The following is a 57671-nucleotide window of genomic DNA, read 5'->3' on the forward strand; positions in this document are numbered from 1 at the left end:
TCGAGATGATTTGGGAAAACAAGGTTATATTTAACATAAGAGAAAGGTGTGGTTTTGAGTGCACCACAAAGGTAACTTTGAGGAACAGAATTCCCTTTCTCTTTTTTAATCGTTTAGGACGCTATTGGTTTAATACAACTAATCATTATTTTCACAATGCCCTTTGTGAAAATAATTTTGCGTAATACGATAGAGATTATTTTGAAAAATAAATAATTACAGATTTTATTATAAAAATCAAGTGGACAGTATTAGATAGAATAACTACACATTCTACAAGAAGAGGGTCTACCGAAAACATCTTAATCACGAGGGATAGTATAATCCCTTATTCGGGTATCTTTATAGACCCAGACAAAAACAAAATAAAACCTTGAGAACACATAAATTAAGTATTTTTATGATATACATATTTTCTTTACATTTAATAGAATTTAAATAACTAACACTTTTAACCATGTCAGATAACAATAAAGATTTAGGGGAACAAGCCGAAGACGCTATGGATAACGCCAAAAAGAAGGCAGAAAATCTTGGTGATAAAAGCAAAAAAGAAACAAAGGATTTTGGTGAAAAAGCCGAAGATACTTTTGAAAAAACCAAAAAAAAGACTGAAAAGGCTTACGATGACGCAAAAGAATTTTCAGAAGACACCAAAGAATCCACTAATGAATTTAGTGAGAACGCTAAAAAAACCGCCAATGAATTTACTGCCGGTGCCAAAGAAGCTTTTAGTGGTGCTGGAGGAGAAAATAAAAAAATGCTAGCAGGTATTTTGGCGATTGTGATTGGTTCTTTAGGAATACATAAATTTATTTTAGGATACCAAAAAGAAGGAATTATAATGCTTGTTGTAACTATCGTTTTAGGTGCTGTCACTTGTGGTATTGGGGCATCTGCAATGTGGGTTGTTGGTATAATTGAAGGTATCATCTATTTAACAAAATCTGATGAAGAGTTTTACAATACATATCAAGTAGGCAAAAAACCTTGGTTCTAACTACTTTAAGTCGGGTTTATATTTCCCGACTTTTCTTATTCAATTTAGTATCGTAATATTGCGATATACAAATATTAAATGGGCGTTACTAAAACACAAATATTCAACACAAAGCAGAACGAATTGGCTATCATCTTTAAGGTATTATCTAATCCTGCCCGTATTGCCATTCTACAATATATAAGCCAACAAGATTCTTGTATTTGCAATGACATTGTAGATGAAATTGGTTTGGCGCAACCAACAATATCACAACACCTTAAAGAACTGAAAAGTATTCATCTAATTAAAGGTGAAATTGAGGGTAAGAAGGTTTGTTATTGCATCAATCTAGATAAATGGGCAGAAATTCAAAACCTTTGCAATGCCTTTTTTAACACGACTAAAAATAATTGTTACTAATTAAAAACACATCACATGAAAACAAATGAGTTTCTCACCTAATTAAAGAAAAACACAGATAAAAGTTTAGTATTTGAATATACTCCGGGTTTATTGGTAGCCGCAAACTATCATATTACAGAGGTTAAAAATATCACCATTGACTCTGTTGATTGTGGTGCAGGTACCGATTTCTGGAAAGAAACGATTATACAACTATGGGAAAGTCCCGAAGAAATTGGCAAAAGAGATTAGATGACTACCAGCAAGGCATTAGCAATTTTAAATAAAGTTGACCAAATAAAACCCATGGAAAAAGGGGTCGAAGTAAAATTTGAATATAGTAATGCGTCTTTTCACACGGCTCAATTATTTGTCTTATCCTATCAACTTAAAGATAACACGCTTTTATTCTATCTAGGAATTGAAAAAACAGATTGTAAGGCGAAAGAAACATGCAGTATACCAGAAAACGCAGAGGAAGTCACAGAGTCATCGTGCGCACCAGGTAGCGGTTGCTGCTAACCTACAACTCTATGAAAAATGTAATCATTAGGCCAATGTTAGCAACAGATTGGGTCTCTGTTGCTAACATCTATAAACAGGGAATCGCTACAGGCATCGCCACATTTGAAACTAAGGTTCCTTCTTTTGAATTTTGGGATATGGCACATATGCAGACCTGTAGGTTTGTTGCAGAACTTAATAATGAACTCTTAGGATGGGGAGCACTTTCTCCAGTTTCTAGCAGATGTGTTTATGGTGGTGTAGCCGAAGTAAGCATTTACGTCTCAAAAGAAAGTAGGGGACAAGGTATTGGCAAGATAGTATTGAAACATTTAATAATAGCCAGCGAAAAGGAAGGTATATGGACGCTGCAATCAGGAATATTTCCAACGAACATAGGTAGTATTAAGGTACACCAAACAGCTGGCTTCAGGCTTATTGGCAAACGTGAGCGAGTGGGAAAATTAAATGGTAACTGGATCGATAATGTTCTTTTTGAACGAAGAAGCCAGGTTGTGGGTGTAGATTAAATTACATCTTTTTTCAGGCCAGGAGCCTGTGACTCTTGTAATCTGCGCTCCAATTCCACTTGAAATTCTTCCATGACCGGTTTTACCGTACTTTCAGGTAAATCTGCAATCTTAATATACATTAAACCGTCAACAGAATTGTTGAATAATGGATCCACATTAAATGCAACTACCCTCGCGTTTTGTTTGATGTATTTTTTGATAAGTACTGGCAAACGTAAACTTCCGGGCTCCACCTCATCAATTAATCGGTCAAACTTATTTAAATCGGCCTGGGTCTCATCGAAGACAAATTCTTTATCCGCATCCTTAAGTTTTACCTTAAATTCCTTTTTCGGCCTTATATACTGAGCTACATAAGGATCCCAATAATTCGATTTCATAAATTCAATCATCAATGATTTCGAAAAATTAGAAAACTGGTTACTGATACTAACTCCGCCAATAAGATACTTATGCTCTGGAAATCTAAGGGTTGTATGTACAATCCCTTTCCAAAGTAAAAATAAAGGCATTGGTTTCTGTTGGTATTCTTTAGTGATATAAGCCCGACCCATTTCAATGGAACTCTGCATCATATCATATAACTCTGGCTCAACGCGAAATAAGTCTTGAACGTAAAATCCGTCGATACCATATTGCGGAAAAATTTCAGAACCCATCCCCATGCGATACGCTCCAACAATACATTTCGCCTCGTTGTCCCAAAGAAAAAGATGATGGTAGTATGAATCAAACTTATCCAAATCAATGGCCTTATTGGTGCCTTCACCAATAGCTCTAAAAGTTACCTCCCGCTGTATTCCGATTTCTTGTAAAATAAAAGGCATATCCTGTTCTTTAGCCAAGAATACCTCGTAATTCTTACTTTGAAGCAAACGACAATCTTTCTCCCTAAGTTTCTCTATTTCTCCTTCCATTACCTCTTTACGCACCGCTGTTGCAATCTTCTTCGGTTGCTTGGGTATTTTAAGTGAAGATGGTAATTGGTCGATTAATCGCTCTTTTTCATAAGCATTAGACAATATATAGGTCTTACGACGTAGCAAATCTATATACTCTTCTAAACTTTGTTGTTCCTTTTGGGTGGCAACCGAAATTGGCTGTCCTATCCTCACTTTAATAGGTCTATTGCTTTGGCTGAAAACCTGAGAGGGTATCAATGCAGTACGAATAGAATCACCCAATTTAGCAAGACGATAGAATAGTGAACTATTCTTTGCATGAAAGTATATTGGAACCACTGGTACTTCGGCCTTGCGAATTAATTTTAATGCAGCTTCTTCCCAAGGTTTATCTACGAATAATTTACCTTCCTTAACTGTAGAAACTTCACCAGCTGGAAAAACTCCAAGTACATGACCGTCACTTAAATGTTGTAATGTATTCTTAAAACCGGCAATACTGCTTTTGGCATTCTTATGTTCTGTAAATGGATTTACTGGAATAATATAGGGCTTAATCGGCTCCATACGTTGCAGTAAAAAATTGGCCATTATCTTATAATCTGGCCGTTGTTTAACCATTAGTTTATAAAGTAAAATACCATCAATGGCACCCAAAGGGTGATTGCTAATAGTAATATAAGGGCCCTCTTTTGGCAACCGTCTAAAGTCTTCTTCGGGTATTTCGTAGTCAATCTCGAAGTGCTTTAAAATAGCATCTGCATAAGCCTCTCCCTCTAAATGCGATATAGAATCGTAAATGGAATTGATACGTGAAATACGTGTAATTTTCAATAGCACCCAACCAATAAAAGTGCCAACTACTCCATATTTGGCAAGATTGATGGTCTTGGCAATTTCTTTAGCGGTAACTAAACCCATATTATCATCCTCATTTAGATTGTAAATATAGGAAAATAGCACTAGGAGCACCATTTTTCCCAAGTGCTAAATATAAATGTAAATTACTTTACCACTAGCTGTACTATTTCCGTTCCACGCTGTTCTAAAAGCAATTCTTTTCCTTTTTGAAGTGATTCTAATGCCTTAGTGTCAAAATGGCGAATTGTATATAGTGAAACGTTCTCATGATAAGCCACCGTGAACTTACTTTTTAATTGTTGCAAAAGTGCTTCCAAACCTCCAAATTTATTGTCAACACATACCGAAAAGCTAATGGCTGAATTCTGGATAAGGTCTACTTTAATTTTGTGTTCATGGAATAACTTGAAAAGTTCACTTATACTATCTTCAACAATAAATGAAAAATCAAGAGATGATAATTTCATTAAAACTTGATTCTTTTTCACTATAAAACAAGGCACCTTTGGTTCAATTCCAACACCCTTACCTACCGTCGTTCCATTATTCTTAGGATTTAAAAAAGATTTCACAAGTAATGGAATTTCCTTTCTCTGCAATGGCTGCAAAGTCTTAGGGTGAATTACAGATGCCCCATAAAATGCTAATTCAATTGCTTCTCTATAAGATATATTATTCAGTAGCTGGGTTTCCCTAAAGTATCTAGGGTCTGCATTCAAAACACCTGGCACATCTTTCCAGATGGTTACAGAATCAGCATTTAAACAATATGCTAAAATTGCTGCTGTATAATCGGATCCTTCACGGCCCAAGGTTGTAGTAAAGTTATTATCATCACTACCTAGAAAACCTTGTGTAATGTTTAAAATTTTTCTATCGATTTTGGCAACATTCTCTTGGGTTCGTTCCCAGTTTACGGCGGTATCTCGGTAACTACTGTCGGTTTTTATGAAGTTTCGTACATCTAACCAATTATTGGCAATTCCAATTTCCTTAAAATAAGCACTTACAATTGTGGTAGCAATCAATTCTCCATACCCTACAATTTGATCATAAACAAAATTATAGTTAGGTGATTTGTTCCACGCCATAAACCCATTGACTTCATCGATCAGAATTTTTATATCCTTATAAATGACATGTTTGGTATTAGGGAATAATTCGGATACAATACCATGGTGATAATCTACCAATTCTGCCACTTTTGAAGGTATCTTCTGCTTATCGTTAAAATAGGCGTTTATAATATCTTCCATAGAGTTAGTTGTTTTGCCCATGGCTGAAACTACCAATAAGGTATTCTCATACCCAACCTCTTTTAAAACCTTAACAACATTTCTAACCCCATCTGCATCTTTTACGGATGCTCCCCCAAATTTAAAAACCCTCATATTTTAGTATACGTTAATTTAAACTCTTCATTCAATTTTGTTTTTTTCAAGCCATGGCATTTAAATAATTTCTTATTCCGGTTTCATCTAATTGTACGACATCCCAATCACGCATAACATTGGCTCCCTTACGTTCATAAAAACCGATAGCAGGCTCATTCCAATCTATAACTTCCCAACTAATTCGTTTTACGCCTAAATCGTTTCCGTATTTCACGACTTCATCTAAAAGGGCGGTTCCTAAACCAGTACCACGCATTTCCTTCGTCACTATCAAATCTTCTAAATGGATAACAGGTCCTTTCCAGGTAGAATATCTTGGGTATACCAATGCCATACCCACTGTTTTGTTATTCTTTTCCGCAACAAAACAATGAAACAATTTATGTTTACCAAAACCATCTTCTTCCAAATTTTGCTGATTCACCTCTACGGCATCATTTTCCTTTTCAAAAATGGCCAATTCATGAATTAATTGAAGCACTTGCTTCATATCTTCTCTTTGGGCCGTTCTAATCGTATATTCCATAATTGTTACAAATAAAACACAAAGTTATAAATTTAAAAAATCAAAATGAAGCCAAAATTGATGGTTTCACAAAATAGCCGATATTTGTATCGTAACTATAAATAACTCATGGCACCTAAAAGAAATCAAACCTTAGGCGAATTTATTATTGAAAATCAGGATTCCTTTCAATATTCATCAGGAGAACTATCAAAGCTCATTAATGCCATTCGATTAGCGGCCAAAGTTGTTAATCACGAAGTAAGTAAAGCTGGGTTAATTGACATTTTAGGTGGTGTAGGTGAAACCAATATACAAGGCGAGGACCAGCAAAAACTAGATCTTTTTGCTAATGAAAAATTCATACAAACACTAAGGAATAGAGAAATTGTTTGTGGTATTGCATCTGAAGAAGAAGATAGTTTTATCAGTATTAATAGTAGTGATGATAATCATCAGAATAAATATATTGTTCTCATCGATCCTTTAGATGGTTCTTCAAACATTGATGTAAACGTTTCTGTCGGCACCATTTTTTCTATATACAGAAGAATAACACCTATTGGAACTCCAGTTAAAATCGAAGATTTTTTACAGCCAGGCAACAAACAAGTTGCTGCAGGTTATGTGGTTTACGGTACCTCAACAATGTTAGTGTATACCACAGGTGATGGTGTTAACGGCTTTACCTTGAACCCAGCTTTGGGCACATTCTACCTATCACACCCTGACATGAAGTTTCCAGAAGAAGGTAAAATATATTCTGTAAATGAAGGCAACTATGTTCATTTTCATCAAGGAGTGAAAGATTATATTAAATATTGCCAAATGCAAGAAGGAGACCGGCCTTATACCTCAAGATATATTGGCTCATTAGTTTCTGACTTTCATAGAAACATGATTAAAGGTGGTATTTACATGTACCCAAAAAGTAGTGTAACCGCAAGCGGTAAACTACGATTGCTTTACGAATGTAATCCTATGGCCTTTATAGCGGAACAGGCAAACGGATTGGCCGTTGCAGGTAAATCACGAATAATGGACATTGAGCCAACAGAATTACATCAACGGGTTCCCTTTTTCTGTGGTAGCCGAAAAATGGTAGAAAAACTACAAGAATTCTTGAGTAAATATTAGTGATTTAATAGGTATAAATAATCTTCAAAATCTATTTTACCTCCAAAAATAGCTACTGAACGCTCAATGACCTTATCGGCTTTTTCACCTGTAAAGCCCATTCCTATAGCATATTTTTTAATTAAAATCATTTCCTCATTGTCTATTCCATGGTCCGTATAGATGATTCGGAAAAAATCAAAGAGTCTTTCTAATCGTTTTTCCGCATCATGGGAAGGATCGATTGGATATTTATTTTCTTTTTTTATTACCTCCTCAAATTCAGATTTGGTAATATCCAATTTAGTTGCAAAACGATCTAACATATTTTTCTCCTCAATACTTAGCTCACCATCAATAGCGGCCAAAGTTGACAATGCGGCAAAATGGGCTAAATTTCTTCTGTGTTCTCCACTCGTATATAAATCTGCAAAAGACATATCTTAATTTTAAATTATGAGACAAATATAATTTTTTTACAGGTCATAGTTTACATCTGGCACAACTTTGTTCTTTTCAAAAATTTGTAACTTTCGATAGCTATGAAATCACCCCTTTTAAAATTTACAAGCAATGGTATCTATTGCGAAAAAGCGAAAGTATATCTTGACCCATGGAAACCTGTCGATAAAGCCATCATTTCTCACGGTCATGCCGATCATAGTCGTTATGGTCATAAACAATATATCACTCACCACCGAAATATACCCATTATTTCGCACCGTTTAGGAGAGATTAATGTGACAGGAAAAGATTGGGGGGAAACATTCATCATCAACAATGTAAAATTTAGTCTGCACCCAGCCGGTCATATTATAGGGTCATCGCAGATTAGAGTGGAACATAATGGTGAAATTTGGGTCTTTACAGGAGATTATAAAACGGAAAATGATGGTATTTCAACTCCCTATGAACCCATTCGCTGCGATACGTTTATAACCGAATGTACCTTTGGCCTTCCTGCTTTTAAATGGATACCCCAAGTAGAGGTTTTTGAGGATATAAATAATTGGTGGGCAGAAAATAGGGCTGAAGGTAAAACATCTATTTTATTCGGATACAGCTTAGGAAAAGCCCAACGTTTACTCAAATATTTAAACACAGACATTGGTGAAATTTACACCCATGGAGCTATCGAAAATATGACCGAAGTATTACGGCCTCTAGTTGATTTTCCAAAAACTACATTAATAACCAAGGATACAAAGAAAGACCAATTATTGGGCAATATAGTTCTAGCGCCACCAAGTACTCATGGCAGCACCTGGATTCGCAAGATGGTGCCTTATGTAACCGCATCTGCCAGCGGATGGATGACCTTTAGAGGCGCACGACGAAGAAGAGCCCTTGACAAAGGTTTTGTACTTAGCGACCACTGTGATTGGACAGAGCTGCTTTCAAGCATTAAGGAAACGGGTGCAGAAAAAGTGATTTGCACCCATGGCTATACCGACATATTTTCTCGTTATTTAAGAGAACAAGGGTATGATGCCCGTACTGAAGCAACCCAATATGGAGAGGAAGAAACAGAAGCTGCATTGGCTTCCACATCAACCGAAACAGTATGAAAAATTTTGCTCTTCTCATAAAAGCTTTGGACAGCACCAATAAAACTACAGTTAAGGTACAGGCTTTGACCAACTATTTTCTAAATGCAAACGATGCTGATAAGGTTTGGACGATAGCCATACTTTCGCATCGCAGGCCACCAAGGCCTGTAAATACAACTATACTAAGGAAATGGGCCTCTGAGCTAGCGAAAATTCCACTTTGGTTGTTCGAGGAAAGCTATCACATTGTGGGTGATTTAGCCGAAACCATTGCTTTGGTTATCCCTACTGCTAAACTAGCATCAGAGAAAAGCTTGACTGTATTTTTGCAAGAAATGATTGTCCTGAAGAAAAAGGCCGACGAAGATAAAAAGGCCTATCTCTATGAAAATTGGGAGGTGCTAAATTACTACGAACGCTTTGTTTTCACCAAACTAATAACTGGTGGTTTTAGAATTGGTGTCAGCCAAAAACTAATGACCCGTGCATTGGCGAAAGCTACAGAAATCGATGAAGATATATTAGCCTATAAACTAATGGGCAACTGGGACCCCAATACCATTTCGTTTGAGCAATTGATCCTTGAGGAAAATGAGAGCGATTACCTTTCAAAACCGTATCCGTTTTATCTAGCGTACGCTATAGAGGGAGATGGCAAGAATTTAGGCGATGTTACCGATTGGTCTGCTGAACATAAATGGGATGGTATTCGTTCTCAAGTCATTCTACGAAATGATGAATTATTTGTGTGGAGCCGTGGAGAAGAATTAGTGACCGATAAATATCCGGAATTCGAAAAGTTTATTGGCGTGATTCCAAATGGTACCGTTATCGATGGTGAAATACTACCTTATCTTAATGGAACCATTGGCACCTTTAATGATCTTCAGACCAGAATAGGTAGAAAAAACGTCTCGGCCGCACTGCTAAAAAAAGTCCCGGTCATTTTAAAAGCTTATGACCTTTTAGAATGGGAAGGGGAAGATATACGTAAGCTGCCTTTTATAGAACGTAGGAAATTGTTAGAAAAGCTTTTTGAAATGGTGACCAAGAAGGCAGAGTTGATTTCGGTTACACTCAACCACCAAGATAAGTTAAGCAACAAGGGCACAGAGGTTAGCAAAGATAAGGTTACTGAGCGGAGCCGAAGTACCATTCCCTTTCACCTTTCAGAAACCATACATTTTTCAACTTGGGAAGAAGTAGCCAATGAACGGAAACGTTCACGTGAAAAACATAGTGAGGGCCTAATGCTAAAACGCAAAGACTCTCCGTATTTAGTAGGAAGAAAAAAGGGAGATTGGTGGAAATGGAAAGTAGATCCATTGACTATAGATGCTGTACTTACGTATGCAATGCGTGGTCATGGTAGGCGAAGTAACCTTTTTACCGATTATACATTTGCTCTTTGGAATGAAAATGAGAACGGGGAAAAGGAACTGGTCACTTTTGCCAAAGCGTATTCTGGTCTTACGGATGCAGAGTTTAGAAAACTTGATGCATGGATAAAGAAAAATACATTGGAGCGTTTTGGCCCTGTACGGAGTGTAACACCGCATCACGTTTTTGAAATAGCATTTGAAGGGATAGCGGTATCCAAACGACATAAAAGTGGTATAGCCACACGGTTTCCTAGAATGTTGCGTTGGCGTAAGGATAAGAATATTCATGAAGCAAATTCTTTGGATGACTTAAAGGCACTAGTACCAAGCACAATTAAGAAATCTGATGAAATTAAATCTAAGAAAGAATAAAGCTTACATCAATAAACAACATATTAAACTAACTGTTTCGTTACACCCGCAATGACTACTAGAGAAGAACTTTTCAATATCGCAGAAAATTGGTTCCAAGAACAAGAATGGAAACCTTTCAAATTCCAAAAAGATACATGGAAGGCTTTTTTACAGGGTAAAAATGGACTTTTAAATGCACCTACAGGCAGTGGTAAAACATATGCGCTTTGGTTTCCTATTGTTTTAAACTACATCAAGAAAAACCCCAATTATAAAACCAAACATACCAAAGGACTAAAAGCTATTTGGATTACACCCTTACGTGCTCTTTCCCAAGAAATAAAACTATCTGCAGAACGGGTTACGGTAGATTTGGGTACTCAAATGACCGTCGGTATTCGATCGGGCGACACCACTACTAATGAACGGTCCCAACAAAAAAAACAAATGCCCGATTTATTAATTACCACTCCAGAAAGTCTTCAATTATTATTAGCAACAAAGGGGTATGACAAGATTTTCAAAGACTGTTCTGCTATAGTCGTAGATGAATGGCACGAAATTTTGGGTACCAAACGTGGTGTGCAAATGGAGTTGGCATTGTCGCGAATCAAGACTATTTCAAAAGAGTTACGCATTTGGGGAATATCTGCAACCATTGGCAACTTAGAACAAGCACGAGATGTTCTATTAGGTCAGGAATCAGGAGCCCTTAAAAATTCGGTCTTGATTAAAGCGAATATCAATAAAAAGATTACAGTAAAAAGTATTATTCCTAAGAAAATGGAAGCCTTTCCTTGGAGAGGACATCTTGGCTTACATTTACTGGAAGAGGTTATTCCCATCATCAATAACAGTAAAACTACCCTACTTTTCACCAATACCCGAAGCCAGTGTGAAATCTGGTTTCAGAAAATTTTGGAGAAGCACCCAGAATATGCAGGTGAAATGGCCATGCACCATGGCAGCATCAATAAAGAAACACGGGTTTGGGTAGAAAACGCTATTCGAAATGAAAAACTAAAAGCGGTCGTTTGTACCTCAAGTTTAGATTTAGGTGTTGATTTTGCTCCCGTAGAAACGGTAATCCAAATTGGCGGACCCAAAGGAGTAGCCCGTTTTCTTCAACGTGCAGGTCGCAGTGGCCACAGACCAGGAAAAGAAAGTGTCATTTACTTTTTACCTACCCATGCAATAGAATTGATTGAGGCATCGGCATTGCAAAAAGCAGTCAAACAAAATACCGTAGAAGACCGCCTACCCTATCTTAACAGCTATGATGTATTATTACAATACTTGACCACCCTTGCTATTTCAGATGGATTTTATCCTAACGAAATTTATCAAGAAATCAAGCAAACCTTTTGCTATCAGACACTAACAGAGAATCGGTGGCAGTGGCTCTTAAATTTTTTGGTTATGGGCAGTCAAAGCTTACAATCGTATGATGAATATAAAAAGGTTGAGGTGGAAGATGATGGAAAATTTATAGTAAATAATCGTGGAGTGGCCATGCGGCATCGCTTTCAAATCGGGACTATCGTTGGCGATGTGAATTTAGCTGTAAAATATCAGAAGGGCGGCTACATAGGTTCTATTGAAGAGTTCTTTATCTCTAAATTGAACAGAGGCGATGTGTTTACCTTTGCTGGTCGTAATCTAGAGTTTATCCGTATTAAAGAGATGACCGTGCAGGTTAAAAACTCCATAAAAAAAACAAACAAGATTTCTAGTTGGATGGGTAGCCGATTAACACTTTCTGCTCAAATGTCAGAATTACTTAGAAACGAGCTCTATAGCTCTAGCGAACCAAAAGAAAATCAATCTATTGAAATTCGTTCATTGGCTCCGCTTTTTGAACGTCAACGAAGGGAAAGTATGGTGCCAAAGCCTAGCGAATTCCTTATTGAAACTTTTAAAACCCGTGATGGGTATCATCATATTTTTTACCCCTTTGAAGGAAGGTTTGTGCATGAAGCAATGGGTAGCCTTTTAGGATATCGCATTAGCCTACTCTCCCCTATTACATTTTCTTTGGCCTTCAATGATTACGGTTTTGAATTACTATCTGATCAAGCCATAGACATACAGCAGGTATTGGACAATAATCTATTCTCCACGGAATATTTGTTGGACGATTTACAGAAAAGTCTCAATTCTACCGAAATGGCCCGACGTAAATTTAGGGATGTCGCCATCATCAGTGGAATGGTTTTTACTGGATATCCCAAAAAAGGTATTAAAATGAAACATTTACAAAGTAGTTCTCAATTACTATTTGATGTGTTTCGTGATTACGAACCAGATAACTTGTTGTTTCAACAAGCCTTTACCGAGACCTTTGAACATCAGTTAGAAACAGGCCGTTTACGTCTTTCTTTAGAACGTATTGCCACTCAAGAAATGGTATGGAAAGAATGTGAAAAAGCTACTCCATTTTCTTTCCCATTAATTACAGACCGCATGAGTAGGGAAAAACTATCTAGTGAAAAATTAGCTGACCGTATCAAAAAAATGGCAGCACTATTGATGAAGAAATAGATAATTTTGCTCCATGACCCATCCTATTCAGCTACATGGCCAATCATTTCAAATGCACTTTTCAGGTGCGCTCTTTTGGATAGAAAAATCCCTGTTATTGATTAGCGATGTTCATTTGGGCAAAGTATCGCACTTTAGAAAATATGGGGCAGCTGTACCACAAGCCGCTGTTCAAAAGAATTTTGAAATGATGGACACTTCCGTCGATTTTTTTAAGCCAAAAACGATTGTCTTCATGGGTGATTTATTCCATTCCTCACTGAACAACGAATGGGTGCTTTTTGAGGAGTGGGTTCGTTCAAAATCGGTAGAAATCATTTTGGTGCGTGGTAATCACGATATTATATCACCCTTAAAATATGAGGGTTTGGGCGTAAAGGTGATTCAAGAACTAATCTTGGATTCGTTTTTATTGACGCATCACCCAGAAGAACGCGACGGTCTATTTAATTTTTCAGGTCATATTCACCCCGCCATTCGGTTAAGTGGATTGGGTAGACAATCGGTTAGGTTTCCTTGCTTTTACAAAACGGATAATCAAATGATACTTCCTGCTTTTGGAAATTTTACTGGCTCTCACACCCTAGAACCTTGCACCGGTTGTGAAGTTTTTGCCGTTTTGGTTGACGCTGTAGTACCCGTACCTATCAAAGAAGTGAAAAAAAAACGTTTCAATCAGAAATAGTCCATTTAATACCCTAAAAGAGCATAACTTTAAAACACAATTCTACTAGCCTTACGCCTTATGAAGAAAAAGCTATCCGTACTCAACTTAGCATCGGTTATTTTAGTTATCGTCGTAAATTATATCTCACAGGTCTTTTCATTTAATAACACTACGATTGGTGAAATTAGTGCTCGATATGTTAATCTATTTACACCCGCTAGTTATGCTTTTGCCATTTGGGGTATTATATTTTTAGCCTTATTGGCTTATGGTATTTTTCAGATTCGAAGAGCCTTTTTTAGTAAAAAAGAAAGTTTGTTCATTAAACATACAGGGTATTGGTTCATATTGGCCAATGTGCTAAACTGTTGTTGGGTCTTTGCATTTGTTTATGATTATACGGGACTATCCGTACTTATTATGTTTGGAATTCTATTTTCACTGATTAAGGTCATTCTGAACACAAATATGGAACGTTGGGATGCTCCAATAACTACCATTGCATTTGTTTGGTGGCCCATCTGTCTTTACAGTGGATGGATATCTGTAGCAACTATTGCCAACATCTCGGCTTATTTAAGCAAACTAGATTGGAATGGCGGTATATTTTCTGAAGTCGCTTGGACTATCATTATGATTATAGTTGCCGTTGCACTTAACCTTTTAATGATTTGGAAACGAAATATGCGAGAATTCACAGCTGTAGGTATTTGGGCACTTTTCGCTATTTACAGCAGACATCAAGATGCTTATATAACCATCGCATTTACTGCACTGACTGGGTGTATTATCCTTTTTATAGCCATTATAGCACATGCGTATAAAAACAGACAGACCAATCCATTTAAAAAATTGCAAGAACGATTAGAGCGTTATTTCTAAACCATACTTTTTATATCATTTACCCAAGATGGATAAGAGAAAATAGTAGATTTCATATCTTTGTCGGTCATCCCCTTATCGATGGCGAGTGCAAAAATATTAATTGTTTTCCCGCATGTGGACCTAAAAGATGTGCACCTACAATTTCTCCTGTGCGATCATTCGTTATAATTTTATAAGCATACAGAGGCACATTAATATGCTTAGCATTGAACCAACCCGTCTCGACTTCAAAATTGACTCGAATATTTTTATACTTACTACTTACCTCCTTCTCAGAATAACCGACTGTTGCCAAATTAGGCAGTGTAAATACCAAGGATGGAATAACTGGAACTTCCAATTGTTGCTGGTTACCCTTCAACATATTTTCTAAAACCAAATGCCCTTGCCTGCCAGATAGTGGTGTTAATGGAACGTTTTTATCAGAAACATCGCCACAAGCATACACATTCGAATTACTGGCACTTTGCAAATAGACATTTGTTTCAATACCTATTTCATTGAAGGCTATATTCCCTCTTTCCAAATCTAAATTAGATAATGCTGGCACTCTTCCTGCTATATTAAAAACAACATAAGTTTTGATTGTTTTCGAAGCACCTTTAACTTCATAAGACAATTTAAAACGTTTCCTTTTTTTCTTTACAGCTATTGGTTTAGCCCCGAATATGAATTTAATTCCTATTGATTCAGAATATTTTGTTAGCTCTTTTACCAAATCAGGATCAAAAGCTTTCAATGGTCTCTTTCCTGTATCTATAACAGTAACTTCTGCACCTGATCTGGCTGCTATATGTGCGAATTCCATTCCAATATAACCTGCGCCAATAAGAACAATACTTTTGGGTAATTTTTTAAGGTTGAGGAAATCATCACTTATTTTAATATGCTTTGAACCTGTAATTGAAAGCGTTCGAGGCACTAACCCCGTAACAATTAAAATCTGACTTGCAGTTACTGTCTCACCCTCTACTAACAAGGTATGTTCATCTACAAATTTTGGAGATTGGTGGTATAACTTCATTCCCAATTCCTTTAATTTCTTCTCGGTCGAGGCAGGAATATTTTCGGTAAAACTTCTTTTGAACTTTTGTAGTTGCTCCCAATTGATTGTTGTCGATTTACAAATACCTTTTCCAATTAAATTCTGAGTCAATTCGAAGGCTTCGGTTGCACCTATTAAATATTTTTTGAATCACAGCCCCTATTCGAGCAAGTGCCTCCAAATTCACGAATATCTGCTATTGCTACTTTCTTACCAGCTTTTACTCAAGCTTTGGCCACCGTTTATCCGGCAACGCCACTACCAATGACAAAAACATCAAATTTCTTTTCATCCATATTTATATAATATTTCAACTACGCCACCAACCATTTTCAACACTATATCATTTGCAAAGTTTAGTTAGGTTATTTGCAACACTCTAAATTGCAACTTTTATGGGCTACTACGTGACCCATATTCGATAAAAATGAATTGTATCCATTCCGTCGGTATCCTTATATTTGTAAAAAAAAATAACTGTTGAGCCATTCTTCTATCCAACAACGGTACGATCAGTCTCCCCAAACCGAGAAACTGCTAGACACTATTGCCAATTCTCAAACTACAGCAACTAAAAACATCCAATTAAATGGACTAATGGGCTCTTCCCTTTCCTTTATTCTGGCTTCTGTTTTTAACCATACAGAACGCCCCTTTCTCGCTATTTTTAATGACAAAGAAGAAGCTGCTTATTACCTTAATGATTTAGAACGGCTTATTGGTGAAGATGATGTGCTCTTTTACCCAGGTAGTTACAGAAGACCCTATCAAATTGAGGAAACAGACAATGCCAATGTGCTTTTACGTGCAGAGGTTTTAAACCGGATAAATTCAAGAAAAAAACCTGCAATCATTGTCACTTACCCCGATGCTCTTTTTGAAAAAGTAGTTACTCGAAAAGAACTGGACAAGAATACCTTGAAGATGAAATTGGGAGACACCCTCTCTTTAGATTTTCTGAACGAGATACTATTCGAATATAAATTCAAACGGGTTGATTTTGTTACGGAACCAGGCGAATTTTCAGTTCGCGGAGGCATTGTAGACGTTTATTCCTTTTCTCATGATGAACCCTATCGTATTGAATTTTTTGGTGACGAAATAGATAGTATTAGAACCTTTGATGTGGAAACACAACTGTCAAAAGAAAAGGTGAAATCAATTACCGTTGTACCCAACATGGCTAACAAGTTTTTGAATGAAAAAAGACAAAGCTTTTTAACCTATGTAGCATCAAAAACCTTGGTTTTTTCTAAAAATACTGACTTTTTATATGGCCGTTTAGATGAATTTTATGAAAAAGCAAAAGAGGCTTTTACCAAATTATCAAAAGACATCAAACATGCAGAACCAGAAGAATTATTTATGGGTGGTGCCGAATTTAAGCAGCACCTATTAAATTTCACATGTTTGACGATGGATTCTCAGAGGGATGCATCGAACATGGTAGAATTCCACACCAAACCCCAACCCTCATTCAATAAAAAATTCGACTTGCTCATCGAAAATCTTAACGGTTACCGCGAACAAGGGTATACCAACTATATTTTTTGTGCTAGCGAGCAACAGGCTAAACGTTTTCATGACATTTTTGAAGAAGTCAACGAACAGGTACATTATCAAATTATCGTTTTTCCCTTGTTTCAAGGTTTTGTAGATGTTGACCAAAAATTAGTTTGCTATACCGACCATCAAATTTTTGAACGTTACCACAAGTTCCATCTAAAAAATGGCTATGCCAAAAAGCAAGCCATTACCTTAAAGGAACTGAACAAGCTTGAAGTTGGAGACTATGTAACCCATATAGACCATGGTATTGGTAAGTTTGGCGGACTCCAGAAAATTGATGTAGAAGGCAAAAAACAAGAAGCCATAAAGTTAATGTATGGCGAGCGCGACATTCTTTATGTTAGCATTCATTCGTTACATAAAATTTCCAAATTCAATGGAAAAGACGGTACTCCTCCAAAAATCTACAAATTAGGTTCTGGAGCTTGGAAAAAAATCAAGGAAAAAACAAAGACCAGGGTTAAGAAAATTGCTTTTGACCTAATTAAAATCTATGCGAAACGAAGACTTGAAAAAGGATTTCAATATAACCCAGACAGCTACCTTCAAAATGAACTCGAAGCTTCATTCATTTATGAAGATACGCCCGATCAAAGTACCGCTACTGAAGATGTAAAGAGAGACATGGAAAGTGAACGACCAATGGATCGTTTAATTTGTGGAGATGTTGGATTTGGAAAAACAGAAGTTGCTATACGTGCCGCATTTAAAGCCGTTGACAATGGTAAACAAGTGGCAATTTTGGTCCCGACCACAATATTAGCATTTCAACACCACCGAACTTTTACCGAACGCTTAAAGGAAATGCCTGTTACCGTAGATTACCTGAATCGATTTCGAACAGCAAAGGAAAAAAAGGAGACCTTAGAGAAATTGGCTTCAGGAAAGGTAGATATCATTATTGGTACACATCAATTAGTGAACAAGAATGTTAAATTCAACGATTTGGGCCTTTTAATTGTAGATGAGGAACAAAAATTTGGAGTGGCAGTAAAAGACAAATTAAAGTCTATTAAAGAAAATGTTGATGTGCTCACTTTAACAGCAACTCCAATTCCGCGAACCCTTCAATTTAGCCTTATGGCAGCACGTGATCTTTCTACTATTAATACGGCACCACCTAATAGGTACCCTATAGAAAGCAATGTAGTACGATTTAATGAAGAAATCATTAGGGATGCCGTAAGTTATGAAATCGAGCGAGGAGGCCAGGTGTTCTTTATTCATAACCGTATTGAAAATATAAAAGAAGTTGCAGGGATGATTCAGCGTCTGGTACCGAATGCAAAAGTAGCTATAGGACATGGTCAAATGGAGGGGAAAAAACTCGAAGCCCTAATGTTGAGCTTCATGAACAGTGAATTCGATGTACTTGTTTCTACCACTATTGTTGAAAGTGGCTTGGACGTTACCAATGCCAATACTATTTTCATAAATAATGCCAACAATTTTGGCTTGAGCGATCTTCATCAAATGCGTGGCCGTGTAGGTCGTGGCAATAAAAAAGCATTTTGTTACTTTATTACACCACCCTACGAAGTTATGACCAATGATGCCCGTAAACGAATTGAAGCATTAGAACAGTTTACAGAATTAGGAAGCGGATTTAATATTGCCATGAAAGATTTAGAAATTAGGGGCGCAGGTGACCTTTTAGGTGGCGAACAAAGTGGTTTCATCAATGAAATAGGTTTTGAAACCTATCAGAAAATATTGGCTGAAGCGATTGATGAACTAAAAGAAAATGAGTTTAAAGAATTATATGAAGAAGTAGAGGGCCCACATGAAAAGATTTTTGTCAAAGAAACACAGATAGATTCAGACTTCGAACTCCTGTTCCCAGATGATTATATCAATAATATTACAGAAAGGCTTACCTTATACACTGATTTAAATCAAGTTAAGAACGAAGAAGCCCTTCAAAAATTTGAGGCACAATTGGTAGATCGGTTTGGAGAGCTCCCTGATGAAGCTGCAGATTTATTAAATTCCGTTCGCATCAAATGGATTGCAAATAGCATCGGTCTGGAGAAAATCGTTATGAAACAAGGTAAAATGATTGGATATTTTATAAGTAACCAACAATCAGAATTCTATCAGACAACAACGTTTACTCGTGTATTACACTATGCGCAATCACATGCACAGCAGTGTAAAATAAAAGAGAAACAAACCCGTAATGGACTTCGATTATTGTTAGTTTTTGAAAATATACGATCTGTAGACAGAGCATATTTAGCTTTAAAATCATTTGAAATAAAAGAGAAACAAACAGTTTAAATGAAATTTAATATATCTGAAAAATTGGCCATGGTCAATGTTATCGATTCTGTAATTGTGGCCGATGGTAAAGTTCACAAAGGAGAAATAAACGCACTGAGTCAATTAATGGCAGTAATTGATTTTGATAGTAATTTTTTGATTCAGGCCCGTACAATTGATACAGAGCAAAGTGTGGTAATATTGAAGGAGATGCCACAGGAAAAAAAAGACAAACTCGCCCAGATTTTAGAAGACGTTGCTATTTCAGATGGTTTTGTACATAAAAAGGAAAATGATGTCATGAACCATATTTTTTCGGCTATCGGTGTTGTAAAAGTTCAGAAGAATTAGCGGAAAATTAGTAATGAGATTAGCTGCAAAGAAGCTATTCCTATTTATATTAACTATATGTTGGGATAGTGTCAATACCTATTTCGCTTTAGAATATAATTTCATCCGGTTATAAAAAAGCACTCAACGTACGTAAATTAATGAAAAAAATAATCTTAAAAAGTAATTACGTTGAGCGAAGTAAAAATTTCATTTAATGAAATGAAACTAGTTTTGGAATCGCTATTTCACAAGTATTCTTTTCCAAAAGTACAAGCCGAATTACTGGCAATAACTCATGCAGAAAGCACGTTAGACGGTATTAACTCACATGGCATTAACAGAGTGCCTGTGTTTTTAGATTATGTACGCAAAGGCATTGTGAAAACAGATGCCACTGCAGAAAAAATAGCCTCAATGGGCAGCATGGAACGCTGGGATGGTAATTTAGGCGCAGGAATACTCAATGCTATTTCATGTACAGACAGAGCAACTACATTGGCAAAAGAACACGGCATTGGTTTGGTAGCTTTGCGTAATACCAATCATTGGATGCGTGGCGGCACCTATGGTTGGCAAGCCGCTGAACAGGGCTGTATCTCCATTATGTTCACCAACACTACGCCCAATATGCCCGCTTGGGGCGGCAGGGACAATCGCATTGGTAATAATCCGTTGGTTATTTCAATTCCCAGAGAAGGTGGTCATGTAGTACTAGACATGGCATTATCTCAATTTTCATTTGGCAAAATGGAAAGTCTCCATTTAAAAGATGAACAGTTACCTTTTCATGGAGGCTGGGATAATAACAACCAATTAAGCAAAAAACCCAAAGACATTTTGGACTCCGGCCGAGCGATTCCGGTAGGATATTGGAAAGGCTCTGCCCTATCCATGATTTTGGATATACTGGCAACATTATTATCCGCTGGAAATTCTACCTATAAAATTGGTCAAAAAGGTCATGAAACAAGCATTTCACAAGTGTTTCTATGCATTGACCCTAGGGTTTTCGAAGATGGTGAATTACAAGAAAAACTAGTGAACGAGATTATTCAGTACACTCACGACGTATCTCCTATGGAAAAAGGGAATAGTACTTTTTATCCCGGTGAACGTACATTGGCTACTAGAACAAAAAACCTTACGGAAGGTATGCCGATAAGTACTAAAATCTGGGAACAAGTACGCACATTAGCCAAGTAAACAGATTGCTTTTATTATATGATTTTCCGTACTTTTTGTACATACCTTCAATCAATAACTCCTGAAAAATTCATCCTCGCTTTTTGCTTTGTATCTATTTGTTTTTGCCTGCAAAGAATTACTAAGGAAAATACTGATCGCAGAACCCGTCATCATAGCACCTAGAACAAAAGCACGAATAGATTCAGTACTTAAAATTTTTGTGGAGACCAAAAATATTACCGGTGTATCTGCACTTATTTTTGAAGAACGTTAAGAAATATATTTTAATGCATTTGAATTTGTGGACAAAGAAGCTAAGAAGCCAATGGACAGGAATACCATCGTACAGATATATTCTATATTCAAACCCATAACGGGAATGGGATTACTAACCCTTTATAAAGAAGGTGGAATTTAATTAGAAATCCTATCTCTACATACATTTCAGAATTTGAGAACTTGACAATTTAAGCTGGGGTAGATAGATGCTAAAGTAAAGATATAACCGAAGCATTACACAGAGAAGTTACTATATAAAATGTAACCTAACATACAGCCGGTTTTCCCAACAGAGCTGATACTTTCGCCCATAGCGACCTATTTAAGGAGGCTAATGCCGTGAATCGTGAAAATACGTTGACATAAATGGTAGAAAAAACAGGAAAGGTTCTGTTATGGTTTCAACCCAGCACATAGTGGTAATATGTGCCAAGCATAGATGTACAAGCTTTGTTGATAGGGCGAATTCCTGATGTTCCATATTGTGAACATATAAATACTCATGTATTGGACCCACTTAAAATGACTGAAACTCGATACTTTATTTTAGAGGGAGAAAGAGCCTAATTTCCTAAAGTATACATAAGAAAAGGTGACGGTGAAGGATTCTGTAACCTATAGCTATTACATCAATTATTGACCCTAATAAATAGTGTAGAGTCATTCGCAAATGACACCATAAATTCTTATCATTTTGCTTATCTTTCTACTCTTAAAACGAAAATATGAAGTTTGAGGAATCCGTTAAAATAGCCTTTGTAAAAATGATTTACGATGTTATAAAGGCAGATGGCAAAGTACATCCTGGCGAATTGATAGTACTGGACAATATGAAAAAAGGTATCGGTTTTGATGATGCATTTTTAAATCAAGCTAAGGAACTAGATTATGATGATGCTATCGTAACCCTATATAATATGCCTTACGAGCAAAAGAAAGCTTTGGCTAAAATTTTAGATGAAGTAGCTATGTCAGACGGATCTGTACATAAAAAAGAAATGACACTAATTATAGATACGTTTATTAACATTGGTATTGGTGAAGAATCTGAATAGTATTATGGAATTTACACAAAAGGAGAAATTGGCTTTGGTTAAGATGGTTGATTACGTCATCCTAGCTGATAGTAAAGTTGATCCCGGCGAAATGAATTTGCTCATCCAATTAATGGAACGTTTTAGTTTTGATAGCTTTTTTATAGGACAGGCAAGAAATTTAAGTAAGGCCAATGCCTATAAAATATTAGGTCTTATGCCAATGGATAAAAAGAAAACTTTAGCCAAACTGTTGGATGAAGTAGCCATTTCCGATGGATTTATCCATGAAAAAGAGATTATCAAGATTATAGAAACTTTAGATTATATGGGCATCGAAAGAGAACTACAGTAATAACCCTACAAGATGAAATCAAATAGTTCTATTCCCTTCTTGGAACCTAAAAAAACCAAGCCTATTCAGACATCAAAAAAAAGGACTCTAGTACACACTGACTTTTATAGGCAGAAGAATGTTATTTTCTGATTTATTTTGGTTCGATAATTGTTTTTAACTTCTATATGAAACTACTTTTTACTTTTTACATAATATTGATTTCTATCGGGTTGCACGCCCAAGGATTTATTTCCGGAAATTTCTCCCCTCCTAAAGATTTTAAATGGTTAATTGCCTATGAATTAACCCCTAGTGGAGAAAGATATATAGCTGATACGTCTATCAAAGACGGTTCTTTTACTATTAAAATCCCTGTAACCGCGCAGGCTGGAATGTACAGATTGGTGTATGCCGTGCCACAAGATGAATTTTATATTGATGTAATTTATAACACGAAAGAACATGTAAAATTCAATTTTAGTCTTCAAGAGGGTCTGACTATTACCAATTCAGAAGAAAACAAATGGTACAACGAATACCTTTCAAAGATAAATACAGCACAAGATATATTAATGGACTTCTATGAGAATAGAAGTGATTCTAAAGAAGAATATAGTACCATAGTACTTAAATTAAAGAATCTTCAAAAGACATATGAAGAAAACTATACAGGTACCTTAGCACATTCGTTTATTAAATCAAATAGAACATATCTCCCAAAAGATTATGAAAGTTTAGCAGTGTTTTTAAAACATAAAAAACAACATCATTTTGATTATTTAAACATTAATAATGTTGTTTTACAAAGCTCGAATTTTCTTACTAATAAATTCTCCAATTACGTTTTTTCTGCTTTACCTATTGATATTAAAACACAAGTAGAATTAGAAATAGAAGTGATTAAAAATGTAACGAATACGGCTGAAATTATTAAAGACACTCCTATAGGGTTTCAAATAAAAGCTTTACATCAATTATGGGAAATAGCAGGTGTTAACTCCATGTCAAATGTAGCAGATTATATTTTCAATAGCCATTTAAAGAAATTAGCGATTGCAAATGGCAATCAAAAAATGGTAGATGATATCACCTCTGCTGCAAGACTTAGAATTGGTGCCGTATCACCAGATATTGTTTGGGAAAACAAAGGGAAAAAACATTCACTTTCTACAATGGAAAAAGCAGACAACTACCTGCTTATATTTTGGAGTAGTACTTGTTCTCACTGTTTAAATGAGCTCCCGGCATTGCACAAAGCTCTGAAAAATTTAAGTTCATTAAAAATAGTGGCTGTTGGGTTAGAGGATGATGAAACCAACTGGAAAAATGTCTCCGCTACCATGCCTAATTTCAATCACGCTATTGCATTAGGTAAATGGGAAAGTGAATATGCACGCACCTTCAATATTCAAAGCACACCGACCTACTTTATTTTAGATAGTGAAAAACGCTTTGTTGACAAACCAGAATCAGATAAAGAGGTAATTGAATTTCTAGAAAATTAAAGAGATTTCAAATCCTTAATAGTTTTGAAAGCTATGTCAACTTGTTCATCATTTACAACAATGGTAAATTCATTGGTTGTCGAAATTACTTCATTGAGCACTATACCCTCCCATGCCAAACGCTGAAAAATAAAGTAATAAATACCAGGCACAGATACATTTTCAGCTGGTAATTTTACGGTAATGGAAGATAAATCTTCTGCTTTCTGTGTACATTTTTCATCTTTAAACAACAGCTCCACCGTTTTGTCCATCACATTACTGATGACAATATTAATTTCGTTAACACCTCGACTAGAGGTATAAAATACATCTTGGTTATTATTGATTTCTTCCAACAATTTAGCTTGATGTACCAAAATTTTATCCGATGCTAAAAAAGTATAATCGGTCAATGAGGAACGCACGGTTATTTCGCCAATATTTTTTAAAACCTTTAAAATTTTATGAGTAGCCCTAAATTCCAAATCATCCGATAATCTCTTTAATGCCATTACGATGGCACCGTTACGAATATCTTTTCCTAATTCATGCTCAATCTCTGGCTTTACTATTCTTGATAATGAGGTGAGATTTATAATACCCTGCGCTAGAGCGCTTTGTAAGAATGGTTTTTTTTTAATGTACTCTTCTACGACTGATGATATTGTTTTCATTGTACTGCTTGGTTGTTATACAAATATAACAACCTGTTACAAATAAAACAAAATGTTTTTGTATAAAACCTACTTAACGAGTAGTTTAGTTAAAAATGATAGAATGCAGCCTCTAAATGTTCTAGTTCAAATCGGCTTTTATTCTTGAGAACCGTAATAATATCAAAGCGCACGTCAACGTCTAAATCATTATTCGTAACATAATGATTTGCAGCCATAACCAAAAGTTTAATTTTTTTCGACGTAACAGTTTCAGCAATGTTCTCAATATAATCAGAGCTTCTAGACCGTACTTCTACTATTGCCAAAATATCCTTCTTTTGAGCAATTATGTCAATTTCGGCCTTTAGGTATCTATAATTCTGATACCTAATATTATACCCATTTTTTATAAGATGTTCTACTGCTATTTGCTCTCCCTCTTTTCCGAATTCATTATGTTTTCCCATATTACCGATACAATAACGTGTAATTCGTCGAAAATGCAAGTATTTCGACGCTTTTTTAGTATAAAATATCGTTATTTGATAAATAAAACATCTAAAATAGTTAGTTTAAATACTATACCAAATTTCGAAACGTTTAGCTTAGAAGCCCCAACTCTACGAACGTAATACAAATGCCTATTTTAAGATTATGGAATATTTCATTAATTGTAATACTTCTTCTCTTGCTCCGTATACAGCTAATTTAGACCAAGTAAGAGCATCTCACTTATATAGAAGATTAGGTTTTAGCGCTTCAATTTCAACGATTAACCAAGCGACTGGACAAAATACAGGTAATTTAATAGACAGTCTAATAGACGAAGCTATTAATATGTCTCCTATTCCTGAACCAACCTGGGCCAATTGGACCAATGCGAATTATCCGGAGGATGACGATGCCCGAAACCAATTACGAAACCAACAGAAATCAGAATTTCAGCTAGCTTATGCTAATTCACTGTTGAACAATAATCTAAGAGACCGGTTAAGCTTTTTTTGGAGCAATCATTTTGTAACAGAGTTAGAAGTATATAATTGCAACTCTTTTCTTTATCAGTATATAGATTGCCTACAACGAAATTCGATAGGTAATTTTAAAACGTTCGTGAGTGAAATAGGGTTAACAAATGCCATGTTATATTATTTGGATGGTGTATTTAATAATGGGAACAACCCTAACGAAAATTATGCACGTGAACTATATGAGCTTTTCACTTTAGGTGAAGGTAATGCATATACAGAAAATGATGTAATAGAAACCGCTAGAGCTCTTAGTGGATACGTTGAGCGTGGTGAGATTGGATGTTCACCCGTCGCTTTTGACCTAACAAAACATGATGCTGGTTCAAAAACCATTTTTGGTCAAACGGAAAATTTTGGATATGAACAGGTAATCGACAACCTTTTTAACCAACGGTCAAATGAAATAGCAGAATTTATTTGTCGCAAATTATATGAGTTTTTTGTCCATCCAGATTCTAGGGATGAATCTAATAACGCCCAAACCATCATAGATGGTATGGTGGCAACATTTGTGTCGAATAACTTTGAAATCGCCCCTGTATTGAGACAGTTATTTAAAAGTCAACATTTCTTTGATGATGAAGCCATTGGTGTCATCATTAAAAGTCCGATTGATTTTTATTTTCACACTCTGAAAGAAACAGATTTCATATATACAGATACTAATGTTGCCGAAATGGTCAACTATAGTGCTTTACTGAGCCAAGAAATCTTTGAACCTTTTGATGTAGCCGGATGGCAACGTGACCGGTCTTGGATCAATACAAATTTCATCATCGGTCGTTGGTTGACCATTGAAAGTATTCTAGAAAATTTTTACATTCCCGATAATGAACAATTTAGAACATTAGGGTTAGATATTTCTGGGAATGCAGGCTTGACAAGCACCAACCCTGATGTGATTGCAAGGCTAATCATAGACTTTATTCTCCCCAAGGGACTATTAGACGAGCCTGAATACGCAAAGGCGTTCGCAATATTTAGAAGTGATATAGAAGATGTGTATTATGAAGGCGGAAACCAAGAATCTTGGACCTTGGCAACTTGGCCGCAAGCCCCTTTTCAAGTATATCTTTTACTACAATATTTAGCAAGACAACCTGAGTTTCAACTAAAATAACCCCTACTGCTATGTGCAATACACAACACTCTCCTCATAAAGGTCTAGAACATAAAGGCCATGATGATGAACATAAATCTTGGAGCCGTCGCTCTTTTTTACAAGCCATGGGCATTGCCGGGTCTGGATCTATGATGCTCGGTTCAAACATGTTAACTGCTTCTGCCCCATCACCCTTATCGGCGGGTATAGCGGCAGCAGAAACTGATAATATTTTAATATTGATCCGTCTATCTGGCGGTAATGATGGCTTGAGCACAGTAATACCCCTAGAACAATATGACAGTTATGCAAATGCACGACCTAATATTTATGTTCCTGAAAGTAAGGTATTAAAACTCACCGATGAGTTTGGGGTTCCGTCGTACATGAACTCCTTGGCGCCTATGTGGGAAGAAGGTCAATTTAAAGCAGTACATGGCGTAGGTTATGAAGGCCAAAGTTTATCACATTTTACCGGTTCAGATATTTTCGCCAATACCGATATAGAGACAACCGGCTTTAGTGGTCTTAATACAGGTTGGATGGGTCGACATTTTGAAAATATTTATCCAGACTACTTAATAAATCCACCCGCGGCACCAGCAGCTATTCAAATAGGTCAATTCGGAAGTTTGGTCTTTCAAGGTGATGAAACTAATTATGCCTTTGTGACTTCCAATATAGATCAGCTTGAAGAAATTGCAGAATCTGGCGTGGTCTATGGTTTAGATGATTCACTTTTTAATAATTGCATGTATGGAGACCAACTTAAGTTTCTGAGAGGAGTTGCCAATACTACCTATGAATATTCAGGACTCATTCATGAGGCCTATGAAAGAGGCCAAAATCAAGTTGAATATCAAGAAAATGGCTTTGCCCGTCAACTAGCACTATTGGCACGGTTAATAAAAGGAAATTTAGGCACAAAGGTTTTCATGATTTCAATGGGCGGTTTTGACACCCATGGCAATCAACCCCAAGCCCATGCACGTTTAATGACGAATCTTTCTGTTGCCATCAATAATTTTTATGAAGATTTAGCCTTTACACAGCAAGATGATAAGGTTTTGAGTATGACTTTTTCAGAATTCGGGAGACGAATTTTTGAAAATGGTTCTAATGGCACCGATCATGGTAAAGCATCACCAACACTATTCTTTGGGTCTGGCCTAAACGGTAGTGCTTTCGTTGGAGATCACCCCACTTTAGATGACCCAGATGGACGTGGGAATTTAGAATATACAATGGATTTTAGAGACTTATATGCAACGGTACTTGCAGAATGGCTTTGTGTCGATGTTCCTTTAGTAGAGGCTCATTTACTGAACTATAAGCCCTATGTTCCTGTAGATTTAGGCTTTAGCTGTAGTGGTGAAGAATTTCCGGATATTGCTTATAGTGATGGAGAGGTTACCCCACCCGTACCACCAACCGAAGAAGCTGAAACACCCTTTAATCCAGAATTATTGAACGCCGTTGTCCATAAACCATATTATCCAACGGATAGCACACCACATATTTATCTAGAAATGCCTTTTTCGGCACATGTAGATATTCAATTATATAATATTCTAGGGCAGAATGTTGGCACCGTTTTCAATGAAATGATGTTTGAAGGTTCGACCGAAATAAACATACGAGAGCGTATGCCCGAACAACTATCAACCGGAAAGTACATTTATCGTATCAGTGTACAGAATCAAAAGATGAGTAAATCTGTGATGGTAGCTTAAACTGTTTCCCACGATGTACTTAACCTTCGGCGCATTTTTTTATGCATACCGAAGGTTTTTTGTTTTTTACCCTTTGAACCGAATCCCTCACCATAAAATCTTTATTTTTGTAGCCTAATTTATTTTGATGTCCGATATTAAATCACCCACACGATATACGATTACTGCAGCATTGCCTTATACCAATGGCCCTATACATATTGGCCATTTAGCAGGCGTTTATGTACCCGCAGATATTTACGCCCGCTATCTTCGATTAACAGGAAAAGATGTCGCATTTGTTTGTGGAAGCGATGAGCATGGCGTTGCCATTTCAATGAAAGCAAAAAAGGAGGGTGTCACCCCAAAGGATATCATTGATAAATACCACACAATCATAAAGCAGTCTTTCTTAGATTTTGGAATTACATTCGATAATTACTCTAGAACCTCTGCTCCTGTACACCACCAAACTGCATCAGAATTTTTTTTGAATCTATATGATAAAGGCGATTTTATTGAGGAGACAACTGCACAATTATACGATGAAGAAGCCCAACAATTTCTAGCAGATCGTTTTGTCATAGGCACCTGTCCCAAATGTGGAAATGAAGAAGCCTACGGAGATCAATGTGAAAATTGTGGGTCTAGTTTGAACGCAACAGACCTCATAAATCCGAAATCGACCATAACAGGAACAATACCTACCACTAAACAAACCAAACACTGGTTCTTACCATTAGATCGTTATGAAGAATTTCTTACAGAATGGATTCTAAAAGGACATAAAGACGATTGGAAATCAAATGTATACGGACAATGTAAATCATGGATTGATGGTGGTCTCGAAGCAAGAGCAGTGACTAGAGATTTAGATTGGGGTATACCTGTTCCTGTTGAAGGTGGTGAAGGCAAAGTACTTTATGTTTGGTTTGATGCACCTATCGGCTATATATCGTCCACGAAAGAATGGGCAGCACGTGAAGGCAAGGATTGGGAACCGTACTGGAAAGATAAGGATACCAAACTGGTACATTTTATAGGCAAGGATAATATTGTTTTTCACTGCATCATTTTTCCTGCTATGCTGAAAGCAGAAGGAAGTTATATATTACCGGATAATGTACCCGCCAACGAATTTTTGAATTTAGAAGGCAACAAATTGTCCACCTCGAAGAACTGGGCGGTTTGGTTACACGAATACTTAGTTGATTTTCCGGAATTACAAGATTCGTTGCGGTATACCTTGACGGCGAATGCACCAGAATCGAAGGATAACGATTTCACTTGGAAAGATTTTCAAGCCCGTAACAACAATGAATTGGTTGCTATTTTCGGGAATTTCATAAACCGAGTAGTTGTATTGACCCATAAATATTATGACGGACAGGTACCACCTGCTGGGAATTTAACAAAAATTGATAGGGATACGTTAGAGCAGTTACGGCTATATCCTGGGACCATTTCAAGTTCCATAGAGCGCTATCGTTTTAGAGAAGCCGGACAAGAGTTAATGAACTTGGCCCGTTTAGGGAACAAATATTTGGCAGATGAAGAACCTTGGAAGGTTATAAAACAAGATGAAGAACGCGTGAAAACCATCATGTTTGTTGCATTACAAATTGCTGCTGCGTTGGCCGTTTTGAGCGAACCATTCTTACCTTTTACATCCACTAAACTTAAAAACATACTCAATGTCAACCTGAGCGCAGTCGAAAGCCTTAGCTGGGAATCGGTGTCATCAAATGACCCACTATTATCTGCAGACCACCAAATAAATCAAGCAGAGTTACTTTTTAGAAAAATCGAGGATAGTGAAATTCAGGCTCAGTTAGACAAACTGGAAGCCACAAAAAAAGCGAATGCGAACGAAAATAAAAAACTAATGCCCCAAAAAGATACAATTACTTTTGATGATTTCTCTAAGCTAGACATGCGTGTAGGAACTATAATTGAAGCAGAAAAAATGGCAAAGACCAAAAAATTGTTAGTTTTAAAAGTAGATACCGGTTTAGATATACGCACAATAGTTTCGGGGATTTCAGAAAGTTTTACCCCTGAAGAGGTTGTTGGAAAAAAGGTGACTGTTTTAATCAATTTGGCACCTCGCGCCCTTCGTGGCGTAGATAGTGAAGGCATGATTTTGATGACTGAAAATACCGACGGCAAATTGGTCTTTGTTAATCCTGATGAAGCTGGGGTTGGGAATGGATTGGGAATTAATTAATCACTTTTCAAATGGCAAAAACGGATTTGGACCAGCAGATGGTCAGTTACATCCTAAAACATACTCAACTTCCAGTAAAAGGAGTTCAAAATACTATTGAACTTTTAAATGAGGATTGTACGATCCCGTTTATCTCAAGATATCGAAAAGAGCGTACAGGGAATTTAGATGAAGTTCAGATAGGAGCAATTGTTCAATACAAGGAGCAATTCGAGACCTTAGAAAAACGAAAGAAAACAGTCATAAAGGCAGTTGAGGAACAAGATGCCCTAACCGCTGAACTTCGTCAGAAATTTGAAACTGCCGAAGATATTACACAATTAGAAGATCTTTACCTCCCCTTTAAAAAGAGTAAAAAGACCAAAGCAGAAGTAGCACGTAAACAAGGTTTAGAGCCATTAGCCAAAATCATCATGGCACAACGCTCAGATAATATCGAATTTACAGCTTCAAAATACCTAAACAAGGAAATTGCAAATGAAGGCCAAGCATTAGAAGGTGCTCGAAACATCATTGCAGAATGGATCAATGAGCGAACCGATATACGTAACCAAATTAGAACTCAATTATCCCGTTTTGCCATTATATACACAAAGGTAATTGCCTCCAAAAAAGAGGAAGAAAAAGCTCAGAAATATCGTGATTATTTTGATTGGAGCGAACCGCTTAATAAATGTCCATCGCACCGCTTATTGGCAATTCTAAGAGCGGAGTCAGAGAAATTTATCAGGGTTAAAATTGAGTTAGATGACGAACGATTATTAGACCGAATTGAGAACAGAATTATCACATCTACTAATGAATGTGCTTCCCAAATAAAATTGGCACTTGCCGATGGGTATAAAAGATTATTATTCCCATCATTATCCAACGAACTACTAAAAACAGCAAAGGAAAAGGCAGATGATGATGCTATTAATGTGTTTTCCAATAATCTAAGGCAATTATTACTAGGAGCACCTCTAGGAGAAAAACGAATTCTTGCTATTGATCCTGGTTTTAAATCGGGCTGTAAGATAGTGTGTTTAGATGCACAGGGTAATTTAGTGCATAATGAAACTATCTATCCGAATGCACCACAAAACGATATAAGCGGTGCTATCAAAAAATTAAGTTCGTTAGTAAATGCCTATAAAATCGATGCTATTGCTATAGGCAATGGAACAGCTTCAAGAGAAACGGAACAGCTTGTCAAAAAAGTAATATTCAATAATCCGGTAGAAGTATTTGTGGTGAGTGAGGCTGGTGCATCAATCTATTCGGCATCAAAAATTGCACGTGATGAATTTCCGAATTATGATGTCACCGTACGAGGAGCTGTATCGATTGGTAGACGATTGGCCGATCCACTTGCAGAACTTGTGAAAATAGATCCAAAATCGATAGGAGTCGGACAGTATCAACATGATGTGGACCAGACCAAATTAAAAAATTCACTTGACGTCGCAGTAGAAAGTTGTGTGAATTCAATAGGGGTTAACATTAATACCGCTAGTGTTCCCTTATTAAGTTATGTCTCTGGTATTGGACCTAAGTTGGCTAAAAATATTGTAAACTACAGAAAGGAAAAAGGTGCATTTAAAAGTAGAAAAGCCATTATGGACGTGCCACGTTTAGGTGGAAAAGCCTTTGAGCAGGGAGCCGCATTTTTGAGAATAAAGGATGCTGAAAACCCTTTAGATGATTCTGCGGTGCACCCAGAAAGTTATAGCATTGTCAAACAAATGGCGAAGGATAAAAAAACTAAAATTCCTTCATTAATTGGTAATAAGTCGTTACTAATGGAACTAGAACTTCAAAAATACTGCACCGCTAATGTTGGTCTACCCACTTTAGAAGACATACGTTCAGAACTGGAAAAACCAGGACTAGACCGTCGCGAAAAAGCTAAAGTATTCACCTTTGACCAAAATATAAAATCAATAACCGACCTACATGAAGGGCAACTGTTACCTGGCATTGTAAATAACATCACAAACTTTGGTTGTTTTGTAGATATCGGCATAAAAGAAAGTGGGCTCATACATGTATCCAATCTTTCGGATGCTTTTGTTAAAGACGTAAACGAACATGTTCATTTACATCAGCAAGTTATTGTAAAAGTGCTACAGGTAGATGTACCAAGGAAACGGATTCAATTGAAATTACATAAATAATATAGGTCGATAATTTTTTATTTCAACTTCTGTTTATCCTCAGTACCCTACGTTTAACCACTGTTGTTAACCTGCTATTGGTTGGGTATTTTCTGTGCTTTGATATGTTATTAAAAATGAGTGCCGTAATAAAAAGTATTATAGTACTTAGTAATACTGGTGAGACGACATAAAAATAGCCTAACGATTTAATTTTTTCGGTTCCGATAACAGCAATAAGTGCAGTGGCACCGCCAGGAGGATGTAGCGTTTTGGTCATTTGCATGACAACTATTGAGGTGGCTACCGCTAGCGGAGCTGCAACCCAAATGAGGTCTGGCACCAGCTTGTAAATGGTTACACCAATAAAAGCAGAAATTAACTGCCCACCAATAAAGTTTCGAGGTTGCGCCAGCGGACTTTCTACAGCACCATAAATAAGTACGCTCGAGGCGCCAAAGGAACCTATTAAAAGCACATTCTCAAGTTGTGGTAAATAGTATGATTGCAGTAATGCAATAAGTAGAATACCAATAAAAGCGCCAAGAAACGACCAAAACTGCTCCCTGAAATCTACAAGCGTCTCTTTGTAAATTATATACTTTGAAATACGTGCCTTGCGATTAATTTTTTTACTTAATTCACTTCTAGTTTTCATTGCAAATAGTTTTTTACAATTCAATTTTCCTTTTTATTCTTCTAAAAAGCCGCAAAGATAAAAGAACTCATTAATCGGCAGACATAAAATCCTATATATCATGTCATATAACTAGGGATTATTTCTACATATATAGAACAAATAAACACAGGTGAAATTATATCATATACTAATTTCCTTTGTTATAAAAATACGTTTCAAACATCCTATGAAATAAGTAGAGCTATTATATTTGTAATATGCTCAAGATAGCCTATCACCCCATCTATAAACATCCATTACCAAACGGACATCGATTTCCTATGATGAAGTATGAGCTTTTGCCGCAACAACTGATGCATGAAGGAACATGTACGGAAGCTAATTTTTTTGAACCCGAAATTCCTAATGACAAGTACATCGTAGCAGCCCACGATCCAGAATATTTTTATGATTTGTTGAACATGAAAATTTCGGCTAAAGCAGCTCGGAAAATAGGTTTTCCATTATCAGAAGATTTGGTCGAACGAGAACGTATTATAGCAGATGGTACCTTAAAGGCATGTGACTTTGCTTTAGAACATGGTATTTCCATGAACATTGCAGGCGGAACACATCATGCTTATAGCGACCACGGGGAAGCCTTCTGCATGCTAAACGACCAGGCTATAGGTGCAAAATATCTTATACAAAAAGGATTTGCTAAAAGGATTTTGATTATTGATTTAGACGTACATCAGGGTAATGGTACAGCTGAAATTTTTCAAAATGACACAAATGTTTTTACCTTTTCCATGCATGGGAAGGCTAACTATCCTTTCAAAAAAGAAAAATCAGATTTAGACATTGCACTTGAAAAAGGAACTACAGATACTTTATACCTTTCTATTCTTAAAGAAACCTTGCCCAAATTATTGGATACTGTACAGCCTGATTTTGTCTTTTATCTCTGCGGGGTGGATGTTCTTGAAGGTGATAAGCTTGGCACATTAGGCCTTACGCTACAAGGTTGCAAATTACGTGACCACTATGTTCTAGATACGTGCAATAAACTTGAAATTCCGGTTCAATGTAGTATGGGTGGTGGCTATTCCCCAGACATCAAAACCATTGTAGAGGCACATGCCAATACGTTTAGATTGACCCAAGAGCTATATTTTTAAAACAACCCTGTTCTTTTTGAACTCAAAATTTATTGGTACCGATTATTTTTAAACTCCTCAGAAGTTTAAATTTACGGCATGAGAAAGATTCTAATACTCTTAGGTTTAATCTGTTGTTCATTGATACGTGCGCAAGATACAAGTAAAGATTCAACACAGACACGTTGGAATATGTTTACCTATGACGTCACTAACATGTTCAAAGGAGTTGGGCATTCGTATGCTCGACCTTTACATTGGCAAGGTAAACAATGGGCTCAATTTGGTGTTGTGGTAAGCGGTACTAGTTTAGTATACTTATCAGATGATAATACATCTAAATTTATTCGAAACAACAGAGAAGGTGTTCCAAGATTCATACGTGATTATGGTGAGCTATACGGTAGTCCAGAAAATAATTATATTGCTACAGCTGGTGTATATTTCACTGGATTAATTACAAAAAATGAAAAATTACGTCGTACTGGGATATTATTGATTTCTTCGGCAACTTCTGCCGGACTACTTCAGCAAGTTTTAAAATCCGTGGTAGGTCGGGCCAGACCTTTGGCTAATTTGGGAAAGGATACGTTTGACCCCTTTAACTCTAGCAGAAATTTTCATTCGTTTCCTTCAGGACATGCATTACTGGCCTTTACAAATGCCTACGCAATTGCCAAACAATTTAAAAGTCCATGGGTAAAGGCAGGTATTTACACTTTAGGTGCTATTCCTGGTGTTTCACGAGTTTGGGATGGTCAACACTGGTTAAGCGATATGGTTTTTGCTTTCGCTATAAGTACTGCTACTGTAGAGTCTATAGACCGGTATCTTGACAAAAAATATGATGAAAAATATAACAACCACCAAAAACTAGTGAGTTGGAACCTTAATTTTGGTCCGGGTCAAATGGGTGTAACTATCAACTTCTAAGTAAGGTCGAGTAACGCTAAAAGACTATTTTCTTTTGAACTTTTAATCATACTTTCAGTACATTAGTCCTACCACTGAAAACTAAACTAATGAAAATACTGATTAATTTTTATTTCGTTCTATTCACTTCAATTTCTTTCTCCCAAACACCATCACAACAAAAATCACCCGCATTAGAAGTAGGGAATGCAAAAGAAGTAGGAATGTCACCCGAGCGTCTTTCAATGATAGATGCAATGATTACTGCAGAGGTGAATACTGGCAACATTCCAGGTGCCGTTGCCTTAATCACACGTAAGGGAAAAATTGTATTACATAAGTCCTACGGTATGGCCAATGTGGAAAAGAAAACACCATTGTTAAAAGACGCTATTTTCAGGATAGCTTCCCAGACCAAGGCGATAACCTCAACGGCGGTAATGATACTTTGGGAAGAAGGTGAATTTCAATTAGATGACAAAATTTCCAAATACATTCCAGCATTTAAGGAGGCACAACTTTTAGAAGACTTCAATGAAACCGACTCTACGTACACGACCTCTCCAGCTAAGAATCAAATCACCATAAGAGATTTATTGACTCATACCTCTGGTATTGGATATGGAGTAATTGATGGGGATGAACGTTTTAAGAAAATGTACGCAAAAGCTGGAATTACCGACCTTTTTACAACAGAAAAAATTACTATTGCTGAAAGTGTAAAAAAATTGGCAACTCTCCCCTTACATCACGAACCTGGCGAAGCATTTACCTACAGCGAAGGGTTAGACGTTTTAGGCTATTTTATCGAAGTTATTTCTGGAGTACCGTTTGATGAATTTCTTAAAACAAGAATCTTTGAACCCCTTAAAATGCAAGACACTTGGTTCTATCTTCCATCGGAAAAGCAAAATAGACTGGTTACAGTTCAAAAAAAGAAGCATGGAAAATGGGTCAATTATCCTGTTACCTTTTATGACACAAATTATCCCATAAAAGGGGCAAAAACTTTCTTTTCTGGAGGGGCTGGCCTTTCTAGTACAGCGAAAGACTATGCCACCTTCTTACAAATGTACCTTAACGAGGGAGAGTTGAATGGAGTTCGATTATTGAGCAGAACAACGATAAGAAGTATTTTAGGTAACCAAATTGGGGGCATCTGGGATGGGCCAAAAAACCACGGACTAGCATTCTCGGTAGTCAATGAAAAAGGTGAGATTGCCGGGGGTTTAGGCAGTGACGGAACTTTTGAATGGGGTGGCTATTTTAATACCCAATATTTTGCAGACCCAAAAGAAGGGGTGATTGGTATTATAATGAAACAGACCCAAGGACCTGTAGACGATGATACTGCCTGGAAGTTTAAACAAATGCTTTTCTCTGCAATAGATGATTGAATATTAATTACTACTAAAATTTAGGAAATAAAGATTTTGTTCTTCAAATCTGAAAGGACTTTACTGATACTATTTAATCATCTAAAAGATACAATCCCAACTTGATTTTCCAGTAGGGCAATTGTTCTTTAAAATATTCAAAATAGTCTTTTAACCCATTAGCCTCAGTTAACTCTGCTTTCGCATTCTCAATTTTGTTGATTTCATCAGCACTAACGAATTGAGTCAAATCTAGTTCAATACCTTCAGCATGTTTTTTCATTAAGTGTCCGTAAATGGTATTCTCAGAGAGATTTCTTGTGGTTGCTATTTCAGATACGGTTAATCCGTCAGAGAATAAATCAAACGTTTGTTCATGAGTCGCCCGTTTTGATTTTTTTACAGGAGAATATTTAGCAATTTCCTTAATAAATACATCGGCGTACTTTTCTAATTTGGCTTGTCCGACGCCAGATACTTCCATAAATTCTTTCTCACTTTTAGGCTTCTTGGTCTCCATATCTTTTAAACTGGCATCACCAAACACAACATAAGCTGGTATACCTTGATCCTCGGCTATCCGCTGCCTTAAAAGACGAAGCTTTTCGAACAGACCTGTTTTAGGTGTTTTGGCTTTGGCTGTAGTTTTTTTCTTTTCCTTCTCAGTTTGCAAGATTGCCAACTGAATCGTTTTTTTAGAAAATAGCACCTCTTTAGCCAATGGCGTCAAACCAAGCCTTGCTCCTTCCCTAAAATTGATATCCAAAACTCCTTGGTTCAATAACTGAATAACATACTGTTGCAAATCTAACCAAGACAAATCTTTAACAGCTCCATACGTTTTAACATTGTGATATCCTCTCTCTAATACTTGAGCATTTTGTGCTCCCCTTAAAACATCGATGACCATACCCATTGGTTCACGCTCTCTTAATCTGGCAACGGCTGAACACACTTTTTGAGCCAATAAAGTAGCATCGAAATAAGCTGGCGGACTCGCGCATATATCGCAGTTACCACAACCCTTTGTTACCTGCTCTCCAAAGTAATTTAACAAAGCGATACGACGACAGCTTAGGGCTTCAGCGAATTGCTGCATCCGTTCTAATTTTGCATATTCTACAGCTGCATTTTCACTTTGAGATATAAATCTACGTAGCTGCGCCACATCTGCAAAACTATAAAATAGCAATGCATGGGCTGGAAGACCATCTCGACCACCTCTACCTATTTCTTGATAGTATCCTTCAATATTTTTTGGAAGATTGTAATGGATCACCCAACGCACGTTACTCTTATCTATTCCCATACCAAAGGCAATGGTTGCAGTAATTATAGGAACCCTATCGGTAATAAATTCTTCTTGAACAGTAGACCGTTCTTCAGAAGACATACCAGCATGATAAGCTTTGGCTTTGAAACCGGCATTTTGTAATTTTTGAGCAATAGATTCCGTACTTTTTCTGCTCAAACAATAGATAATTCCACTTTCATTTGGTCGGTCTTCCAAAAAATCGAGTATATGCTTGATTCGGTCTTGAGCAGGTTTAACATCTAAATATAAATTAGGCCTGTTAAAGGACGCCAAATGTCGTTCTGCAGATTGAATATTCAATTGATCGGCAATGTCGTCTTGTGTGGTTCTATCAGCCGTTGCAGTTAGAGCCATCACAGGAATATTCGGAAACCGTTTCTTTAAACTACCCAACTGCGTATAGGCAGGTCTAAAATCGTGACCCCAAGAAGAAATACAATGCGCCTCATCTACTGCAAACAAACTAATCTTCAAGTTTTCTAACATAGAATTGAAGAACCCTAAGCTTTCTGGAGCCACATAAAATAGTTTCAACGCTCCCTTTTCTAATTGCTTTAGAATCTCTTGCTGTGTTTCCTGGGATTGTGAACTGTTAAAATAGGCTGCGGCAATACCGTTAGCTTGCAGAACATCAACCTGATCTTTCATCAAAGCAATCAGTGGTGAGATTACAATTGCCGTACCCTCGAGAGCCAATGCAGTCAATTGATAACAGAGCGATTTCCCTCCTCCAGTCGGCATAATCGCTAATACATCCTTTTTACTCAAGGCATCTTCTATAATCGCCAATTGATTAGGCTTGAAAGAATCATAGCCAAAATGAGTTTTTAATAAAGGGAGTAGGTCTTGTTCTGTACTTGTCATATCGTGCAAAAATAGTGTTTGAGAATGTCTTTAGCAGTATGTAAAACAAACTCTTAGATTCATATTCCTGACTGGTAGATTACTTCGGCAAAGCCTTAACGTGATGGCGTCTTTGCGAGGGCAAGAAGTAAACTGTTGGATTCGTTGTTCTTCTACTTGCAGATCACTTAGTCGTACCTCCTCGTGAAGACGAGTTAGTTAAAATCAAATAACCATCGTTCGAATAAATTTTTCAATCGGGGATTAACTCATTTACAAGTGGCTCCTTTCTTTTTCGATTATCTGATTTTAACTGCTTCTCTCTTATTATTGTGAAATTAATAGCTAAAAAATCCTCATAATTAACCAAGGCATCACAGTTATATTTTGATGTAAACCACTATATAACCTAGTTTTATGTTGATAAAATTTCTTCGCTAAATCACTAGCTACCCCAATATAGTTAGTGGTATGATTTTTTTTAGTCAAGAAATATAGATAAGGTTTTATCCTTTTAGGTGTTTAAAACAAACGTCTTTGCGAGGGCACGAAGCAAACTGTTGGATTTGTGTTCCAAACTTGCAAATCACTTCGTGGTGCCTCCTCGTGAAGACGTATTTTTCTACTTCCCTAACATCAACAATTCATTACACCTAATCTCAGTAATATATCGTTTCTCACCTTCTTTAGTTTCATAAGAGCGATGCGTCAGTTTTCCTTCTATAGCTACTTGCTTTCCTTTGGTCAAATAATTCTCTACTATTTCTGCGGTCTTCCCCCAAGCTACAATATTATGCCATTGCGTATCATCTACTTTTTCGCCTTTGGCATTTTTAAAACTATCGGTAGTGGCAATTGAAAATTTAGCCAATTTGGTTCCACCTTCTAAGTTTACAATTTCTGGGTCCTGACCCAAGTTTCCAATCAACTGTACTTTGTTTTTTAGTGCGTTCATTTTTATTGTATTTATTGTTAAACAGTTTAATTATCAAGCCTCCTTAACCTGACATTGCAAACCTAGTACAGCTTCCAAATAGTATTCGGTCACAAAACACTTACTGTCGTTTGTTATCGTTTACATTCGTTTAAAAACGTTTAATATTCTATACATCAGTAAACTAAATAGGTTTTAAATTCATATGATATGTGTATTTAAAAATTCGTTTACTACATATTCATCAATAGAAGTATTTTTTAACTACCTTAAAAACTTCTAATACAATGACCAATATGGATTTAGATTTGGCGGATAACACATCAAAAAAAAGGCATCAAGCAACTATTGAAGGTTAAACAGCTCGAATCGAATATATTAAGACAAAATTCATTTGAAGCATTCCGTAGTTACGAAAGAATTGGAAGTTATTTAACAATAATTCCGCTTTGTCCTTTAGTAGCACTATATTTAAAAAGACATTCTGTATGGAAAAAAATGATCACGAAAAGTTTTAACATCGAACAACGAACCATGGAAAAAAATAACCAAAGATTTTTAATTGGTAAATTGACCGTTGCTTGGAAACTAAAAAAATAAATCTATCCCGAAGTATGTATTGATATACTTATAGATGATTAAAAACCGAGTGAGAAGGCATGAATCACTCCTGAAAATAAAACTTCATTCACTTTAAAATTTTAAATTAATAAATACCTATTTGGGGAATTTACCAATTACTTGAAAAACGAAATAATGGAAGAAAAAGAATTAAATAAAACTAGCGCCACTCAAATTATAGTCGCCAATAACGGTCCTTTAAAAATTAAAGGAAACTTAGAAATACAATTGGCTTCGGGTGAGATAGTCAAGAAAGAAGGAACTACAGGTTTTTGCCGGTGTGGAGTTTCTGAAAACAAACCTTTCTGTGATGGTTCGCACAGAAAAATAGACTTTGTCGGATAAAAAGTAAAAATAACGAATGGAATTAGCCATACATAATTAGATGCGGATAGAATCTTTGGAGCACACCTTAGCAGCCGGTTGGGCCAAAGCAGATACTATTGGAGAGCAGCTATTAGGCTATATCTCTAAATGATTTAGCGGTGTGAAAATGTGAGTGGGTATTAGGAATCAGCCCCTAGTGTTAAGCGTATAAAAACAATTCAAATAAATCACGTTGCTCATGTAGTTAGTATTTTAGATGAAGAAATGAGCTTGTAAGGCATTACAGGAATTTGGTTTGACTACAACACGGCTTTTCTAAAATGAAATCAAGTGTGTTATTAATTAATACAGCACGAGGCGGTATTTTAGATGAAACTATACTCTACGACGCACTAAAAAAAAAGAATAGCAGGTTTTGCTGCCAATTTGATGGCCGAAGAACCTCCAGCCAAAAACAATCCGTTACTTCATTTAAAAAATGTTTTGTTTAGGTAGTTTGACCAGCACTACATAAACCAAAATATGCACCATGACCGTCGAAAACACCTTGGCTATTTTATCAGGTGAGCCACCAATGGAGTATTGTATTTACAATAGAAATTAACTGAACATCAACTAAAAGAGAAATGAATAATTGCAAAAACCTACTATTTACCCTGCTACTAATTATTCCGATGGTGGTTGTAAAAGCGCAAATATCTGTTAACCAAGACCGGTTGGTAAAACGGATTATGGACTTGGCTCAGTTTGGAATACAAGAAAATGGCCAAACGGAACGAGTGGCATTTAGCGATGCTGATGTAGCTGCACAACAATGGATCATTTCACAATTAAAAGAAATGGGCCTCGAAACCCATATCGATTTTGCAGGAAATGTAATTGGGATACGAAAAGGCACGGACGCTTCTAAAAAACCGATTTCATTTGGTTCTCATATAGATCGTGTTCCGCATGGCGGAAACTATGATGGTTGTGTAGGCTCTATGGGATCCTTAGAAGTGATAAAGGTGCTGAACGAAAATAGCATCAAAACAAAACACCCTTTGGAAGTTATTATTTTTTCTAATGAAGAAGGTGGTGTGATGGGGAGCCGAGCTATTGCAGGACATCTGAACGAAACTGCCTTTCCTGTTAAAAATTCAACAGGTTATACCATGGGCGAAGGTATGATGCGGTTAGGTGGGGACACTTTGCGACTTGCAGAAGTTGCTCGAAAAACAGGAGATGTAGCCGCTTTTTTAGAATTGCATATAGAACAAGGTGGTATTCTAGAAAAGGAAAATCTAGATATAGGTATTGTAGAAGGCATCGTAGGACTCAAATGGTGGGATGTTGAATTCAAAGGCTTCGCTAATCATGCAGGCACTACACCCATGAATGCTAGAAAAGATGCATTATTGGCGGCCGCCAAATTTATTATTGCAGTGAATGAGGTTGCTAATAGTTTTGAAGGTGCTCAAGTAGCTACTGTGGGTAAAATCTTAGCAGAACCTGGTGCGCCGAATGTTATTCCGGGTAAAGTAATTACTAGTTTGGAAATACGTGATCTTTCATCGGAGGTTATTAAAAACGTTTATGACGCAATCGTGAAAAGAGCTTCAGAAATCAGTCAAGAATCAGGCGTTAAAATCAGTTTTTTTAAATCAGACACAACCGCAGACCCTGCAATTATGGATGCTACAATTCAAAAGCAAATTAAGAAAAGTATCAAATCCTTGAGTCTAAGTTACAAATCAATGCCCAGTGGCGCAGGTCATGATGCCCAAGATATGGCGCTCATCACCCCATCAGGAATGATATTTGTTCCTAGCAAAGGTGGCATAAGTCATTCGCCGCAAGAATTTACTTCAGCTTCCGATATGGCGAATGGAGCCAATGTGCTCTTAAATACAATTTTGGCGCTTGACAAATCATTATAATTTTCGCTATTTTCAGAACACTCTTTTTTTCATTAGTACTATCTTTAGTTTCTGCAAACTAAAGAACCTATTGTAATGAAAAAACTATTATTCCTTTTAGCTTTATACTTATTCATTTACAGCCCAAACACAAATGCCCAAACACAAAAAGATATTGTTGATGCCATTGAAAAGGAAGGCACTGAAAATTCACAACTAGAGCAACTAGCCTATGAATTGATGGACCTGAATGGGCCACGTCTAGTAGGTACTCCAGAAATGAAAACTGCCCACGACTGGGCCATTAATACCTATAAAAAATGGGGTATTTCCGCAGAGAATCAGCAGTGGGGAACTTGGAAAGGTTGGCAACGAGGAATTACTCATGTAGATATGGTTTCACCACGAATAGTATCCTTACACGCTACACAATTGGCTTGGAATCCTAGTACCGACAAAAAAGGGGTGACTGCCCCATTGATAACACTACCAAATTTTGCCGACTCATTGGCCTTTGAAAAATGGCTACCCAATGTAAAAGGAAAAATAGTAATGGTCAGCATGTTGCAACCAACTGGTAGACCAGATGAAAACTGGGAAGAATATGCTACAAAAGCCTCTTTTGAAAAAATGAAAACCGAACGGAATTCCTTAGAAAAGGTATGGCGACAAAACATCAGCAATACTGGATACACAAGTAGAAACATTAATACTGCTTTTGAAAAAGCCGGTGCAGAAGGTATTGCACAGTCCAGATGGTCTGAAGGTTTTGGAGCGAATAAAATATTCAGTGCAGGAACCAAAAATATTCCAGCCATTGATATTTCATTAGAAGATTATGGTATGTTATACAGATTAGTGGAACATGGCGCAAATCCGCAGATTAGAATTGTAGCAGAATCAAAAGATTTAGGCAAAGTACCAACCTTCAATACTATTGCTACAATACCAGGTATTGAATTTCCTGATGAATATGTTATTCTTTCAGCACATTTTGATTCTTGGGATGGTGCCACCGGTGCTACGGACAATGGTACAGGTACTATTACCATGTTAGAAGCAGCCCGTATCCTTAAAAAAATATATCCTCATCCAAAACGAACCATTTTGATCGGTCATTGGGGAAGTGAGGAACAAGGCTTGAACGGTTCTAGTTCTTTTGTAGCAGATCATCCAGAAATTGTTGCTGGCGTGCAGGCAGTTTTTAACCAAGACAATGGTACTGGTCGTGTTGTTAATTTATCGGGGCAAGGGTTTCTTCATGCTTATGATTATTTAGGGCGTTGGCTGGAAGCTGTACCTGAAACCTATAAAAATGAAATAGAAACTACCTTCCCAGGGTCACCTGGTCGCGGCGGATCTGATTATGCCTCATTTGTAGCCGCTGGGGCACCCGCTTTTTCATTAAGCTCCCTTAGTTGGGATTATTGGAACTACACCTGGCATACCAATTTAGATACGTATGATAAGATTGTATTTGATGATGTTAGAAACAACGCGATTCTAACTGCAATCCTAACGTATATGGCCTGTGAAGATCCAGTAAAAACATCACGAGAAAAAGCTGTTTTAGGCATTAACCCAAGTTCAGGCGAAAAAGGGAAATGGCCAGAACCAAGAACTCCAGAACGTAATGGAGGACAATAGTAATATTTACAATATTAAAAGACCAAAAACTAATTGAATTATGAAAACCATCCGTATTTTATTAATGCTTCTAATCATCGCACCGTTAGCCCTACAATCTCAACGTAGAAAAAATAAGGTGACCGAACCTACTATTAAATTGGAAGATTCACTTTTTCAAGGCCTAAAATGGCGAAATATTGGTCCGTTTAGAGGCGGTAGAAGTGTTGCTTCAACTGGCGTATTAGGCCATCCTATGACGTATTATATGGGAACCGTTGGCGGTGGTATCTGGAAAACGGTTGATGATGGTATTACCTGGAAGAATATTTCTGATGGATTTTTAAAAACTGCGACCGTAGGTGCAATTTCCGTAGCTGAAAGTAATCCCAATATTGTGATTGCAGGTATGGGCGAACATGCAGCTAGGGGTGTTATGACTTCTATGGGCGACGGTGTCTACAAATCTACCGATGCCGGAAAAACTTGGAAGCATATCGGGCTTGACCAGACTAGACATATATCTGATGTTATTATACACCCAACAAATCCTGATATTATTTTTATTTCAGCACAAGGAGCCCAATATGGTCCTTCAGCACAACGTGGCATCTATAAATCCATCGATGGTGGTGATACTTGGGAAAATGTGCTTTTTATAGACAACATAACAGGAGCGTCTTCCCTTTCTATGGATATGACCAACCCTACGATATTATATGCTGCCATGTGGCAACATAGGCGTTTTCCTTGGACTATGGAATCTGGTGGCAAAAATTCAGGCATTCACAAATCGACAGATGGAGGAACCACTTGGACCAAATTAACCGAAGGTCTTCCCGAAGAAATGGGCAAGATTGGAATATCTGTTTCAAGGGCAAATCCAGAACGAGTTTTCGCGGTTATTGAAGCAGAAGGTGAAAAAGGAGGGGTTTATAGATCAGATGATGCAGGAAAAAAATGGACTTTGATAAATAAAGACCGTATTAATATTACACGTTCATGGTATTACATGGAGATTTTTGCCGATACCCAGAATGAAAATATAGTATATGTGCTCAATGCCCCAGTAACTAAATCCATTGATGGCGGAAAGTCTTTTTCTCCATTATCGACTCCACATGGTGATAATCACGATTTGTGGATCGACCCTATGAACAACCAGCGTATGATCAACTCCAATGACGGTGGATCTAATGTTTCGAACAATGGGGGTGAAAGTTGGAGTACGCAAGAAAATCAAAATACGGCGCAATTTTATAGAGTGATTACCGATAATCTAGTGCCTTACAATATTTACGGAGGTCAACAAGATAATTCTACAGTTGCAATAGCATCTAGAACAAATGATGAAGGAATTGATTGGAAAGATTGGTATGCTGTTGCAGGAGGTGAAAGTGCTTTCCTAGCTTTTGACCCGGACAATCCACAATTAATTTATGGCGGTACGTATCAAGGTAATATTGACAAATGGGATGCTACTACCAAAGAATCTAAACCTATAAAAGAATATCCGGAACTTGGTTTGAGTATTTCTCCAGAAGATGCAAAATATCGTTATAATTGGAACGCTCCAATTATTACATCTCCACACAATAGGAAAACAATTTACCATGGTGGTAATGTTGTTTTCAAATCTACGGATGAAGGACAAAACTGGGCGGTTATCAGTCCTGATCTAACCCGAAACGAAACCGATAAACATGGTCTTGGTGGTGGTCCGTTCACCAATGAAGCTGCCGGTGGTGAAATATATAATACGTTAACGTACCTGACAGAGTCTTCACATGAAGAAGGTGTAATATGGGCGGGTAGCGATGATGGTCTGGTACATGTCACCCAAGATGGTGGCGCCAATTGGATTAATGTTACACCTACAGGTATTAAAGAAGGAATTATCAATAGCATTGAGGTATCACCACATGACCCTGCAACGGCGTACATAGTTTTAATGCGCTACAAGTCTATGGACTTTGATAACTACATATTTAAAACTACAGATTACGGCGCAACATGGTCGAAAATAATTAACGGAATTACTGGCGATAACACGTTCACTCGTGTAGTACGGGAAGACAAAAAGGTAAAGGGACTTCTTTACGCGGGTACAGAAACTGGGTTATATATATCCATGAACGATGGGTTAAATTGGCAGCCATTGCAATTAAACCTACCCCTTACCCCTATAAACGACCTAACCATACAAGACAATGATTTAATTGCAGCAACCGCAGGTCGTGCTTTTTGGATTTTAGATGATCTTGCAGCTTTACAAAATATAACAACCCCTAAACAGGAAGTAACTATTTTCAAGCCGAAAGACACGTATCTATTCTATGGTGGATCAAGTGATAAGCCAATTCCTGGTCTAGGTAGTAATCCAAAAAGCGGGGTGACATTCGATTATTATTTAAGTCAGAAGCAAGATAGTACTGAACTACTATTGGACGTGTTGAAAGATGGTGAAGTGATTCGTACCATCAGCAATCAAAAGCCAAAAGATTTCAAATCGTGGCCCGGTGGACCATCGAAACCAGCTGTGTTATCCTCTAAAAAAGGATACAATAGATTTACGTGGGATTTTAAGAGAGAGAGTCTTCCGGCAGTTGATAATGTCTTTGTACTTGGAGGGCATGACGGCTCTTCAGTAGGGCCAGGAGATTATACGTTAAGACTAACTCTAGATGAAAATAGCGCAGAAACACTTGTGAAAATTTTAGCGAATCCAAAAATTAAAAGTAGCCTAGCCGATTATGTTGAGCAACAGGAGGTTTTGAAAACTATTGAGGCCACTGTTGTTGAAATTCACACTTCGGTAAATGACATGCGTTCTGCTAAGTCACAATTGAAACAATATGCAACGCTTTTGAAGGATACTAAAAAAGCCGAAGAACTTTTAAAGCAAGGAGATTCACTAGTGAAACGAATTACAACATGGGAAGAAAACCTGATTCAACCCAAGCAAAAGACTTTTCAAGATGTAATCAATTTTGAAAACAAACTGAATGCACAGTTGTTAAATTTAAGAGGCTACATAGATGTAGCGGAACCAAAAGTTACAGCGGGCGCTAAAGTTAGATTACAAGATTTATTAGCGACATGGAATACATTCAAAACAGAACATAACGCCATTATTAACACTGAAATGGCAGCATACAATATGTCGTTTAAAAATTTGGATATTCCTGCTATAATTTTATCCGAAGAATAAAAATCAATAATAACCCTAGTGGATAAATTAATACTAGATCAATCATTTAAGGGAGAGAATTATACTGAAAACCGGTTAACAAGGGCAGAATATGAAAATTGTGTATTTGAAAGCTGTGATTTTTCTAAAGGATATTTAGACAACCAAATATTCTTGGAATGTGAGTTTATCGATTGTAACTTAAGTAATACAAACATTGTAAATACAACTTTTAAAGAGGTGAAATTTTCTTATTGCAAACTAATAGGTCTAGCCTTTAACACGTGTAATGCATTTCTAATGGATTTATCGTTTTTTGACTGTAACCTAAGCTTTGCTAATTTCACTGAATTAAAACTTGTTGGACAGTCTTTCGTTTCCTGTAAATTAAATGAAGTAGAATTTTCTGATTGCGACCTTAATAAAGCAAATTTTGATTCGTGTGAACTTGAACGTGCAATTTTTTTTAGAACAAATCTTGAAAAAGCAGATTTTAGCAGTGCGCTAAATTTCAGTATCGACCCAGAAAACAATAGAATGGCTGGCTCTATATTTTCTAAAGATGGTTTATTGCAAAAATATAAACTTAAGATACGTACCTAATGCTGCACAAAGTACACCACATTGCCATCATTAGCTCTAATTATGAAGTCTCAAAGCGGTTTTATATAGATGTTTTAGGATTAGAAATAATAAAGGAAGTATACAGGGAAGAACGAAAATCCTATAAATTAGATTTGGCTTTGAATGGTGCATATATCATTGAATTGTTCTCTTTCCCGAATCCACCGAAACGACCATCGAGACCCGAATCATGCGGACTCAGGCATTTGGCATTCGAAGTAGATGATTTAGAACAAATCATTACCCATTGCAAATTGAACAATGTAACAGCAGAGCCCATTCGTATTGATGAATTCACCCAAAAACGTTTCACATTCATTAGAGATCCAGACGACTTACCCATAGAGTTTTATGAAAAGTAGATAACAGTCGTCTGTAAACGGATAATTAGTATCTTGTACAAATACCTGACATTGAAACTAGTATTCATTTTATTATTAGCTGCTACAAGTATTCTTCAAGCTCAAAATACCATTTCTTTTGAAGAAGGAATGACAAGCCCAGAAGCAACTCTTACAAATATAGCATGGCTCACCGGTCATTGGAAAGGAGAAGCCTTTGGCGGTGTTACTGAAGAAATATGGAGTCCGCCAGCAGGTGGCACCATGATGTTTTCTTTTCGCCTAATCGCCGACGGAGTCATAAATTTCTATGAATTCGGACATATTCTAGAGAAAGAAGGTACTTTGATTCTTCAACTGAAACACTTTGGCGGCAATTTAATGGGTTGGGAAGAAAAAGACAAAACCGTAGATTTTAGACTAATTAAAGTAGAAAATAACAAGCTTTACTTTGATGACTTCAGCATAGAGCGAATATCTGACCAAGAAATAAATATGTATGTGGTTATTAGTGAAGCCGACGATTCTGAAAATGAAGTTCAATTCAATTACCATAGACAGTAGATGAAGAAAAAATGTTTGGAATGCGGAAATGAGGTTATGGGACGTATAGACAAAAAGTTCTGTAACGACTATTGTCGAAATGCCTATAATAACAAAGTAAATCCTGATAGTAAAAACCTCATTCGAAATATCAATAATAGACTTCGAAAGAATTACAGGGTTTTGGATAGTTACAAACTAACTGATGGCAAAACCAAAACTACACGAACGCGTTTGCTTGACAAAGGCTTTGATTTTGATTATGTCACCAATCTTTATACTACTAAAAAAGGAACTACATATTACTTTCTTTACGACCTAGGCTACCTCCCTTTAGACAATGATTTTTATATGATTGTAAAACGAGAATAATTTACTTAACCCCAAAGGGGAACTTAGTAAGCAAAAAAAATGCATTCCCGTGGAATGCATTTTTTTTGCTTACTATCTATTTTATTTCTCCTTCGGAGCTTATGATTTCTATTTCCAATTATGACCACTTAACTTAAGGGCAGCGATAACAATATCTTTTCTACTAATCTGGCCTACTAAAATTCCAGCTTTCATTACGGGAAGCCGTCTTCTATTATGTTGGGCGAAAATACCCGCAGCATCAAAAATCGAAATATCATGTGGTATCGTCTCAACTATTTTAGTCATAAATTTCTCAACACTTTTATCTAAAATTGGCTGATTGAAATAACGGCTTTCAGAAATTTGTTTCATACAGTCGGCTTCGGAAATGATACCAACTAAAAACCCGTTATTATCCAATACAGGTCCACCGGATATATGATGTTTTGCAAATTTCTCCATAACTGCCAAAATAGATTCTTCTGGAGAAAAAGTGATTAACTTAGTAGTCATGTAATCAGCAACCAAAATTGGGGCCTCAAATTCTTTTTTAAAAATCTTTCGAACACCTTGAAAGCTTTTGATTCCCATAATTATTTATTTAAAGGTTGATTAATAAAGATAACAAAATATCTGACATTTGCTAATAAAAGTCGATATAGGTGCCATATTTTTTAATAAATTATGACTTTATAGAAGAATACCATAATCATGAAAAAAACACCAACCGTTATAACCTTACTCCTGATTATACTCGCCATATATTGGAGTTTTCATTCCGTTATGCCGCAGTATACTGCAGATAGTACCATTGCAGAAACAGCTTTTTCTACAGATAGGGCGCTTGAACATGTAAAAGAAATTTCAAACGAACCCCATAGTGTTGGCTTTCCTGGTCACAAAAAGGTTCGTAACTATATTACAACTGAACTTGAAAAATTAGGATTGGAAACATCTTTTCAAGAAGGTTATTTCTCTGGTGATTGGTCTAAACTTAGCAAAGCAGAAAACATCCTTGCCAGAATCAAAGGGAGTGAAAATGGCAAAGCGTTATTGTTATTGAGTCATTATGATAGTAATCCGCATTCAGCTTTAGGCGCCAGTGATGCCGGTAGTGGTGTAGCGACTATTCTTGAAGGTGTAAGAGCATTTTTAAAAACCAATACCAAACCTAAAAACGATATAATTATTCTTATATCAGATGCCGAAGAATTAGGCTTGAACGGTGCCGAACTATTTGTAGATAAGCATGAATGGTTAAAAGATGTAGGTCTAGTGCTAAATTTTGAAGCGCGTGGTAGTGGAGGCCCCAGCTATATGCTCATGGAAACCAACCGTGGAAATAGCAACATGATTACGGAATTTATAGCGGCTAATCCAGAGTTTCCTGTTGCCAATTCATTGGTGTACAGCATTTACAAAATGCTTCCTAATGATACCGACCTTACAATTTTTAGAGAACATGCCGATATTGAGGGTTTTAACTTTGCTTTTATTGATGATCATTTTGATTATCACACCGCCATAGATAACTATGAGCGATTGGATAGAAACACTTTAGCCCACCAAGGCAGTTACCTCATGCCTTTATTAAATCATTTTAGCAATGCAGACTTAAGTGCGTTAAAGAGTTTAAATGATAATGTCTATTTCAACGTCCCATTCTTTAAAATAGTCTACTACCCATTTTATTGGATTATGCCCATGCTTATTATAGCAATACTGTGTTTTACAATCCTATTGTTTTTAGGTTTTAAAAAAAAGGTATTGAATGGTAAGGATATCTTAAAAGGATTTATTCCTGTTTTATTCTCATTGGTCGTTAATGGTTTGGTAGGTTTCTATAGTTGGTCTTTTCTAAAATGGTTTTATCCTTGCTATAAAGACATGCTACATGGTTTTACGTATAACGGTTACGCTTATATTTTTGCATTTGCCTTATTCTCTATAGGTACGTGTTTCTACGCATATCACAGATTTAAGGTGGTAAAGACTGCTAACCTTTTAATTGCACCTATTTTCATCTGGCTTATCATTTGTGGTCTAGTATCGGTTTATCTTAAAGGAGCTGCTTTCTTTATCATTCCCGTTTTTAGCGTATTGGTTGCCTTATATATTCACATCAATCAGAAGAATCCGAATTCATACCTCCTTGTATTTCTAGGGCTTCCCGCACTATTTATTTTTTCACCCTTTGTGAAAATGTTTCCAGTAGGCCTCGGACTTAAAATGATGGTAGCTACTACCCTATTGACTACGTTGATTTTTTTCCTATTGCTTCCCCTATTCACCAAATATCGAAAGAAGGCCGCATTATCATTTCTTAGTTTTTTATTGTTTGCTGGTTTTATGGTTTCAGCACATATGAAATCTAGCTTTACAAAAGAAAGTCCAAAGCCTACCAGTCTTTTATATGTTTTAAATGTTGATGAGAATAAAGCATTGTGGGCAACCCATGAACACGTACTTTCTAATTGGACCAGTCAATATATTACTGGTAATGAAGCAGCGGAAAGTATGTTAACCAAAAACACACTTAGCAGTAAATATGATTCAGATTTCACCTATACCAATGCAGCTCCGCTAAAAGCAATACCTGTTTTAAAGGTCGATGTACAATTGGATACTGTAATCGATACAATACGAAAACTACGTGTTTGCATAACACCTAATAGACCAATAAACCGTGTAGAAGTTTTCACAAATAAGGTGGATATACTTAGAGCGGATATTAACGGTATTCCACTTTCAGAATATTACTTGAAAAATAGAAGAATGGGGAAATTAATTACGCATTACATAAGTGATATCAATTATACGGAACTAAACTTAGAGCTTCCCGCAAACGAAAAGTTAGAATTAACTATCTACGAAGCATCGAATGATTTATTAAGTAATCCCTTGTTCACAGTACCCCAAAGAGCAGAAGACCAAATTCCCATGCCTTTTGTACTAAACGATGCTATATTAACAATTCAAAAAGTAAAATTTGACTAAACAGATAGGTATACTTGGTTGTGGCTGGCTTGGACTACCATTAGCAGAGAAGCTACATAGAGAAGGGTATAAGGTTAGCGGTACAACCACGTCAGAAGAAAAGCTATCACTATTGAAGGAGAAAGGAATAAACTCTTTTAAAATTTCAATTTCTGAGGATGTCATTTACGGACCAATTTCAGAATTTCTAGATTCGATTTCGGTACTCATTATTAATATTCCGCCTGGTTTGAGAGGAAAAGGCCTTAAAGAAAGTTATATCGATAAAATCAAGTTACTGTATACGGCCATTAAAAAGTCAAACGTAAGCTTAGTTATATTTGTTAGCAGCACCGCGGTATATGGTGCTGCGGAAGGAACTGTCACAGAACAAACTGCCCCACTACCTACTTCAGAATCTGGAATGCAATTAGTAGAATGTGAAAACCTGTTTCGAAACGACCAACATTTGAAAACCACAATTATTCGTTTTGGAGGATTGATAGGACCAAATCGGCACCCTATTACCATGTTATCCAAAAGAGAAAATCTTGTTGGAGGCAATGCCCCTGTGAACTTAATTCACCTAGACGATTGTATTGGCATTATTAAAAAAATACTAGAAGAAGACCATTGGAATGAACTATTGAATGCGGTTTACCCTGAACATCCAACAAAGAAAAAATATTATACTAACGAAGCCTTAAAAAGAGGTTTAACCCCACCCATATATCTTTCAGAAGCTAATCAATCTTATAAATTAATTTCCTCTTGTAGTCCTTTTCTTATTAACGAGTATTCTTTTTTGACAGCACTATATTAGTTGTTTACCACAGATATTTTTAATTTCACAACAAACGCATCTAATTATAGTTAATATAATGCTGATTATCAAATGTTTATATACGAATGACATACCTTTATATAACAATATAAAACCAAAATGTCATGGAAAAAGAAAAATTAAGGGAGAGGGTTTTAGTTGAACTAGAGAAGCTCATCTCCCTAAGTTGTAGGAATCCATCCGGTTCCAAAAAGTACGAACAATTACATATTGCATTATTAAAAAAATATTATAATGCTACCAGTGTCACTATTGATTACCATCGTCATAGGATAAAAATGGAAGTAATACAAGATGATAGCCTATACGACCCTAAGATCGTAAACACGTATTTACCGACAATCTACACAAATCTCCTTTTCAAAAGTTTACGTAAATTTTTAACAACTTGTGTTGAAAAGGATAACAAAAGTGTAGGCTTCTATTCACAACTTTTAAAATCTTATAAAAAAACTCGAACCGGTTTAGAACTCGTATAAACTTAAAATCGGCACGAATAGAAAAGGCGCCTAATTAGCGTCTTTTCTATTTTATTACATTTAAGGCTTTCCTTAACAGGATCATACAGAATATTTTAATAGTTTAGCGAACTTTAAAAAGAACCAATAAAATGAAAAAAACAGTATTGATATTGCTAATAGCGGTATTATTTTCCAGTAGTTACGGATATTCACAGACCAAAACAGAATTAGAAAACCATTATCAGGCTTTTTATGACCAAATGCGTTTGCAGGGTGATGTCGATGGAGTTATTAATGCCCTTACCCACTTGAACATATTGTCTCCTTCTAAAGAAAGAATGGACACACTTGCCTATATATATGCAAATGACAATCAGCATTTACAGGCACTTAATACAATTGGTATTGAAAAAGTTGCTGCCGACTCTGACCTTGCTGTTCAGGTAAAAGCGATTTCATTAAAAGCTCTTAACCAACCGAAAAGAGCATTAGAGCAATTTGAAATTCTAAACCTTAGAGAACCTAATGCATATCTTGCTTATGAATTGGCAGATTTGAAGGTTCAATTAGGTGACAATGCAGGTGCCATGAAAAATGTCGAATATGGCATTGCTAATGCAACTGACGATATGAAATATGCCTTTTATGAGCGCCAACAGCCCTATGAAGTTGTTTTAAAAGCAGCTTTTATGCATATAAAAGGGCTTATTCAATATAATATGGACAAAAACAATATTGATACGGCTATTGCCACTATAGACCAAGCATTACAAATTGATCCCAACTTTAATTTGGCAAGTCTTAGTAAACAAGCGTTGACCTCTAGAAAAGAGGCTCCTGTAGAGAAAAAAGAATAATATATAGTGTGATAAAGAAGTGGATTCAATGAATGCGCTTCTTTATTTCATTTTTAACTGTTTCAGTAACAGACTGTCTTTTTTACCTTTGAGTTTTACTAACTCGTCTACATTGTCATTAGGCACTGCTATAGAAAGCACATAATGCGCTATTTTCCATTTTCCATTTATCTCCTTTAAAATACCTGAGCCCCTACAAATTTTCATTTGCGTATCTAAAAGTTCATCGAACCAGGCAATATCAGCACTTTCATTCAAATAAATATTCCGCTCAACAACGGTAAAATCCCAAGCTTTTCCATTATCAAAATGTGGCTTTGCATAGCTCATGAACTCGTCTCGCTGCCAATTTTCACTTGCATCAGTGCCTATAAACACCGCATCATTCGTCATAAGGTCAAAATAAGTTTCAAAATTAGCAGATGTTGCGGCTGCATGCCAAGCATCTAAACTTTCTGAAATCGCACTTTTTTTATTGTTCTGTCCAAAAAGTACAGAACCAATAAGTAGTAGCAATAAACTAATTTTTTTCATTTACACGTAATTCATCTGGTAGCGTATTGTTTACTACCACGTTAAATTGGTTTCTAAGATCATTGAAAGCCGTAATCATTTGCAATATTGACTCTTTAGGGTTTTGACGGTATTCTAAATCTCCCTTGGTCTTTAGAATATACGTTTGAAATATCTTTTGCCTACCTTTTATATGAGGAATATCAAACGTAACAGGATATACTCCCTGTTCCACTTTTTTTTGATTCTCGACTAATTCTTCAATGATTAAGACGAAATCCTCTCTAAATTCAGTGGTATATATCTTATCGAAACTTCTTTCCATAGCGGAGAATTCCAACCAATCATTTAGAATCATTTGGACTTTTGAATCAACACTGTTCTTTTTAGGTAAGCTGTCGGTAACCACTTCCCATCCAGATTCCTGAGCGTTTGCTGTTTCAGAAACTGCATCCTTACATGAAGCAACCAGAATCATTACTATGAAAAAAAATAAAATTTTAAGCATAAGCGAATGTACAAATTTTAAGAAAAAGGTATCTTTATATGGAATTCATTTAACGCTATTTTTAATGCCAAAAAATATATTGATTATTGGAGCCTGTGGTCAAATAGGAACCGAACTTACTTTAGCACTTCGGAAAAAATATGGGAGTGAACATGTAATCGCTAGTGATATTCGAGAAGGAAACGATGATTTAATGCAATCTGGACCCTTCGAGATTTTAGATGCTACCAATTATGATACGTTAGAGGAAGTCATTGCCTATTATGATATATGTGAAGTTTATCTAATGGCAGCAATGCTTAGTGCTACAGCCGAAAAATTCCCGATGCGTGCATGGAACCTCAACATGAATACGCTGTTCAACGTATTGAATTTAGCAAAAGAAAAAAAAATAAACAAAATCTTCTGGCCTTCTAGTATTGCTGTTTTTGGGCCGAATACCCCAAAGGAAGATACTCCTCAAAATACCATAATGGAACCGAGTACTGTTTATGGCATTAGTAAGCAATCTGGGGAACGATGGTGCGAATATTATTTTAACAAGTTTAATGTTGATGTACGTAGTATTCGCTATCCAGGACTTATTAGTTGGAAAACTATGCCCGGTGGTGGAACAACAGATTATGCCATCGAAATCTACCACAAAGCTTTATCTGATGGCTCATATACCTGTTTTCTAGGAGAGGAAACTAAATTGCCTATGATGTTCATGGACGATGCCATACGCGCCACCTTACAGATAATGGAAGCTCCTGAAAAAGATATTAAAGTACGTTCCTCATATAATTTAGCAGGAATGAGTTTTACTCCCAAAGAAATGGCAGAAAATATCAAAGCCGTTATGCCCAGTTTTAAAATTGAATACGCTCCAGATTTTAGGCAAGATATTGCCGATTCTTGGCCTAGTAGTATAGACGATACCCCTGCGAAAGACGATTGGGGCTGGAAATCTGAATTTAATTTGGAAAAAACCACGGAGGAGATGTTGGGGAATTTAGGGTAGTGAACACATAACAATATATTAGGTATAATATACTGTCTGTAGCCAACTAATCTCAATCAAGAAATATAGAGTTATCCTAAACTTTATAACCCACCTTAGATTTGTTGCTTTTTTTAAAACAATAAATAGCAGGATACCCAATAACGGTGTATCCTGCTATTTAATTTACTTTAAATACTAAAGGCTTTTCGTAATAAATCATAACTCTTTTGAACTGCTGTTTCTGCATCTTCCTTTCCCTCCATTTCTAACGATACATAGCCAGTAAAATTTGCGTTGCGCATTATTTTGGCGATGCGATCATAATCAAGACTTAAATCATACACCTCGCCACCGCCGTAGTACGTTTTTGCCTGAATAATAGTTGCAATTGGCATTAATCTTTCTAATTGAGAATATGGATCACCTACAAAATTTCCAGTATCAAGATTTAAGGCCATGGCAGGTGAAGATGCCAACGCATTATAAATTTCTTCGAGGTAATCAATGTTGGAGGAAAGTCCCCAATGGTTCTCTAGACAAAGCGTAACTCCTGCCTTTTCAGCTTCTATCAAACACTCACCCATACTGTCTATAACCCATTTAATAGCATCTTGATCAGTATAGCCTGAAGCAGGTTTCTTTATTCCTGTTTTAAAATAATCTGGAGGTGTATCACCTGCCCAACTTCCCGTATTCATTCGTATAGCAGGAATACCCATCTGCGTTGCCAGTTTAATACAATTCAACGTATGCTGTACATCTTCTTTTCTTTTGGAAGCATTAGGTTCTACAAAGTTCTGATGAATGGATAAAAATGGTAGCGCCAACCCTCTATCAAATGCCATTCTTTTAAGTTTGTTCATATACGGCACCGT

The 57671-nt window shown here is 36.6% G+C and carries 52 protein-coding genes and 1 pseudogene (1 of these 53 running past the window's edge); 38 read left to right on the forward strand and 15 right to left on the reverse strand.

Annotated features, from left to right (window positions below; genetic code table 11):
- The first annotated feature begins 457 nt into the window (after nt 1–457).
- The 4 genes and pseudogenes from ES765_RS13705 to ES765_RS13720 all read left to right on the forward strand — a co-directional run bounded on the left by ES765_RS13705 (nt 458) and on the right by ES765_RS13720 (nt 2418).
- Nucleotides 458–1000 (forward strand): TM2 domain-containing protein, encoded by a 543-nt coding sequence (locus tag ES765_RS13705; RefSeq protein WP_138114887.1) that lies wholly within the window; start codon nt 458–460, stop codon nt 998–1000.
- Nucleotides 1001–1078: 78 nt separating this feature from the next.
- The gene (locus ES765_RS13710) at nt 1079–1402 is read left to right on the forward strand and encodes an ArsR/SmtB family transcription factor (protein ID WP_138114888.1); all 324 of its coding nucleotides are present in this window, start codon (nt 1079–1081) and stop codon (nt 1400–1402) included.
- A 93-nt stretch (nt 1403–1495) separates the two neighbouring features.
- Nucleotides 1496–1906: pseudogene (locus ES765_RS13715) on the forward strand (DUF6428 family protein).
- A gap of 11 nt (nt 1907–1917) precedes the next feature.
- Entirely contained in the window at nt 1918–2418 is a 501-nt protein-coding gene (locus ES765_RS13720; protein ID WP_138114889.1) for a GNAT family N-acetyltransferase, read from the forward strand.
- Here ES765_RS13720 and ES765_RS13725 read toward each other — a convergent pair.
- From ES765_RS13725 to ES765_RS13735, 3 genes are all read right to left on the reverse strand, one after another.
- The gene (locus tag ES765_RS13725) at nt 2415–4244 is read right to left on the reverse strand and encodes a GNAT family N-acyltransferase (protein WP_138114945.1); all 1830 of its coding nucleotides are present in this window, start codon (nt 4242–4244) and stop codon (nt 2415–2417) included. The genes ES765_RS13720 and ES765_RS13725 overlap by 4 nt on opposite strands.
- A gap of 83 nt (nt 4245–4327) precedes the next feature.
- Nucleotides 4328–5575 carry an aspartate kinase gene (locus ES765_RS13730; protein ID WP_138114890.1) on the reverse strand — a complete coding sequence of 416 codons (1248 nt, stop codon included), beginning with the start codon at nt 5573–5575 and terminating at the stop codon, nt 4328–4330.
- 46 nt (nt 5576–5621) lie between these two features.
- The gene (locus tag ES765_RS13735; RefSeq protein ID WP_138114891.1) at nt 5622–6104 is read right to left on the reverse strand and encodes a GNAT family N-acetyltransferase; all 483 of its coding nucleotides are present in this window, start codon (nt 6102–6104) and stop codon (nt 5622–5624) included.
- A 108-nt stretch (nt 6105–6212) separates the two neighbouring features.
- Between ES765_RS13735 and fbp the strand changes: the two genes are divergently transcribed.
- Nucleotides 6213–7220, forward strand: coding sequence for a class 1 fructose-bisphosphatase (fbp, locus tag ES765_RS13740; protein ID WP_138114892.1), 1008 nt, complete (start codon nt 6213–6215; stop codon nt 7218–7220).
- On the opposite strand, the gene ES765_RS13745 is transcribed toward fbp, so the two are convergent.
- On the reverse strand, nt 7217–7639 hold the full coding sequence (locus ES765_RS13745; RefSeq protein ID WP_138114893.1) for a TerB family tellurite resistance protein: 423 nt from the start codon (nt 7637–7639) through the stop codon (nt 7217–7219). The genes fbp and ES765_RS13745 overlap by 4 nt on opposite strands.
- Before the next feature lie 102 nt (nt 7640–7741).
- Here ES765_RS13745 and ES765_RS13750 point away from each other — a divergent pair, with 102 nt between their 5' ends.
- From ES765_RS13750 to ES765_RS13770, 5 genes are read left to right on the forward strand one after another with little or no spacing between them, the layout of a single operon-like run.
- Nucleotides 7742–8767, forward strand: a complete 1026-nt coding sequence (locus tag ES765_RS13750) for a ligase-associated DNA damage response exonuclease (RefSeq protein ID WP_138114894.1) — start codon at nt 7742–7744, stop codon at nt 8765–8767.
- The gene (locus ES765_RS13755) at nt 8764–10503 is read left to right on the forward strand and encodes an ATP-dependent DNA ligase (RefSeq protein WP_138114895.1); all 1740 of its coding nucleotides are present in this window, start codon (nt 8764–8766) and stop codon (nt 10501–10503) included. Before ES765_RS13750 ends, ES765_RS13755 begins: the two co-directional genes overlap by 4 nt.
- A gap of 51 nt (nt 10504–10554) precedes the next feature.
- Nucleotides 10555–13026, forward strand: coding sequence for a ligase-associated DNA damage response DEXH box helicase (locus tag ES765_RS13760; RefSeq protein ID WP_138114896.1), 2472 nt, complete (start codon nt 10555–10557; stop codon nt 13024–13026).
- A 13-nt stretch (nt 13027–13039) separates the two neighbouring features.
- Nucleotides 13040–13711, forward strand: a complete 672-nt coding sequence (pdeM, locus tag ES765_RS13765; protein ID WP_138114897.1) for a ligase-associated DNA damage response endonuclease PdeM — start codon at nt 13040–13042, stop codon at nt 13709–13711.
- A gap of 60 nt (nt 13712–13771) precedes the next feature.
- The gene (locus ES765_RS13770) at nt 13772–14575 is read left to right on the forward strand and encodes a tryptophan-rich sensory protein (RefSeq protein ID WP_138114898.1); all 804 of its coding nucleotides are present in this window, start codon (nt 13772–13774) and stop codon (nt 14573–14575) included.
- Between the two features lie 67 nt (nt 14576–14642).
- Here the strand turns inward: ES765_RS13770 and ES765_RS13775 are convergent, their stop codons facing one another.
- The gene (locus ES765_RS13775) at nt 14643–15734 is read right to left on the reverse strand and encodes a dihydrolipoyl dehydrogenase family protein (protein WP_249356435.1); all 1092 of its coding nucleotides are present in this window, start codon (nt 15732–15734) and stop codon (nt 14643–14645) included.
- Between the two features lie 369 nt (nt 15735–16103).
- Here ES765_RS13775 and mfd point away from each other — a divergent pair, with 369 nt between their 5' ends.
- The 7 genes from mfd to ES765_RS13810 all read left to right on the forward strand — a co-directional run bounded on the left by mfd (nt 16104) and on the right by ES765_RS13810 (nt 24127).
- Complete coding sequence (gene mfd, locus ES765_RS13780; RefSeq protein WP_138114899.1) at nt 16104–19472, forward strand: transcription-repair coupling factor; 3369 nt, start codon at nt 16104–16106, stop codon at nt 19470–19472.
- On the forward strand, nt 19473–19805 hold the full coding sequence (locus tag ES765_RS13785) for a TerB family tellurite resistance protein (RefSeq protein WP_138114900.1): 333 nt from the start codon (nt 19473–19475) through the stop codon (nt 19803–19805).
- A gap of 171 nt (nt 19806–19976) precedes the next feature.
- Complete coding sequence (gene yiaK, locus ES765_RS13790; RefSeq protein ID WP_212744244.1) at nt 19977–20990, forward strand: 3-dehydro-L-gulonate 2-dehydrogenase; 1014 nt, start codon at nt 19977–19979, stop codon at nt 20988–20990.
- Nucleotides 20991–21249: 259 nt separating this feature from the next.
- On the forward strand, nt 21250–21390 hold the full coding sequence (locus ES765_RS22945) for a serine hydrolase (protein ID WP_138114947.1): 141 nt from the start codon (nt 21250–21252) through the stop codon (nt 21388–21390).
- 586 nt (nt 21391–21976) lie between these two features.
- Nucleotides 21977–22306, forward strand: a complete 330-nt coding sequence (locus ES765_RS13800) for a hypothetical protein (protein ID WP_138114901.1) — start codon at nt 21977–21979, stop codon at nt 22304–22306.
- 4 nt (nt 22307–22310) lie between these two features.
- Complete coding sequence (locus tag ES765_RS13805; protein ID WP_138114902.1) at nt 22311–22640, forward strand: hypothetical protein; 330 nt, start codon at nt 22311–22313, stop codon at nt 22638–22640.
- 167 nt (nt 22641–22807) lie between these two features.
- Entirely contained in the window at nt 22808–24127 is a 1320-nt protein-coding gene (locus ES765_RS13810; protein ID WP_138114903.1) for a TlpA family protein disulfide reductase, read from the forward strand.
- Here ES765_RS13810 and ES765_RS13815 read toward each other — a convergent pair.
- Both ES765_RS13815 and ES765_RS13820 read right to left on the reverse strand, forming a co-directional pair.
- On the reverse strand, nt 24124–24783 hold the full coding sequence (locus tag ES765_RS13815) for an aspartate kinase (RefSeq protein ID WP_138114904.1): 660 nt from the start codon (nt 24781–24783) through the stop codon (nt 24124–24126). The two genes, ES765_RS13810 and ES765_RS13815, sit on opposite strands and share 4 nt — an antisense overlap.
- 89 nt (nt 24784–24872) lie before the next feature.
- Nucleotides 24873–25232: a YraN family protein gene (locus ES765_RS13820; RefSeq protein WP_138114905.1), complete on the reverse strand. Its 360-nt coding sequence runs from the start codon at nt 25230–25232 to the stop codon at nt 24873–24875.
- A 187-nt stretch (nt 25233–25419) separates the two neighbouring features.
- Between ES765_RS13820 and ES765_RS13825 the strand changes: the two genes are divergently transcribed.
- From ES765_RS13825 to ES765_RS13840, 4 genes are all read left to right on the forward strand, one after another.
- On the forward strand, nt 25420–26913 hold the full coding sequence (locus tag ES765_RS13825) for a DUF1800 family protein (protein WP_138114906.1): 1494 nt from the start codon (nt 25420–25422) through the stop codon (nt 26911–26913).
- Between the two features lie 11 nt (nt 26914–26924).
- The gene (locus ES765_RS13830; protein ID WP_138114907.1) at nt 26925–28628 is read left to right on the forward strand and encodes a DUF1501 domain-containing protein; all 1704 of its coding nucleotides are present in this window, start codon (nt 26925–26927) and stop codon (nt 28626–28628) included.
- A gap of 127 nt (nt 28629–28755) precedes the next feature.
- The gene (gene metG / locus ES765_RS13835) at nt 28756–30834 is read left to right on the forward strand and encodes a methionine--tRNA ligase (RefSeq protein ID WP_138114908.1); all 2079 of its coding nucleotides are present in this window, start codon (nt 28756–28758) and stop codon (nt 30832–30834) included.
- 38 nt (nt 30835–30872) lie between these two features.
- On the forward strand, nt 30873–32990 hold the full coding sequence (locus ES765_RS13840) for a Tex family protein (protein ID WP_138114948.1): 2118 nt from the start codon (nt 30873–30875) through the stop codon (nt 32988–32990).
- A 22-nt stretch (nt 32991–33012) separates the two neighbouring features.
- On the opposite strand, the gene ES765_RS13845 is transcribed toward ES765_RS13840, so the two are convergent.
- On the reverse strand, nt 33013–33627 hold the full coding sequence (locus tag ES765_RS13845) for an HPP family protein (RefSeq protein ID WP_138114909.1): 615 nt from the start codon (nt 33625–33627) through the stop codon (nt 33013–33015).
- A gap of 239 nt (nt 33628–33866) precedes the next feature.
- Here ES765_RS13845 and ES765_RS13850 point away from each other — a divergent pair, with 239 nt between their 5' ends.
- From ES765_RS13850 to ES765_RS13860, 3 genes are all read left to right on the forward strand, one after another.
- Nucleotides 33867–34769, forward strand: a complete 903-nt coding sequence (locus ES765_RS13850) for a histone deacetylase (RefSeq protein WP_138114910.1) — start codon at nt 33867–33869, stop codon at nt 34767–34769.
- Between the two features lie 78 nt (nt 34770–34847).
- Nucleotides 34848–35681 carry a phosphatase PAP2 family protein gene (locus tag ES765_RS13855; protein ID WP_138114911.1) on the forward strand — a complete coding sequence of 278 codons (834 nt, stop codon included), beginning with the start codon at nt 34848–34850 and terminating at the stop codon, nt 35679–35681.
- A gap of 89 nt (nt 35682–35770) precedes the next feature.
- Complete coding sequence (locus ES765_RS13860; RefSeq protein WP_138114912.1) at nt 35771–37057, forward strand: serine hydrolase domain-containing protein; 1287 nt, start codon at nt 35771–35773, stop codon at nt 37055–37057.
- A gap of 73 nt (nt 37058–37130) precedes the next feature.
- Here ES765_RS13860 and recQ read toward each other — a convergent pair whose 3' ends face one another.
- The 3 genes from recQ to ES765_RS13875 form a co-directional block, all read right to left on the reverse strand.
- Nucleotides 37131–39215, reverse strand: coding sequence for a DNA helicase RecQ (gene recQ, locus ES765_RS13865; protein WP_138114913.1), 2085 nt, complete (start codon nt 39213–39215; stop codon nt 37131–37133).
- Nucleotides 39216–39539: 324 nt separating this feature from the next.
- On the reverse strand, nt 39540–39683 hold the full coding sequence (locus tag ES765_RS22950) for a hypothetical protein (RefSeq protein WP_410504618.1): 144 nt from the start codon (nt 39681–39683) through the stop codon (nt 39540–39542).
- 133 nt (nt 39684–39816) lie between these two features.
- Nucleotides 39817–40149, reverse strand: coding sequence for a single-stranded DNA-binding protein (locus ES765_RS13875; protein WP_091624045.1), 333 nt, complete (start codon nt 40147–40149; stop codon nt 39817–39819).
- A 735-nt stretch (nt 40150–40884) separates the two neighbouring features.
- On the opposite strand from ES765_RS13875, the gene ES765_RS13880 reads away from it, so the two are divergent.
- The 9 genes from ES765_RS13880 (at nt 40885) to ES765_RS13920 (ending at nt 49670) form a co-directional block, all read left to right on the forward strand.
- Nucleotides 40885–41094, forward strand: coding sequence for a CDGSH iron-sulfur domain-containing protein (locus tag ES765_RS13880; RefSeq protein ID WP_138114914.1), 210 nt, complete (start codon nt 40885–40887; stop codon nt 41092–41094).
- 302 nt (nt 41095–41396) lie between these two features.
- A complete protein-coding gene (locus tag ES765_RS22955) occupies nt 41397–41567 on the forward strand; it encodes an NAD(P)-dependent oxidoreductase (protein ID WP_138114915.1) in 171 nt (56 codons plus the stop codon).
- A gap of 135 nt (nt 41568–41702) precedes the next feature.
- On the forward strand, nt 41703–42995 hold the full coding sequence (locus ES765_RS13890; protein ID WP_138114916.1) for a Zn-dependent hydrolase: 1293 nt from the start codon (nt 41703–41705) through the stop codon (nt 42993–42995).
- Between the two features lie 75 nt (nt 42996–43070).
- A complete protein-coding gene (locus ES765_RS13895; protein WP_138114917.1) occupies nt 43071–44621 on the forward strand; it encodes a M20/M25/M40 family metallo-hydrolase in 1551 nt (516 codons plus the stop codon).
- A 40-nt stretch (nt 44622–44661) separates the two neighbouring features.
- Nucleotides 44662–47811 carry a WD40/YVTN/BNR-like repeat-containing protein gene (locus ES765_RS13900; protein WP_138114918.1) on the forward strand — a complete coding sequence of 1050 codons (3150 nt, stop codon included), beginning with the start codon at nt 44662–44664 and terminating at the stop codon, nt 47809–47811.
- An 18-nt stretch (nt 47812–47829) separates the two neighbouring features.
- Nucleotides 47830–48393: a pentapeptide repeat-containing protein gene (locus ES765_RS13905; RefSeq protein WP_138114919.1), complete on the forward strand. Its 564-nt coding sequence runs from the start codon at nt 47830–47832 to the stop codon at nt 48391–48393.
- Entirely contained in the window at nt 48393–48776 is a 384-nt protein-coding gene (locus ES765_RS13910) for a VOC family protein (RefSeq protein ID WP_138114920.1), read from the forward strand. Before ES765_RS13905 ends, ES765_RS13910 begins: the two co-directional genes overlap by 1 nt.
- Nucleotides 48777–48827: 51 nt before the next feature.
- Complete coding sequence (locus ES765_RS13915; protein ID WP_138114921.1) at nt 48828–49319, forward strand: DUF6265 family protein; 492 nt, start codon at nt 48828–48830, stop codon at nt 49317–49319.
- Nucleotides 49320–49670 (forward strand): hypothetical protein, encoded by a 351-nt coding sequence (locus tag ES765_RS13920; protein WP_138114922.1) that lies wholly within the window; start codon nt 49320–49322, stop codon nt 49668–49670.
- Nucleotides 49671–49778: 108 nt separating this feature from the next.
- On the opposite strand, the gene ES765_RS13925 is transcribed toward ES765_RS13920, so the two are convergent.
- Nucleotides 49779–50243, reverse strand: coding sequence for a CBS domain-containing protein (locus ES765_RS13925; RefSeq protein WP_138114923.1), 465 nt, complete (start codon nt 50241–50243; stop codon nt 49779–49781).
- A gap of 120 nt (nt 50244–50363) precedes the next feature.
- On the opposite strand from ES765_RS13925, the gene ES765_RS13930 reads away from it, so the two are divergent.
- The 4 genes from ES765_RS13930 to ES765_RS13945 all read left to right on the forward strand — a co-directional run bounded on the left by ES765_RS13930 (nt 50364) and on the right by ES765_RS13945 (nt 54790).
- The gene (locus ES765_RS13930; protein WP_138114924.1) at nt 50364–52649 is read left to right on the forward strand and encodes a M20/M25/M40 family metallo-hydrolase; all 2286 of its coding nucleotides are present in this window, start codon (nt 50364–50366) and stop codon (nt 52647–52649) included.
- A complete protein-coding gene (locus ES765_RS13935) occupies nt 52642–53451 on the forward strand; it encodes an SDR family oxidoreductase (protein WP_138114925.1) in 810 nt (269 codons plus the stop codon). Before ES765_RS13930 ends, ES765_RS13935 begins: the two co-directional genes overlap by 8 nt.
- Nucleotides 53452–53576: 125 nt before the next feature.
- Nucleotides 53577–53951 (forward strand): hypothetical protein, encoded by a 375-nt coding sequence (locus ES765_RS13940; protein ID WP_138114926.1) that lies wholly within the window; start codon nt 53577–53579, stop codon nt 53949–53951.
- A 131-nt stretch (nt 53952–54082) separates the two neighbouring features.
- On the forward strand, nt 54083–54790 hold the full coding sequence (locus ES765_RS13945; RefSeq protein WP_138114927.1) for a hypothetical protein: 708 nt from the start codon (nt 54083–54085) through the stop codon (nt 54788–54790).
- Nucleotides 54791–54832: 42 nt separating this feature from the next.
- On the opposite strand, the gene ES765_RS13950 is transcribed toward ES765_RS13945, so the two are convergent.
- Nucleotides 54833–55324, reverse strand: a complete 492-nt coding sequence (locus tag ES765_RS13950; RefSeq protein WP_138114928.1) for a nuclear transport factor 2 family protein — start codon at nt 55322–55324, stop codon at nt 54833–54835.
- Nucleotides 55311–55811 (reverse strand): hypothetical protein, encoded by a 501-nt coding sequence (locus tag ES765_RS13955; protein ID WP_138114929.1) that lies wholly within the window; start codon nt 55809–55811, stop codon nt 55311–55313. The genes ES765_RS13950 and ES765_RS13955 overlap by 14 nt, the downstream gene beginning before the upstream one ends.
- A 64-nt stretch (nt 55812–55875) precedes the next feature.
- On the opposite strand from ES765_RS13955, the gene ES765_RS13960 reads away from it, so the two are divergent.
- A complete protein-coding gene (locus ES765_RS13960) occupies nt 55876–56814 on the forward strand; it encodes an NAD-dependent epimerase/dehydratase family protein (RefSeq protein ID WP_138114930.1) in 939 nt (312 codons plus the stop codon).
- 170 nt (nt 56815–56984) lie between these two features.
- Here the strand turns inward: ES765_RS13960 and ES765_RS13965 are convergent, their stop codons facing one another.
- Nucleotides 56985–57671 carry the 3' portion of a sugar phosphate isomerase/epimerase family protein gene (locus ES765_RS13965; protein ID WP_138114931.1) on the reverse strand. It continues 288 nt past the right edge of the window, so only the last 687 of its 975 coding nucleotides appear in the window; its start codon lies off the right edge, out of view — the gene reads right to left on this strand; the stop codon is at nt 56985–56987.

Source organism: Maribacter sp. ACAM166 (genome assembly GCF_005771495.1).
Lineage (GTDB): Bacteria > Bacteroidota > Bacteroidia > Flavobacteriales > Flavobacteriaceae > Maribacter.

Bases quoted from the DNA above. Each gene is read 5' to 3' on its own strand.
- ES765_RS13705 (WP_138114887.1), top strand. From the start codon at position 458: ATGTCAGATAACAATAAAGATTTAGGGGAACAAGCCGAAGACGCTATG.
- ES765_RS13710 (WP_138114888.1), top strand. From the start codon at position 1,079: ATGGGCGTTACTAAAACACAAATATTCAACACAAAGCAGAACGAATTG.
- ES765_RS13720 (WP_138114889.1), top strand. From the start codon at position 1,918: ATGAAAAATGTAATCATTAGGCCAATGTTAGCAACAGATTGGGTCTCT.
- ES765_RS13725 (WP_138114945.1), bottom strand. From the start codon at position 4,244: ATGGGTTTAGTTACCGCTAAAGAAATTGCCAAGACCATCAATCTTGCC.
- ES765_RS13730 (WP_138114890.1), bottom strand. From the start codon at position 5,575: ATGAGGGTTTTTAAATTTGGGGGAGCATCCGTAAAAGATGCAGATGGG.
- ES765_RS13735 (WP_138114891.1), bottom strand. From the start codon at position 6,104: ATGGAATATACGATTAGAACGGCCCAAAGAGAAGATATGAAGCAAGTG.
- fbp (WP_138114892.1), top strand. From the start codon at position 6,213: ATGGCACCTAAAAGAAATCAAACCTTAGGCGAATTTATTATTGAAAAT.
- ES765_RS13745 (WP_138114893.1), bottom strand. From the start codon at position 7,639: ATGTCTTTTGCAGATTTATATACGAGTGGAGAACACAGAAGAAATTTA.
- ES765_RS13750 (WP_138114894.1), top strand. From the start codon at position 7,742: ATGAAATCACCCCTTTTAAAATTTACAAGCAATGGTATCTATTGCGAA.
- ES765_RS13755 (WP_138114895.1), top strand. From the start codon at position 8,764: ATGAAAAATTTTGCTCTTCTCATAAAAGCTTTGGACAGCACCAATAAA.
- ES765_RS13760 (WP_138114896.1), top strand. From the start codon at position 10,555: ATGACTACTAGAGAAGAACTTTTCAATATCGCAGAAAATTGGTTCCAA.
- pdeM (WP_138114897.1), top strand. From the start codon at position 13,040: ATGACCCATCCTATTCAGCTACATGGCCAATCATTTCAAATGCACTTT.
- ES765_RS13770 (WP_138114898.1), top strand. From the start codon at position 13,772: ATGAAGAAAAAGCTATCCGTACTCAACTTAGCATCGGTTATTTTAGTT.
- ES765_RS13785 (WP_138114900.1), top strand. From the start codon at position 19,473: ATGAAATTTAATATATCTGAAAAATTGGCCATGGTCAATGTTATCGAT.
- ES765_RS13800 (WP_138114901.1), top strand. From the start codon at position 21,977: ATGAAGTTTGAGGAATCCGTTAAAATAGCCTTTGTAAAAATGATTTAC.
- ES765_RS13805 (WP_138114902.1), top strand. From the start codon at position 22,311: ATGGAATTTACACAAAAGGAGAAATTGGCTTTGGTTAAGATGGTTGAT.
- ES765_RS13810 (WP_138114903.1), top strand. From the start codon at position 22,808: ATGAAACTACTTTTTACTTTTTACATAATATTGATTTCTATCGGGTTG.
- ES765_RS13815 (WP_138114904.1), bottom strand. From the start codon at position 24,783: ATGAAAACAATATCATCAGTCGTAGAAGAGTACATTAAAAAAAAACCA.
- ES765_RS13820 (WP_138114905.1), bottom strand. From the start codon at position 25,232: ATGGGAAAACATAATGAATTCGGAAAAGAGGGAGAGCAAATAGCAGTA.
- ES765_RS13825 (WP_138114906.1), top strand. From the start codon at position 25,420: ATGGAATATTTCATTAATTGTAATACTTCTTCTCTTGCTCCGTATACA.
- ES765_RS13830 (WP_138114907.1), top strand. From the start codon at position 26,925: ATGTGCAATACACAACACTCTCCTCATAAAGGTCTAGAACATAAAGGC.
- metG (WP_138114908.1), top strand. From the start codon at position 28,756: ATGTCCGATATTAAATCACCCACACGATATACGATTACTGCAGCATTG.
- ES765_RS13840 (WP_138114948.1), top strand. From the start codon at position 30,873: ATGGTCAGTTACATCCTAAAACATACTCAACTTCCAGTAAAAGGAGTT.
- ES765_RS13845 (WP_138114909.1), bottom strand. From the start codon at position 33,627: ATGAAAACTAGAAGTGAATTAAGTAAAAAAATTAATCGCAAGGCACGT.
- ES765_RS13850 (WP_138114910.1), top strand. From the start codon at position 33,867: ATGCTCAAGATAGCCTATCACCCCATCTATAAACATCCATTACCAAAC.
- ES765_RS13855 (WP_138114911.1), top strand. From the start codon at position 34,848: ATGAGAAAGATTCTAATACTCTTAGGTTTAATCTGTTGTTCATTGATA.
- ES765_RS13860 (WP_138114912.1), top strand. From the start codon at position 35,771: ATGAAAATACTGATTAATTTTTATTTCGTTCTATTCACTTCAATTTCT.
- recQ (WP_138114913.1), bottom strand. From the start codon at position 39,215: ATGACAAGTACAGAACAAGACCTACTCCCTTTATTAAAAACTCATTTT.
- ES765_RS13875 (WP_091624045.1), bottom strand. From the start codon at position 40,149: ATGAACGCACTAAAAAACAAAGTACAGTTGATTGGAAACTTGGGTCAG.
- ES765_RS13880 (WP_138114914.1), top strand. From the start codon at position 40,885: ATGGAAGAAAAAGAATTAAATAAAACTAGCGCCACTCAAATTATAGTC.
- ES765_RS22955 (WP_138114915.1), top strand. From the start codon at position 41,397: ATGAAATCAAGTGTGTTATTAATTAATACAGCACGAGGCGGTATTTTA.
- ES765_RS13890 (WP_138114916.1), top strand. From the start codon at position 41,703: ATGAATAATTGCAAAAACCTACTATTTACCCTGCTACTAATTATTCCG.
- ES765_RS13895 (WP_138114917.1), top strand. From the start codon at position 43,071: ATGAAAAAACTATTATTCCTTTTAGCTTTATACTTATTCATTTACAGC.
- ES765_RS13900 (WP_138114918.1), top strand. From the start codon at position 44,662: ATGAAAACCATCCGTATTTTATTAATGCTTCTAATCATCGCACCGTTA.
- ES765_RS13910 (WP_138114920.1), top strand. From the start codon at position 48,393: ATGCTGCACAAAGTACACCACATTGCCATCATTAGCTCTAATTATGAA.
- ES765_RS13920 (WP_138114922.1), top strand. From the start codon at position 49,320: ATGAAGAAAAAATGTTTGGAATGCGGAAATGAGGTTATGGGACGTATA.
- ES765_RS13925 (WP_138114923.1), bottom strand. From the start codon at position 50,243: ATGGGAATCAAAAGCTTTCAAGGTGTTCGAAAGATTTTTAAAAAAGAA.
- ES765_RS13930 (WP_138114924.1), top strand. From the start codon at position 50,364: ATGAAAAAAACACCAACCGTTATAACCTTACTCCTGATTATACTCGCC.
- ES765_RS13940 (WP_138114926.1), top strand. From the start codon at position 53,577: ATGGAAAAAGAAAAATTAAGGGAGAGGGTTTTAGTTGAACTAGAGAAG.
- ES765_RS13945 (WP_138114927.1), top strand. From the start codon at position 54,083: ATGAAAAAAACAGTATTGATATTGCTAATAGCGGTATTATTTTCCAGT.
- ES765_RS13950 (WP_138114928.1), bottom strand. From the start codon at position 55,324: ATGAAAAAAATTAGTTTATTGCTACTACTTATTGGTTCTGTACTTTTT.
- ES765_RS13955 (WP_138114929.1), bottom strand. From the start codon at position 55,811: ATGCTTAAAATTTTATTTTTTTTCATAGTAATGATTCTGGTTGCTTCA.
- ES765_RS13960 (WP_138114930.1), top strand. From the start codon at position 55,876: ATGCCAAAAAATATATTGATTATTGGAGCCTGTGGTCAAATAGGAACC.